Raw genomic sequence first — 48067 nt, 5'->3', positions numbered from 1 at the left:
TTAGGCAACGTTGGTGCGGGGATGTGCAGTTGGGGAGGTCGGTGTGCGTCCTGGTGATCGCGGATCGAAGGTCTTCGGTGTGTTGCTGCGGTTCCACCGCGAGCGTGCCGGGATGACGCAGGAAGGCCTGGGCAATCACGTCGGCTACTCCAAGTCGCAGGTGGCGATGGTGGAGCGAGGCGAGCGGTCTCCGAGGGGCCAGTTTGTCGAGATCGCTGACCAGGTGCTGGGTGCACAAGGTGCACTGCTCGTTGTGGCGGAAACAGAGTTCAAGAAGGACGGGCTTCCGCCGTGGACCGAGGACTACCTGGTGGAGGAGAAGAAGGCCGCAGCGCTGCACGTGTACCAGACCAATCTGATTCCAGGCTCGCTCCAGACAGAGGCATACTCACGGGCGGTCTTCAGCTCCAATCGCTGCCCGACCTTGGACGACGAGGAGATCGAGAAGCGGGTCGCATCCCGTCAGGAACGGCAGCAGCTCTACACGCGGAAGCCTGCGCCCACGGTCAGCTACGTACTCGAAGAGAGCGTCCTCACACGCCCGTTGGGCGGCAAGGACACGCTCAAGGAGCAACTGCACCACATCCTCGCGATCGGCGAGCTCCGGCACGTCGAGGTTCAGGTCATGCCGCACGACCGGCAGGACCACGCCGGGCTCGCCGGCCGCATGAGCCTTCTGGAGACCGCCGATCGACACCGGCTCGCATACGTCGAAGGCCACAAAGGCGGCTACTTCGTGAGCGAACAGCCGGACGTGGGTAACCTGTTCAGCAAATATGGCATTCTCCAAGCGCAGGCCCTCACCCCCGAGGATTCCGCGACGCTGATCGAAAAGGTGGCACGGGAGCTATGACCACGGACCTCCACTGGAGCAAGAGCAGCTACAGCGACGGCGAGGGCGAATGCCTGGAGGTGGCCCCCACCCCCACCACCATCCACATCCGCGACTCGAAGGCCCCGGCCCCCACCCTGAAAGTCACCCCCACCACCTGGACGGCCTTCCTCGCGTCGCTTGCATAGAGCGCACTCCAAGCCGTTGGCTAGGTGACCATGAAGTACACGCAGCTTGGACGCACGGGACTCAAGGTCAGCCGACTCGTCCTCGGCACCATGAACTTCGGCCCGCAGACCGACGAAGCCGACAGTCACGCGATCATGGACGCGGCGCTGGGCGCGGGCATCAACTTCTTCGACACCGCCAATGTGTACGGGTGGGGTGAGAACAAGGGGCGGACCGAGTCCATCATCGGCAACTGGTTCGCCAAGGGCGGCGACCGGCGCGACAAGGTCGTCCTCGCCACCAAGGTGTACGGCAACATGGCGGACGGCGACACCCCCTGGCCCAACCACGACAAGCTCTCCGCCCTCAACATCCGGCGGGCCGTGGACGCCAGCCTGAAGCGGCTGCAGACCGACTACATCGACGTCTACCAGTTCCACCACATCGACCGGAACACTCCCTTCGAGGAGATCTGGCAGGCGATCGACGTACTGGTCCAGCAGGGCAAGATCCTCTACGTCGGCTCCTCCAACTTCCCGGGTTACAAGATCGCCCAGGCCAACGAGGTCGCCACCCGCCGCGGCGGCACCATCGGGCTCGTCAGCGAACAGTGCCTGTACAACCTGGCCGAGCGCCGTGCCGAGATGGAGGTCATCCCGGCCGCGCAGGAGTACGGCCTCGGGGTCATTCCGTGGTCGCCGCTGCACGGCGGACTGCTCGGCGGCGTGATCAAGAAGGAGGCGCAGGGCGGGCGCAGGGCCTCCGGCCGGGCCGCCGACTCGCTCGCCAACTCCACTATCCGCGCGCAGATCCAGTCGTACGAGGATCTGCTCGACAAGCACGGTGTGGAGCCCGGCGAGGCCGCGCTGGCCTGGCTGCTCACCCGGCCCGGCGTGACCGGTCCGATCGTCGGCCCGCGTACCGCCGAGCAGCTGGCGTCCGCCCTGCGGGCTGTTGAGCTGGAGCTGAGCGAGGAGCTGCTGTCCGGGCTGGACGAGATCTTCCCGGGCCCGGGCCCGTCCCCGGAGGCCTTCGCCTGGTAGCACCGGGAAACCGGCAGGGGCGGCGGGGCTGCATGCGACATGCGGCTCCGCCGCGCGGGCGCGCCCCCCCTGCCGGGGAACTACCTGAGCGCCGCCGACACGGCAACCACCACGAACATCAGCACAAGCACACCGGCCATGATCCGGTTCCGGGTTTTCGGGTCCACGTATCGAGCCTAACCGGCCCCGCCGAGAGCCCAGCGGGCGACCGCCTCGTACCGGGGCTGCTCGCCGGGTACCCCGGACTTCGGCAGGTTGCTGCGCACCAGGACCAGCTCGTCCACCGTCCACGGCTTGCTCTCGAAGGCGCGCAGGGCCTCGACGTACGGCCGCACGTCCACCGAGTCCCGGCTGCGCGCCACCGTCAGGTGGGCCTTGTAGCGGCGGTGCTCTCCCATCGGCACCCCGGCCTTCCGCGCCGCCGCCTCCGCCCGGTCGGCCAGCAGGCGGAGGGTCTCCACATCGCCGGAGGCGCCCGCCCACAGGGCCCGCCCGTGCCCGAACTGTCCGCCGCCGAAGAGGGCGAGGGGGAAGGGCGCGGTGCGCTGGGCTGCGTGCGCCAGCCGGTCCGACAGGTCCGGTACGCGTTCGTCGCCGACCTCTCCGTAGAAGGCAAGCGTGAAGTGCCAGCCGGGGCGGTGGGTCCAGCGCAGCCCCTCCGCACCGGGCAGCCTCTTCAGCTTCGCGATCTCGGCGGCGAGTTCGTGGATGACGCCCTCCGGGGGCAGCACGGCGGCGAAGAGTCTCATACCGTCACCTTTCCAGGGAAGGGATCACCGGGCCAGCCGCACGCATGATGGCGAAAAGCCGCTGAACCAGCACGTCCGCCCGGGAATGATCGACAGCATGGAGAAGAACGGGAAGATCAGCATCCGAGAAGGCAGGCCTGACGACATCCCCGCGATACTCGGCATGTTCGACAGTGCCGTGGAGTGGCTCGTGGCGCAGGGGCGCACCCGGCAGTGGGGCACCGCCCCCTGGTCGGAGAACCCGAGGGCGGTGGCCATGATCACCAAGTACGTCACCGAGGGCAGCCCGTACATCGCCGAGTACGACGGCGTCCCGGCCGCCACCCTCACCCTTACCGACGCCCCCGACCAGTGTCTGGAGCCCGCCGACGAGCCCGAGCGGTTCATCCACATCCTCGCCTCGGACCGCCGCTTCAAGGGCCACGGCGCCGGCGCCGCCCTCCTCGCCCACGCGGCCGAGGAAACCCGCCGGGCCGGGATCTCGCTCCTGCGCGTCTACTGCTACGCGGGCGACGACCGCAAGCTCGTCGCCTTCTACGAGCGCAACGGCTTCATCCCGACCGAGTCCTTCACCGCCAGCGTGCCCGGCAACGACGCGTGGCCGGGTCAGGTGCTGGCCCGGAGGGTGCTTTAGCCCCCCCGGGCCCCTGCTGTCTCAAGCCGCCGTGGCCAGCTGCTCCCGCTCGCGGGGGACGAACCGTAGCTGCGGGTGGCCGTGGTGCCAGCCCACTGACAGGCGCAGGCCGCCGATGCGGGTGAGGACCAGGCCGATGGTGGCGGCCGCGGCGGCGGAGACGATGCCGCCGAGGGCGAAGCCGACGCGGGGGCCGTAGGTGTCGGTGATCCAGCCGACGACCGGGGCGCCCAGCGGCGTACCGCCCATGAACACCATCATGAACAGGGCCATCACCCGGCCGCGCATGGCCGGGTCGGTGGCCATCTGCACGGCGGTGTTCGCGGTGACGTTGACCGTCAGGCCGAAGATCCCGATGGGGACCATGAGCAGCGCGAACAGCCAGTACGACGGCGCGAGCGCGGCCACGATCTCCAGCGTGCCGAAGGCCACCGCGGCGGCGATCAGGACGCGCAGACGGGCCGTGCCGCGCCGGGCGGCGAGCAGGGCGCCACTGAGGGAGCCGACGGCCATCAGCGTGTTGAACAGGCTGTAGGCGCCGGCGCCGGCGTGGAAGATGTCGTCGGCGTAGGCCGACAGCCACACCGGGAAGTTGAAGCCGAACGTGCCGATGAAGCCGACGAGCACGATGGGCCAGATCAGCTCCGGGCGGCCGGCGACGTAGCGCAGGCCCTCGCGCAGCTGGCCCTTCCCTCTCGGCGCGCGCTCGACCACGTGCAGCTCACGGGCGCGCATCAGCAGCAGGCCCGCGATCGGGGCGACGAAGGACAGGCCGTTGAAGAGGAACGCCCAGCCGGTGCCCACGCCCGTGATCATGAGGCCGGCGACGGCGGGGCCGACCAGGCGGGCGGACTGGAAGTTCGCCGAGTTCAGGCTGACCGCGTTCTGCAGCTGGTCGGGGCCGACCATCTCGGAGACGAAGGACTGCCGGGCCGGGTTGTCGACCACCGTGGCGAGGCCGACGGCGAAGGCGGCGACGTAGACATGCCAGACCTGGACGTGGCCGGTGAGGGTCAGCGCGGCGAGCGCGAGGCCCGTGACGGCCATGGAGGTCTGGGTGACGAGCAGCGTGGGGCGCTTGGGGAGGCGGTCGACCAGGACGCCGCCGTAGAGGCCGAACAGCAGCATCGGCAGGAACTGCAGGGCCGTCGTGATGCCGACGGCCGCGGAGGAACCGGTGAGGCTGAGCACCAGCCAGTCCTGGGCGATGCGCTGCATCCAGGTGCCGGTGTTGGAGACGACCTGGCCCATGAAGAACAGACGGTAGTTCCGGATCTTCAGCGAGCTGAACATCGAGGATCTACGGGAGCTGGGGGTAGTAGGTATCGGTGCGGGGGCGGAAGCTGCTCCGGATCCCGTACTCAAAAGGGTTCGCCTCCTTGCGATGTATGCCTTACAGATGTGCGAGCTTCTCCAGCACGGGGGCGGCGGCGCGCAGTTTGGCCCACTCGTCCTCGTCCAGGCCGTCGACCAGGCCGGCCAGGAACGCGTTGCGCTTGCGGCGGCTCTCCTCGAGCATCGCCTCGGCCTGCTCGGTCCTGGTGACGACCTTCTGGCGCCGGTCCTCGGGGTGCGGATCCAGACGGACCAGGCCCTTGGCTTCGAGCAGCGCCACGATGCGGGTCATCGACGGCGGCTGGACGTGCTCCTTGCGGGCCAGCTCACCCGGTGTGGCCTGGCCGCAGCGGGAGAGGGTGCCGAGCACCGACATCTCGGTCGGGCTCAGCGACTCGTCGACCCGCTGGTGCTTGAGCCGACGGGACAGCCGCATCACGGCGGAGCGGAGGGCGTTCACGGCGGCAGCGTCGTCGCCATGGGTAAGGTCCGGCATGTTCTTTAGAATAACTCATTACTCTCGCTAAGGACCACCGGAAATGCGCCCGCATGCCCGTGACCCTGGCCACTGAACCCGGATATCACTCATATGGGTGATCCATACGCGGAACGTGACGCGCTGGCCGGATAGGTACGGCGACCCTCGTGCCATGGAGACCAGCGTGTTCAGCCTGCGCATAGACGGGGAGCTGCTCGAAAGGCTCCGGCTCCATGCGGCGAAAAGAGGAATGAGCGTGCAGGACTATGTGGTCCGCACGCTCATTCGGGACGACTTCGACCAGCGGTTCCAGGCCGCCGTCGAGGAGACGGAAAAGTTCTACGGGGTCAACTGAGGTCTCACCCGAGGTCTCACGTGAGACCCAGGGCCGGCATCAGGTAGTAGAAGGCGAAGACCGCCGAGACGACGTACATCGGGACCGGGATGTCGCGGGCCCGCCCGGCGGCCAGGCGCAGCACCACGAAGGTGATGAAGCCCATGCCGATACCGTTGGTGATCGAGTACGTGAACGGCATCATCAGCATGGTCACGAAGGCCGGGATCGCGATGGTGTAGTCCGCCCAGCCGATCTCCTTCACGGAGTTCGAAAGGATCAGGAAGCCCACCGCGACCAGGGCCGGCGTGGCCGCCTGGGACGGGACCATCGTGGCGACCGGCGTGAGGAAGAGGGCCACCGCGAAGAGGGAGCCCGTGACGACGTTCGCGAAACCCGTGCGCGCACCCTCGCCGACACCCGCCGTGGACTCCACGAACGCGGTGGTGGCCGAGGAGGAGCTGGCGCCGCCCGCCGCGACCGCGAGGCCGTCGACGAAGAGGACCCTGTTGATGCCCGGCATGTAGCCCTGGGCGTCGGTCAGCTTGGCCTCGTCGCCGACGCCCATGATCGTGCCCATCGCGTCGAAGAAGCACGACAGCAGGACGGTGAAGACGAAGAGGATCCCGGTCAGCACGCCGACCTTGGAGAAGCCGCCGAACAGGCTGACCTGGCCGATCAGGCCGAAGTCGGGGGTGGCGACCGGGTTGCCCGGCCACTTCGGGACGGTCAGACCCCAGTTGGTGACCGTGGCGACCGAGTTGATGACCAGCGCGAGGACGGTCATCCCGACGATGGAGATCAGGATCGCGCCCGGCACCTTGCGGACGATCAGCGCGAAGGTGAGCAGCGCGCCCAGGATGAAGATCAGCACCGGCCAGCCGTCGAGGTGACCGTTCGCGCCGAGCTGGAGCGGGACGGTGGTCTGGGCGGCGTCCGGGATACGGGTGACGAAACCGGAGTCGACCAGGCCGATCAGCATGATGAACAGGCCGATGCCGATGGAGATCGCCTTGCGCAGACCGAACGGCACCGCGTTCATCACGCGCTCGCGCAGCCCCGTGGCGACCAGCAGCATGACCACGAAACCGGCCAGTACGACCATGCCCATGGCGTCCGGCCAGGACATGCGGGGCGCCAGCTGGAGCGCGACGACCGAGTTCACACCGAGACCGGCGGCGAGCGCGATCGGCACGTTGCCGATGACGCCCATCAGGAGCGTGGCGAACGCCGCCGTCAGAGCGGTGGCCGTGACCAGCTGGCCGTTGTCCAGGTGGTGCCCGTACATGTCCTTCGCGCTGCTGAGGATGATCGGGTTCAGCACGATGATGTACGCCATCGCGAAGAAGGTGGCGAAACCGCCGCGGATCTCGCGGGCCAGGCTGCTGCCGCGCTCGGAGATCTTGAAGTATCGGTCGAGGGCGCCGTAGGCAGGCGCGCCGCCCGGCTTCTCGGGCGTGGGGACCTTGGCGGGTGCCGAGGTGGACATGTACGGGACCTCATCACCTACAGGGTTCCCCCGAGCCCCGTTGGAGTTTCATACGAGCAGAAGTGGACAAAGGCAAACGGTTTCAGTATGAACGTATGAGTGCTGGATCGCTATCTCCGCGCGTAGACAGTTCATCTCCGGAGCAGCCTCGTAAGCTGTGCCCCATGGCTAAGTGGACCCCCAAGCACGAGGCGCCGGAGCCCCTGGAGGGCCCCGTGGTCGCCACCATCACCGGCGGCACGATCGTGTGGTTCGTCCTCTTCCTGGTCCAGCTCCCCTTCTACGGCTGGTTCGACGACCACGGCCACACCTGGTGGCTGTGGACCTGCCTGGCCGGAGGCGGACTGGGCCTGATCGGCATCTGGTACGTCCGCGGGCGCGACGCGGCGATCAAGCGGGCCGCTTCGCCGAAGCCGACGTCGGCGCCGTAGCCGTACAACCAGCGCACGACTCGGATCCTCCCCAGGTCGGAACTTGCCCGCCCTCGGCAGGTGAAGGCGCAAAACCGCACGTACCGTCGAATGCATGACCCACATAGACGCCGGAGCGGAACTCGACCCCGTGCATCCGGTGGCCCTACCGGTGGCCTCGCCGGCAGGGCTGACCGGCGCCGAAGTAGCGGAACGCATCGCGCGCGGGCAGGTCAACGACGTGCCGGTGCGCAGCAGCCGCTCCCTGGGCGAGATCGTCCGCGCGAACGTCTTCACCCGGTTCAACGCGATCATCGGCGTCCTGTGGCTGATCATGCTCTTCGTCGCGCCGATCCAGGACAGCCTCTTCGGCTTCGTGATCCTCGCCAACACCGGCATCGGCATCGTGCAGGAGTGGCGCGCCAAGCAGACCCTGGACTCGCTCGCCGTGATCGGCGAGTCCCGGCCGACCGTCCGCCGCGACGGCACCGCCACCGAGGTGGCCACGAACGAGATCGTCCTGGACGACCTCATAGAGACAGGCCCCGGCGACAAGATCGTTGTCGATGGCGTGTGCGCGGAGGCCGACGGGCTGGAGATCGACGAGTCGCTGCTCACCGGTGAGGCCGACCCCGTCGTCAAACACCCCGGCGACCAGGTGATGTCCGGCAGCTTCGTGGTCGCGGGCAGCGGCGCGTTCAAGGCGACCAAGGTGGGCCGCGAGGCGTACGCCGCCCAGCTCGCCGAGGAGGCCTCCCGCTTCACCCTCGTCCACTCCGAACTGCGCACCGGCATCTCCACGATCCTCAAGTACGTGACGTGGATGATGGTCCCGGCCGCGATCGGCCTGGTCGTCACCCAGCTCGTCGTCAAGAACAACGACCTGAAGGACGCGGTCGCCCGCACGGTCGGCGGCATCGTCCCGATGGTCCCGGAGGGGCTGGTGCTCCTCACCTCCGTCGCCTTCGCCATCGGGGTCATCCGGCTGGGCCGCCAGCAGTGCCTGGTGCAGGAGCTGCCGGCCATCGAGGGGCTCGCCCGCGTCGACACCGTCTGCCTGGACAAGACCGGCACGCTCACCGAGGGCGGCATGGACGTCACCGGTCTCAGGACGCTGGACGGGGCCGACGAGACGTACGTACGCAAGGTGCTCGGTGCCCTCGGCGAGTCCGACCCGCGCCCCAACGCCTCCCTCCAGGCGATCATCGACGCCTACCCGGACAGCGAGGAGTGGCGCTGCATCGAGTCGCTGCCGTTCTCCTCCGCCCGCAAGTACAGCGGCGCCGCATTCAGCGAGGGCGACGGCGAGGCCAGCACCTGGCTGCTCGGCGCCCCCGACGTGCTGCTCGGCGCCGACGACCCGGCCCTGGCCGAAACCGAGCGCCTCAACGAACAGGGGCTACGGGTCCTCCTGCTCGCCCGCGCCACCCGCGACCTGGACGACACCGAACCGGCCCGGGGTGCCCGCCCCACCGCCCTCGTGGTCCTCGAACAGCGCCTGCGGCCCGACGCCGCCGACACCCTGCGCTACTTCGCCGAGCAGAAGGTGCGCGCCAAGGTCATCTCCGGCGACAACGCGGTGTCCGTCGGTGCGGTCGCCGGCAAGCTGGGCCTGTCCGGTACGGCGGTGGACGCGCGCCGGCTGCCCGCCGACCGGCGGGCCATGGCAGGCGCGCTGGACGAGGGGACCGTCTTCGGTCGGGTCACCCCGCAGCAGAAGCGGGACATGGTCGGCGCGTTGCAGTCGGACGGGCACACGGTCGCGATGACCGGCGACGGCGTGAACGACGTCCTCGCCCTCAAGGACGCCGACATCGGCGTGTCGATGGGCTCGGGCTCGGAGGCGACCCGTGCGGTCGCGCAGATCGTCCTGCTGAACAACAGCTTCGCCACGCTGCCCTCGGTGGTCGCCGAGGGGCGCCGGGTCATCGGCAACATCACGCGGGTGGCCACGCTGTTCCTGGTCAAGACGGTCTACTCGGTGCTGCTGGCGGTCCTGGTGGTGTGCTGGCAGGTCGAGTACCCCTTCCTGCCACGCCACCTGACCCTGCTCTCCACCCTCACCATCGGTGTCCCGGCCTTCTTCCTCGCCCTCGCACCCAACAAGGAACGGGCCCGGCCCCACTTCGTACGCACGGTCATGCGCTACTCGATCCCGGGCGGGGTGGTGGCCGGGGTGGCGACCTTCGTGACGTACCTGGTCGCCCGGCACTACTACACCGGGCCGGGCTCCCTGGACGCGGAGACCAGCGCGGCGACCCTGACCCTGTTCCTGATCTCCATGTGGGTCCTGGCGATCATCGCCCGCCCCTACACCTGGTGGCGCGTCACGCTGGTGGCATCGATGGGCGTGGCGTTCGTGTTCGTCCTCGCCGTACCGGCCCTGCAGAGCTTCTTCGCGCTGAAACTGGTGGGCGTGGCGATGCCGTGGACGGCGGTCGGGATCGCGGTGGTGGCGGCGGCCGCCCTGGAGGTGCTGTGGAAGTGGGTCGACCGCCGGTTCCCGGTGTGAGGGTTACTGCACGTCGACGTAGTCGCCCGTGGCGCTGACCGCCGACGTCGTCGACGTGCCCGCGAAGCTGTAGCGGTAGTAGCCGTCCGCGGAGGCCGTGACCGTAGTCTTCAGGGCGCCCGTGGAGGACGACGTGATGGTCTTGACGGTGGTGTAGGTGGTGGTGCCCGCCTTGCGGTACTGGAGCTTCACCGACTGGCCGCCGAAGCCGGCGTAGGTGCCCGCCTCCCAGTTGGCCCGGGTCAGCTTGCCGGTGACGGTGAGGGTCGCGCCCTTCCTGACCGGCTCGGGGGTGGCGTCGGCGGTGAGCTTGGCGGCGCGGCGGACCGGGATGGTGCCCAGGTCGCCCTGCCACTTCTGGGCGCCGGTCTTGTTGTCGACGGCGACGCCGCCCGTCTTCCACGTGCCGGCGTCCGAGTTGTACAGCTCGTTCGCGGGGATGGTGATCGTGGCGGAGCAGTTCAGGGTGGTGGAGCTGACCGTGGTGCAGGCACCCGGCGCGTCGCTGATGACCTCGGAGTCGGCGGCCTTCGGGTCGGTGCCGCGGTAGATCAGCGGGCCGCTGTCGACGTCGGCGACGGAGACGGTGGTGGGGTGCGTCAGGGTGTAGGTCGCCTGGACCTTCACCGTGGAGGTGGCGCCGATCGTGATGGCCTTGCCGCTGTTGACCTTCATGTTGGAGAAGGTGACGTCGAGCGTCGTCGGGGCGGCGTGCGCGGCCGGGACGGCGAAGGCGGACAGGGCCAGGGCGCCGGAGACGGCGGCCACGGTGGCACGTATGCGCATGTGCGTTTCCCCTGGAGGGAGAAGTGACGGTGGAGTCGGTTGACTCACGCGATCAGATCCGCGAGGGGGGTGGCGGGTTGTACGGCAAGGGCGGTTCTCGGCCAGATTTTTGCCGTGCATTGCCAGCGCATGACACAAGTGAGAGGGAGCGTTCCGGCCCCGGAGGCTGGATGCTTCCGGGGCCGGAACGTTACTGCTTACTGCTCACTGCTTGCCGCACGTCGACTTACCGCACGTCGACTCACTGCACGTCGACGAAGTCACCCGTGGCGTTGACCGCCGGGGTGGTCGAGGTGCCCGCGAAGGAGAAGCGGTAGTAGCCGTCGGCCGTCGCGGTGGTCGTCGTCTTCAGGTTGCCCGTGGAGTCCGACTTGACGGTCTTCAGCGTGGTGTAGGTGCTGGAGCCCTTCTTGCGGAACTGGAGCTGCACCGGCTGGCCGGTGTAGCCCGCGTACTTGTGGGTCTCCCAGTTGGCACGGGCCAGCTTGCCCGTGACCGTGAGGGTCTTGCCCTTCCTGACCGGCTCGGGCGCGGCGTTGACCGTGAGCGTGGAGTTGCGCTGGACCAGGGTGGTGCCGAGGTCGAACTGGACGGAGCTCTTCTCGATCTTGAAGTCCAGGGCGAGCGCGGCACCGTGCCAGGTGCCGGCCTGGGAGTTCTTCAGCTCCGAGCTGTCCGTGCCCGACGGGTAGACGTCGATCAGGCCCTTGCAGGTGGCGGTGGTCGCCGAGGTCGCGGTGCAGGTCGCGGGCAGGTTGCCGCCCAGCACGTTGTCCGGCGCGGTGGAGGAGCCGCGGTAGACCAGGGGGCCGGTGGCGAAGTCGTCGGACGTGATGTCGACGTCGGCGCCGTGGGTCAGCGTGTAGGTGACCGAGGTGGAGACGTGGGCGGTCGTGCCGACCTTGACCGCCTTGGTGATCTTGAAGTCGGAGAAGGAGACGTCCAGGTCCCCGATCGGGTCGGAGGCGGCGCTGAACGCGGTCTTGCCGGACGCGGCGTGCGACGAGAGAACCTTCGCGACGTCCGCACGGTACGACGAACCCCCGTCGGCGGCCTGCGCGGCCGGCACGACGAAGGCGGAGAGGGCCAGGGCGCCGGAGACGGCGGCCACGGTGGCACGAATGCGCATGCGTTCCCCTGTATGGAGAGTGTGGGCCCGGCGGCGGCCGCACCGTGGGGGTGCGTCATCGCCGCCGAGTCCACGTGATCTTGGGAGCCTGCTGGCTCGCATGATCAGATCCGCGACGCGCGGGAATGGTTGTACAAGATTTGAAGATTTCGTGCGTGACTCGCCGGCAGACCAGCGGATCAGTCGAACCAGCGGTCCCGCGCCAGTTCCTCCGTCCGGGACGAGTCCTCCAGCAGGGCCGCCACCTCGAAGCGGCGCGGCCACTGGCCGGCCGCCCAGGCCAGGCCCGCGGCGACACCCTCCAGGGTGGCCGCGTGCAGAACGCCGTCGTCGGTGAGCCGCCAGTCGATCTCCACGCCGTCCACGACCAGTTCCTCGTGCTCGACGTAGGTCTCCGGGGTGCGCGGACCGAGCAGCACCCGCACCGACTCCGGTACGTCGTGCTCGGCACCCTCGGAGTGCACCTCGCCGGTGACGGACTCGCTCAGCCGCCGCACCTGGAACAGCTCGGCCAGCTCGGCGGCCCGGGACGGCCGGACGGGCAGCAGCGGCACCCCGGAGGTGAACGGCAGCAGATCAGGCGAGTCGACCACCACGGCATCGGCGGCGTCCACCACCGTCACCCGCCCGTCGACCACGGCCCGCAGCTCCTCCGGCAGGGTCACCTGCTCCGGGTCCAGCTCGGCCAGCGCGCCGTACAGCCCGTGCAGCTGGGCCGAGGTGACCGGCCGCTCGGGGTCGGCGATGCGGTCCAGCAGTTCGGCGGCGCCGCCGGGCTCGTCCAGCAGCGCGGCGACGGAGGTCCGTACCCCCAGGGCGCGCAGCACCTGCTCGTCCTCGAAACCGGTGGCGTCGGCCTCGTCGTACAGACCGTGCAACAGCGGGTCCCCGCCGGCCGCGAGCAGACCGGCGGGCCGACGCCCGTCGAGGACCGGGTGGCCGCGCAGCCACCACGCCGTGTACGGCCGTACGACCTCGTGGGTGCCGTCGGGCAGCAGGATGCGCACCGGCTGGGTGAGGGCGTCGCGCAGCGGCCGGCGGGCGATCAGGGCGAGGGCCTCGGGCCAGTGGTCGTCGTCCACCAGGTCGAGGTCGCGTACGGCGACGATCTCGGTGGCGACCGGAGGCACCGGGCTGTCCGGGTAGCGGTCGAGGATGTCCTCGCACCACACGTCCACGGCGTCCAGCAGGCCCGCGTCGTCCGGCTCGGCGAAGTCGCCTTCCCTGGGCTCCAGTTCGTCCGGGTCGAGGACGACGTCCGTGGCGCGGACCAGCGCGAAGTCCGCGAGGACGCCACAGGCGGTGAGGGGCTGTTCGCCCCACTTCGCGGCCAGCTCGGCGTCGACGGCGGCCAGTTCGTCCGCACGGATCACCCGGGCGAAGGCGCTGCCGGGAAAGACCAGCTCGCCGGCCGGGGCGAGTTCGCCGTCCTCGTCGGGCAGGGCGAGGGCGCCCAGCCAGGGCTCGTCACCGGGCTCCAGACCCGCGTCGCGCACCAGGGCGAGGACGGTGTCGGCCAGCTCCTCCGCATCCGGCGCGTCCTCCTCCCACAGCGCGCCGCCCTCGTCGTCCAGCGACGCGGCCACCGCGGTCCGTACCTGCGGGGTGGTCAGCACCGCGCGCGGGGTCGCGGGCAGCGCGCCCAGCTTCTCCAGCAGCGGGTGGGTGGCGTCCTCGTGGGCGACCTTGAGCCCGAGCCGGCCCAGCACGTCGGGGTGGATGAGGGCGGCGTCCGGGGTGGGAAGGAGAACCTGCCTCGGCCCGATGGTCGTACGGCCGTCCGCGAGCGGCACGGGCAATCCCGACAGCCGGTCCGGATCCACCCCGGCGAGGCTGTCGTAGAGCCGCCACCACCAGTCGGGGTCCTTCTCCAGACCGGCGAGCCGGTCGATGGCGTCGGCGAGCGGGAGCCGGGCGACCCCGAGGGTGCGCAGCTCGACGCGCCGTTCGAGCCCGGCGGGAAGGAGGGTCGGCAGCACTTCGGCGAGAACCCGTACGGTGTCCGCCCCTGCCCCTTCCACCACTTCCGCGTCCCGCGGGCGCAGCGCCTCCGGAAGCTCGTCATCGTCCTTGGCGTCGACGGCCGGGGGCAGGAAGGCGGTACGGGGCAGCCGCTCCAGGATGGCCTGCCGCAGCAGGCCGTCCAGCTCGCCCTTGCCCAGCGGCCCCGGTACGAGGTCGATGACGCCGTCGCTCACCGGGCGCCACTCGGCGAGCAGCCCGGCGTAGGCGTCCGCCGCCCGCTGCACCAGGAAGTCGGTCAGCGGACCGGGGGCCGCGTGCCGGCGGGTGGTGTCCAGCGGGAAGGAGGCGATGAGGAGGGCGGGAACGCCGAGGGGCTCGTCGCTGGGGGTGGGCGCGTGCACGACGGCCGCGCTGCGCGGCCGGACGGGCCGCCCCTCGGCATCCGCCGGTACGGCCCAGGTGACCGACCAGTGCGGGCGCAGCCGCTCCTCGACCGGGCGGTCGGCGAGCAGGTCCGGGGTGAGCGGCCCGTGCGCGGAGACGGTACGCCAGCGGGTGAGCCCGTCCCGCGAGTCCTCCACGACGGTGACGGCGCCCTCGGTATAGCGGCGCAGGGTGCGGGGGTCCGCGTCGCCGACCTCGACGACGACCTCCTCCAGGCCCGGCAGGGCGAGGAGCAGGGCGTCGTCCACGGCGTTGAGGAGGCGTTCGGCGAGGTCGGTGGCGGCGGTGTCGCGCAGCGGCAGGATGACGGCGGTGTCGTACGGCTCCGGTGCGGAGCCCTCGGCGGCGAAGGGGAGCCGGAGGAGGGGGACATGCCCGTCACGGCGCCGGATCTCGTCCCCGAGCCCGGGGCTGTGCCGGGCCGTGTCGCCGGCCAGCTCGCGCGCCTCGGCCAGGGACCAGCGGACCCCGCCGTGACGCCCGACGATCGCGGGCTCGTCGGTGACGGCGATCACGGCGGCGAAACCGACCCCGAACCGGCCGACGGCGCCGTGGGTGTCCTGGACGTCCCGCTTGGCCGAGGCACGCAGGGTGGACAGCGACTCGACACCGGTCGCGTCCAGGGGGGCGCCGGTGTTCGCGGCGACCAGGACACCGTCGCGGAGCGTGAGACGCAGCCTGCCCGGTGCTTTCGCCCGTGCGGCGGCGTCGGCGGCGTTCTGGGCCAGCTCCACCACGAGCCGGTCCCGGTAGCCGCCGAGGACCAGGTCCTCCTCGGCGTTGGCGTCCTCACGGAACCGGGCGGGGCTGGTGGCCCAGGCGTCGAGGACCCCGCGGCGAAGACGGGCGGTGCCGAAGGGGTCGGCGCCCTCGGCCGCCGGCCGCACGTACTTGCTCACGTTCACACTCTCCTCATCGACGTGAGGACGAAGGTACAGCGCGAGCGGGGCGGCCGGGGCTCGGGTGGTGGCGGGGTCGAGGGCGTTGCGCACGAGCTGGAACACGTCGACCGCGACCGACAGGTTCTCGGAAAGGTCACTCGGGCAGATCAGACATGCATCTGCGGGTGGTAGAGGACGTGGGAACGCGCCAGGTCGACAAGGTCCTCATCGAGGTGCAGGAAGTAGTTCACCTGCCACGCTTGAGTGCTGCGTGCCTGGCGACTGGTCGTGGTCACCCACGGCGGGTAGACCCGGAACCCGCGCTTCCCGGCCGAGCCGTTCCGGGACATGATCCCGCGCTCGCACAGCACCTCGCGCGGGAACACGAACTGTCCGAAGTGACCGCTGTCGCGGCTGCTGATGATGACGAGGTCAACCCCGTCGTCGGCGTCGAAAGGCCGGATCGGTCCTTCAGGGGACCGCTGCCACACGGTGACGAACTGGCCCACCTTCGTCGGGGTGGTCTTGGCCACGCGGAACCTGACCGAGAGCCCGTCGAGCGTGAACCCGTGAGCCGCGTACTCGGCACTCTCCGGTTCCGGCACTGGCTGTGAGCAGGCAAAGCCGGCCGGGTCGTACACCGATGCCTTCGCCGCCAGGAGGTCACGGTGAAGCCCTGTCCATGGCTGATTCGTCGCCATCCCCTTATGCCAATACAGGTCAGCGGTTGGAGGCGTAGGTCAGGAAGTCTGTCCAGGCGGTGGGGGTGACGGTGAGGATGACGCCGTCGGTTTGCTTGGAGTCGCGAATGTGGATGGCGGGGGGTGCTATCGCCACCTCGACGCAGGAGTCGCCCTCGCTGCCGCTGCTGTAACTGCTCTTGAACCAGTCCAGGGCCACTTCGACGCAGGAGTCGACTTCGTTGCTGCTGCTGTAGCTGCTCTTGAACCAGCGGATCATGTTGCCCCCAGCAGTTGCTCGATGTAGGCCGTCGACTCACGCGGCGTGAGCGCCTGAGCGCGGATGATGCCGTACCGCAGTTCAAGGATACGGAGCTGCCTTGGCTCCTCGACCGCGCGGCCGTTGGCCACGGCTGGAGAGCGTCCCACGGCCGAGCCATCGGCGAACTTCAGCACCTCAATGCTCCCGTCCACCCCGGCGTGTTCCTCGCGCTCCATCGGCATCACCTGAAGCTCCACATTCCGCAATTGCGCCACCTCAAGGAGGTGTTCGAGCTGGCGGCGGAGCAGCTCCCGTCCTCCGAGCGGGCGGCGCAGCGTCCACTCCTCCAGAACGAAACCGAGTTCGGGCGCGGGGTCCCGCTCGAAGACCGACTTGCGGGCCATGCGAGCGGCGAAGAACCGCTCCACCTCGACCTCGGTGTACGCCGGACGCCGCATGGTGAGCAGTACCCGGGCGTACTCCGGCGTCTGGAGCAACCCGTGGATGCTCAGCGGGTCGTAGAGCTGAATCTCGACCGCCTTCGCCTCCACCTCCGCCAGGGCCCGCACTTTCTTGGGATAGCGAACCTTGTCCGTGTCCTCCTTCATCGCAGCGATCAGCCCATCGGCACTCAGTACCTTGTCCGCCTTGTCGAGGAACTCCGGCTGGGGGATCCGCTTACCTCCCTCCACCTTGTAGACCATGTCCTCGCTGTAGCCCATGGCCTTGGCGAAATCGACCACGCGCATACCCACGACCTCGCGCCGGAGCCTCAACTGTCGGCCCACCGTTGCGAGTACGGCGAGCCCCCATTCGTCGTCCGGGTCGACCTCCCAACCCGGCTCCTCCTCGTTCACGGCACCCCTCCATCTCGACAGCCAAGACACCACCGGACAAACCCTCGACAGTGACCCTACGTATCGACCTCGTCACTTTTCACCGTACGCGCGCGCCGCCACTCTGAGTGATGTGAACCAGGAAATCTCCACCCCCGTCCCGAACTTGACCGTGCAGCTGTCCCCCACGCCACGAGGAGCCCGCCTCGCCCGCCTGCTCGCCACCGAACAACTACGCACCTGGGGCTTCCCATTGGACCCAGCGGCGCTGATCATCGCCGAGCTGGCAGCCAATGCAGCCACGCACGGCCGGGTCGCGGGACGGGACTTCCGGCTCACGCTCTACGTCGTCGCCGACACCCTCCGCATCGAGGTGACCGACACACGGGGTGACCAACTCCCCCGCTCCGAACACCCCACCTCCGACGCCGACTCGGGACGCGGACTCCTCCTCGTGGATGCGCTCGCCGACCGCTGGGGCACGACACCGGGGCTGACGCCGCGCAAGACCGTATGGGCCGAGGTCACGCTTCCACCGGCACCCGGAAACCCGTGCCGCGGTCCAAGGGGCGATCTTTCCCAAAGGACTACGAGGGAGAAAGGACCCCACCAAACCCCACCCCTCCCGCCCAAGGCGCACGCTCACTCGCCAGGGTGAACATCGTCAACTCGGCTGGCGTGGCGCCCGGTTCTGCGTTCTACGCTCAGCGCAGCAACCGCACAAAAGCAACGGCCCTCGGCCGGGACTAGCGATCCCGATCGAGGGCCTGACCACCTGGGAAGCAGAACCTTCCCGATGGATAGGCAGAACCCTAGCGCGCCCCCGCGCGCCCAGTCCCGAGTTGTCACCGACAACCACCCGAATCAGCGGTCAGCCTCTGCCCCTACCGGCGGCCTGATCCACGACAACACCCGCCACACGTCCCACTTCACGGTGGTCGGCAACCACCTGGCCCAGCACCCGAAGCTGTCGGGGCTCGCCATCGGGCTCGGCGTGTACATCCAGTCCCTCCCGCCCGGTGCCCGCGTCGACATCAAGACCCTCACCACCCGCTTCCCCGAGGGCTCGACCCGGATCGCAGCGGCGCTGCGGGAGTTGGAGACGTACGGTTACCTGCGCCGCGAGCGCGAACGCGTCCCCGGCGGCCGCATCGTCACCCGCACGGTCTCCTGCAACCAGCCGGGCCGCCGCAGGGACAGCCACGCGCCCAAGGCGGCGGCCGCGCCCCGGAAGAAGAAGGCGCCCCGCAAGGCACTCCCGCCCGTACCGCGCCCGGCCTACCCCTCCCCCACCCTCATCCAGCAGGCCACCGACCTCCTCGCGGACCTCCGCCGCCACGACTCCCGCCTCGTGCTCTCGGCACGCGACACGGCCCACCTGGCCCCCGGCGCCGCCGCCTGGCTGGAACGCGACGTGACCCCCGCAGCCGTACGCCACGCCCTGACCAGGGGCCTGCCGGACGAGCCCCTGTGCCGCCCCGCAGCCCTACTGGCCCACCGCCTGGCCGACCAGCTGCCCCCTCCGCCCCCGTTCCGTGCCCCGGCCCCACCACCCACGGTCCGGCACCCCCTCCAGACCTGCGAAGACTGCGACCGGGCCTTCCGCTCGCCCGCCCCAGGACTCTGCCGTGACTGCCGCACTCCGGTCGGCGCGGGTGTCTGAGAGGGTTCCGCGTCCCGAGCTGACGCCCGACGCCCTGCGTGCAGCCCTTGCCGTCGTCGCTCCGGGGCGCCTGTCCGAGATGCAGGCCATGAAGGACGAGGGTTACCGACCCGATCCCCCGGGGCCACCTAGCATGAAGGCGACGATCCTTGCCCCTGGGCACAGACGACGAGGAGCGAGCGCCATGACCATCGCCCCGGACAACGCACAGCAGGGCGCCTCTCATCGGTATCGGGCCATGCGAGATTTCGTTCAGTCGATGGACGACACCCTGCCCGGCAAGTTCGAGGTCACCAAGGAAGGAATCGTCCACGACATGATGGCGCCCGTCGGTCCGCACGAGCTGACCACCCTGCACCTGCGGAAACGTCTCGAAAAGATGATGCCGGACGAGATCGTGGCGCATACCGGCGAGCCAGACGTCGAGGACGAATCCGAGGCCATCATGCGCCGCCCCGACGTCATGGTGATCGCCCTGGCCGACATGGAAGTCCCGGGGAGCTTCGATCCTCGTACGCTCATCGCCGCCGTCGAGGTCGTCTCCCGCTCCAACCCGGACAACGACTGGGTGAGCAAGGCGCGTGACTACCCGCTGATGGGCATCCCCGTCTACGCGATCTTCGACCCCCGCACCGGCACCGGCGCCGTCCTCACCGACATCCACTCCACCCCCGACGGGCCGCGCTACGCGACCCGCAAGGACTTCGTCTACGGCGAGGACGTCACCATCGGCGACTGGACGATCTCGACGAACGGCCTGCCGCGCTACGAGTGACTACGAGTGCCCCAGTTCCGCCGTCTCCTCGTCCCCCGCCTCCGGAACCGAGCCCGAATCGGAGGCCGGGCGGAGGGGGAACACGTCGACCTTCATCTCGTCGATCACCGGAGGGGCCGGCTGGGGCGCCTTCGGCATGACCGCCGCCTCCGAGTGGCCGCCGCAGCCGTAGGAGAGGGAGACCACGCGGCCGTCGGCGGGGGAGAACTCGTTGGCGCAGACGCCGAAGGCCTGGCCCAGCGAGCCGCCGATGGGGCTGAGGAAGCCGCAGGTCATGCAGGTCGCCGGGGCCGCCTGGGCCATCGGCGTCTTCGGGCCGAACGACTCCTCCCAGCGGTCGGCGGCGATGTGCAGGCCGTAGCGGGAGAGGACTCGGGCGCGGCGCATGCCCAGTTCCTCGGCGAGTGCGGCGATCGAGCCGCGGGTGGGGGTCGTCGGCTGGGTGGCCGGCGTACCCGGAGTCACGTCGGCGTCCTCGGCCTCCGCCAGCTCCGCCATGTCCTCGGACACGAGCGAGTTCGGCAGGGGCTGCTCCTCGCCCGTGTAGCCGGGCTCCAGGCGCAGGTCCTCCTGGTCGGTGGGGAGCAGGTCGCCGGGTCCGAGGTCGCCGGGGCGCAGGCGCTCGCTCCAGGGGACCCACTCGGGGGCGAGGAGGGCGTCGGGGCCGGGGAGGAGGACCACCTCGTCCAGGGTCACGATCTTCGCCCGGGAGGCGCGGGCCACGGTCGCCGCCCAGCGCCAGCCGCGGTAGCCCAGCTCTTTGCACTCGAAGAAGTGCGTGACAACCCGGTCGCCCTCCGACACCAGGCCGACGTGCTCACCGACCACGCCGGGCGCGGCCGCCTCCTCGGCGGCGGCACGGGCGAGGTCGACGGCCTCGGCACACAGGCGGTCGGTGGGGCGGCTTCGCGTTGTCGCTGCGCTCACAGGTATCGCTTCTCTCCTACGCCGTCTCTGAGTGCGGCTGCCTCCGGCGGTGAAGCGGACGGAGCGGACCTGGGGACCGCATCGACGTCTGCACTCCGATCGCGCTCGGGCGCGCCTCTGCCATCCATTGTGCTTGATGGCTGGCTGAGATACGCACGCTACCCCGTCGCCGGTGGTCGGGGACAGTCCGGCGCCTCGCGGCGATGCTTCCCGCGCACCCGCCCGACGCGGCTGGCTGGGAAACAGCCCCCCGGCATCCCGACTCGCTTGGGTTCAAACCGCACTATCGGGCGGTCTCTCGGGGCACTATGAACGACGTGGCAGGCACGGACAGGGGGAGCGTTCGGGGCGGCGGTTCGGGCCGGGTCGGTGGGGCCGTCCGCTCGGTCGGGCGTGCCCTGCACTTTCCCGTGACCGGAACCGCGCGCGGGATCCGGAAGGCCACGCACGCGCATGGCGCCGGCGAGTCGGGGCTGGGGAAGCTCATCGAGCTGCATGCGGTCAACGGAGCCGGTGATGTCATGATCACCGTGGCCCTGGCCTCCACCGTCTTCTTCTCCGTGCCCACCGACGAGGCCCGGGGGCGGGTTGCTCTGTATCTGGCCATCACCATGGCCCCCTTCACCGTCCTCGCCCCCGTCATCGGCCCCCTCCTCGACCGGCTGCCGCACGGACGGCGGGCCGCCATGGCCGCCGCGATGCTGGCCCGGGCCCTGCTCGCGCTGATCATCTCGGGGGCCGTGGCCAGCGGGAGCCTGGAGTTGTATCCCGCCGCGCTCGGGGTGCTGGTGGCCTCGAAGGCGTACGGGGTCGTGCGCAGCGCCGTCGTGCCCCGGCTGCTGCCTCCCCGGTTCTCCCTGGTGAAGGCGAACTCCCGGGTCACCCTCGCCGGGCTCCTGGCCACCGGTGTGGCCGCGCCCATCGCAGCGGGCCTGCATGCCGTCGGGGATCCCTGGCCGCTGTACGGCGCCTTCGTGATCTTCGTTGCAGGGACGTTCCTGTCCTTCTCCCTGCCGCCCAAGGTGGACTCCGCCAAGGGCGAGGGCGTGGCCCTGCTCGCGGCCGACGAAGAACATCTGCACGGGCCGCACCGCAAGCAGGCCAAGCGGCCCGGGCTGCGGACCGTGGGGCCCGCGGTCACGCATGCCCTCGGCGCCAACGCCGCCCTGCGCTGTCTGTCCGGCTTCCTGATCTTCTTCCTCGCCTTCCTGCTGCGCGAGCACCCGCTGACCGGGGAGAGCGCCGCGGTCTCGCTGGGGATCGTGGGCGTGGCGGCGGGCGCCGGCAACGCGCTGGGCACGGCCGCCGGTGCCTGGCTGAAAGCGAGGGCGCCGGAGATCATCATCGTGACCGTCGTCGCCGTGGTGCTCGGTACCGCGATCGTGGCCGCCGTGTTCTTCGGGGCTTTCCTCGTGGCCTGTCTGGCCGCCGTCGCCGGGTTCGCACAGGCGCTGGCCAAGCTGTCCCTGGACGCGCTGATCCAGCGCGACGTGCCCGAGCTGGTGCGCACATCGGCCTTCGCGCGGTCGGAGACGCTGCTCCAGATGGCGTGGGTGTTCGGCGGCGCGGTCGGGATCGTGATGCCGCTCAACGGCTCCCTGGGGCTGGTGGTCGCCGCGGCGATCGTGGCCGCCGGCTGGCTCACCACCCTGCGCGGACTGCTCGCCTCGGCGCGGCACAGCAGCAGACCGCGGGCGCGAGTGGCGTAACGAACCGGGCACGCCGCACCCCACATGGGCGGACGGCTCCGGGTGCCCGATAGCCTTCGGCCATGACCACCCTGCAATCCGTTGTGCGACGCCGCCGCGCCGTCGCCGCCGCCGGCGCCGTTTCTGCCGGACTGCTCGTTCTCTCGGCCTGCGAGAAGCCGACGCCCGTCGCGACGGTCACCGTCGGCCGAGGCTCGGTCAACTCCGAGGCGCTCTGCTACAACGACGGCAAGGCGCTGGACGCCAAGTCGCTCGCGAAGTGCTCGAAAAAGGCCGGCGACATCAAGTCGATCAAGGTGGACCCGGACCAGACGGTCCGCTTCGGCGTCGACCCGAAGATCGCGGACGCGGGCTGGGTGCTCCTCGTGAACGGCCGCCAGTTCACCGACAAGAGCACGAAGACCTACACCACCATCCCGGGCAGTGCGTTCTTCAACGTCCAGTACGGCACCCAGGGCGACACCAACACCGTCTCCATCCAGATGGGCCAGAACCCGGCGAAGGGCCTGTGGTCCTTCAAGCTGAAGAAGGCCTGATCACGCCTTCCGTGCGCGCCCTCGTAGCCACCGCGGTCCCCGCCGAACGGGACGCGGTGGCACGGGCGTTCCCGGGCGCGAATGAGGCGATACGGCTGCCAGGGGGCCCGGGGCGCCCGGGAGACCTGGACGTCCCCGGGGTCTCCGTGGTCCGGACGGCCGCCGGCTACGACCTGCTGGCCGCCGGCGTCGGGCCCGCCCTCGCCGCCGCCTCCACCGCCACCGCGCTCACCGCCGCCGCACTCGGCGGCACCCCTTACGGCCTCGTCGTATCCGCCGGGATCGGCGGTGGCTTCCAGCCCGAGGCGCCGCTCGGCTCGCTCGTGGTCGCCGACGCGATCACCGTGGCCGACCTGGGCGCCGAGACCGCCGACGGCTTCCTCCCGGTCACCGAACTCGGCTTCGGAACCGTCACCCACCGGCCGCCGGCATCACTCGTACGGGGAGTGTCCGAGGCGATGGGGGCACGCCCCGGCACGATCCTCACCGTCTCCACCGTGACCGGCACCGCCGCCCGCGCCGCCGAGCTGCGCGCCCGCCACCCGCAGGCCCTCGCCGAGGGCATGGAGGGGTTCGGCGTGGCCGAGGCGGCAGCCGCGCACGGGGTGCCGGTGCTGGAGATCCGCGCGGTGTCCAACCCGGTCGGCCCGCGCGACCGCGCCGCCTGGCGCATCGGCGACGCGTTCGCCGCCCTCACCGAGGCATTCGGGAAGCTCGCGCCCGCATTGGAGAGTTGGAACCCGTATGACGACCAGTGAGCGGTCCTTGCAGATCGCGTACTCCCCCTGCCCCAACGACACGTTCGTCTTCGACGCCCTCGCCCACGGCCGCGTCCCCGGCGCGCCCGCGCTGGACGTGACCTTCGCCGACATCGACATCACCAACGGCATGGCCGAGCGCGGCGAGTTCGACGTCCTGAAGGTGTCGTACGCCGTGCTGCCGTACGTCCTCGACGAGTACGCGCTGCTGCCGTGCGGCGGTGCGCTGGGGCGGGGGTGCGGGCCGCTCGTGCTCACGCGGGAGGCGGGTACGGACCTGACGGGCCGCACGGTCGCGGTACCGAGCGAGAAGTCGACCGCCTACCTGCTGTTCCGGCTGTGGGCCGCGGACACGTTGCCGGGCGGGGTCGGCGAGATCGTCGTCCTGCCGTTCCACGAGATCATGCCCGCTGTGCGCGACGGCAAGGTGGACGCCGGACTCGTCATCCACGAAGCCCGCTTCACCTACCAGAACTACGGGCTGCACAAGCTGGCCGACATGGGCGAGCACTGGGAGCGCAGCACCGGGCTGCCGATCCCGCTGGGTGCGATCATCGCCAAGCGGTCGCTGGGGGCCGAGACCCTCGGCCTGCTCGCGGACTCCATCCGCGCCTCCGTACGGGCCGCCTGGGACGACCCGGAAGCCTCCCGGCCCTACGTCATGGAGCACGCCCAGGAGATGGACCCGGCCGTCGCCGACCAGCACATCGGGCTGTACGTCAACGAGTTCACCGCCGGGCTCGGCGAGGACGGCTATGCGGCGGTCCGCGGGCTGCTCACGCGTGCGGCGGCCGAGGGGCTGCTGCCGCCCCTCGGCCCGCAAACACTGGATTTCCCGTAGCCGGAATCAGACGTCCAGCTGATCGGCGACGGCCCGCAGCAGGCCCGCGATCTTCTTGCCGGAGGTCTTCTCCGGGTAGCGGCCCTTCTCGAGCATCGGCGTGATGTTCTCGAGCAGGGTCGTCAGGTCCTGCACGATGGAGGCCAGCTCGTCCGGCTTCTTGCGCTGCGCGGCCGCGACCGACGGGGTCGGGTCGAGCACGGTCACCGAGAGCGCCTGATCGCCGCGCTGACCGGCGACGACGCCGAACTCCACGCGCTGTCCCGGCTTGAGCGCATCGACTCCGGCGGGGAGAACCGAGGAATGGACGAAGACGTCACCGCCGTCGTCGCGGGAGAGAAAGCCGAAGCCCTTCTCGCTGTTGAACCACTTGACCTTGCCGGTAGGCACGTCTGTCCTCGTCCTCGTACTCGTTGGGAAAACTACTTCGGAAACGGCTCTTGATAGCACTAGAGCGGGTCGCCGTGACCCGCTGCTACCAAGGCTAATGGTCTTGGCGCGGGTGACAAGACGTCCCCCGGTTGTTCTCTCGGGCTGGGAACTACCCTGGTCCGGTGCGTGACAAAACCCAAACGAATTCCGCCGGGCCCGGTGACCGACTGATCCGCGCCGGTGCAGTGGTGTTCTTCATCGGGGCCGTGGCCACCCTGGTCACCGTCGCCCCGCTGTTCCTAGGTGCGAAGCCTTTTCCGACGTACATGTTCGGGCTGAGCATGCTCATGGCCGTCGGGTTCCTCGTGGCCGGGGCGGGTGTGCTCCGCTCGGTCGCGGCGGGACGGCGTCAGGCGCGCGGAGCTGCGCCGGGGGCCTCGCGGTAGGCGGTCAGCCAGGCCGGGAAGGCGGTGAGGTCGTCGAGTACGACGTCGGCTCCGGCGGCACGCAGTTCGTCGGCGTCGCACGGGCCCGTGGCCACGGCGACGGACAGCGTGCCGGCCGCACGGGCCCCTCGCACGTCACCGACGTGGTCGCCGACGTAGACGCTCGCGCCGTACTCGCGCAGGGCCTCCGCCTTCTGCTCGGCCCACAGGTCGCCGACCACCACGTCGGGCTCCAGGCCGAGGTGCGCGAGGTGCAGCTTGGCGTTCGGCTCGTACTTCGCGGTGACCACCATCGTCCGGCCGCCGACCGCCCGCACCGCCTCGATCGCCTCCTTGGCACCTGCCATGGCGGGGGTCGCGGTGACGGCGATCGACGGGTACATCTCCCGGTACAGATCGGCCATCGCGGGAACCTGCTCGGCCGGGAACCAGTTGACCAGCTCCTCCGCGAGCGGGGGCCCGAGGCGGGTCACCGCCAGATCGGCGTCGATGTACGCCCCGGTCCGCTCCGCCAGGGCGAGGTAGCAGGCGTGGATGCCCGGGCGGGAGTCGATGAGCGTCATGTCTAGGTCGAAGCCGACGGTGAGGGCCATGGGGGACATTGTGCCGTGCGGGTCTACTGGCGGACACCCGCCCTTCGGCCGGGCTTCTGCGTTCCCACCCGCACCACCCGCGCGAGTTCCGCCGCCGGATACGGGTGGCCCCTACGGGGCTGAACCGCCGTTGGCGGGTGCGGGTGGTGACGACAGGGTTTGAATCGGCGTCGACACGCGCGGGTAGCCCCCTGCTGAGCTAACTCGCCATCGGCGGTCCGGGGCGGCCACGTGGGGCTGATTCACCGTCGGCGCGCGGGCGGCGGCCTCAGCTGAGCTGACTCGCCGTCGGCGCGTGCGGGCGGGCCCGGCACCGCTGGCTCGCTGTCGGTGGTGCTAGTGCTTGCGTTGGGAGCGCCAGAGCAGGAACAGGGCCGAGGCTATGGCTGCGCTGCGGATCACCCAGGGCCAGGTCTCGGCCACGGCGTCGTTCATGTGGCCGTGGGGGATGGGAGCGCCCCAGCGGCCGCTGCTGCGGCCCCACAGCCAGACCAGGCCGGACGCCAGCGCGAGGCCGGGTACGCCCAGCACCGCCCATTTGGACTCCGCGGGGGTCAGCCGGCGGGAGCTGTAGGCGATCAGCCAGCCCAGGAGCAGTGCGACCCAGTTGCCGAGCACGGCACCGGCGACCAGTGCGGCGGCGGCCAGCAGGAGGAGGGGGTTGGTCCAGCCGGACGCGGGGCGAGGGAGAGGGAGGAGGCGGCGGGCCGCGGGGGCGGGGGGCGGGGGGCGGCGGATGGACAGGAAGCGGCGGCGGGGGGTGGGTTGCTGGTCCTCGGTGGGCGGCGGGTCCTCCGGGGCTTTTTCCTTTGGTTCCTCCGGCTCGGCCCGTACCTTCTGCGGTTGTTTGAGCAGGTCCGGGATTTCCACCCCGCCGACGAAACCCGGTACGACGTCGTCACCGGCCGCCGGTCCGAACGGGCTGCCCTGCACCCGCCACCAGTCGGGCTGCGTCGCGCTGTCCCCGAGTTCGTGCGCGGCAGCGAGGTGCGGCGGGGACGGTGCGTTGCGCGGGGCGGGCGGCTCGGCCTTCGGCGCGGAGGGGCGTGGCCGGGGGACGATCCTGCGCAGGCCCTTGGGCCGCTCCTCCGTATCAGGCGTGCCCGGCGTATCCGGCTCCCGCTGTACGGGTACGGCGGCGGACGGCGACTGCGGCCGCCCCGCGCCGCCCGCCGCCTCGACCACCTCGTCCGGGGTGCCCAGCAGGTCCAGGATGCGGCGCACGGCGGCGGGACTGTCCACCGGTACCTTGGCCCGGCGCCGGTCGATCTCGTTCCGCAGCTCCGACACCAGCCGCATCCGCGCAGCCGACGGCAGCTGCCGCTGGTGAGCGACATCGCCGACGCGGCTCAGATACTCGTAGACGACCTGGTCGCTTTCGATCCCCACGGAACCCCTCCGGGGTGACGCCGATGAACCCCGCTGAGGAAGGTACCGCTTCTTCCCGGTCGCCCGGAGCCGCTGCACCCGCCCGGTCGGCTACCGTTGGCCGGATGAGCCCCGAGGCCCACTCAGCCCCCCGGTCCCTCGCCGAGTCGCTCCGTATGAGGGACGACGCCTCGCTGGCCGCGCTGCTGCGCAGCCGACCCGATCTCATCACCCCCGTCCCCACCGACCTCACCCAGCTGGCCACCCGCGCCGGCACCCGCGCCTCGGTCCTGCGCGCGCTGGAGCGGCTGGACGCCTTCGCGCTGCAGACCGCGGAGGCCCTGGCCGTGGCCCCGGACCCGGCGTCGTACAGCACGGTCCTCGGTCTGATGGCGGGGAACACCGGAGACGAGACCGTGGCCGCCGCGCTGCCCCGCGCCATCGGCACCCTGCGCGAACAGGCCCTCGTGTGGGGCGACGACGAGCAGCTGCGCCTGGTGCGGACGGCACGGGAGCTGCTCGCCCCGTCCGCGCAGCACCCCTCCCCGACCGGCCTCGGCCCGACCGTGCAGGAGGCCACCTCGGGCATGTCCCCGGGGCGGATCCAGGAGATCGTCACCGCCGCCGGGCTGACCTCGACGCACGACTCGGTCTCGGCGGTGGCCGCGCTCACCGCCCGGTTCACCGACCGAAAGACGATGTCCGCGCTGCTCGCCGAGGCCCCTCAGGCCTCCCGCGAGGTGCTGTCCCGGCTGGTGTGGGGGCCGCCGTACGGTCAGGTCACCCCCGACCCGGCCGCCCATCTGCGCTGGCTGCTCGACCGCGGCCTGCTGCTGCCGACCGCCCCGGGCACGGTCGTCCTGCCCCGCGAAGTGGCCCTGCATCTGCGCGAGGGCCTTGCCCACCGTGCGCCCGAGCCGCTGCCGCCCGCCGTCGAGCCGGCCGCCACGCATGCTCCCCAGGTGGTGGACGCCACCGCGGCCGGGCAGGCGTACACCGCGCTGGCCACCGTCGAGGACCTGCTGAAGGACTGGGACGAGGGCGGCCCGACCGTGCTGCGGGCCGGCGGGCTGAGCGTGCGGGACCTGAAGCGGACCGCCGTCGCCCTGGACGTGCCGGAACCGGTCGCCGCCTTCTGGGTCGAACTGGCCTACGCGGCCGGTCTGCTGGCCTCCGACGGCGAGGCCGACGAGCGGTACGCGGCCACCCCCGCCTACGACGAGTGGCTGGAGCGGCCCCCCGCCGAGCGCTGGGCGCGGCTCGCCGAGGCCTGGCTGACGGCCACCCGGACGCCGGGGCTGGTCGGCGGGCGGGACGCGAAGGACCGTACGTTGTCCGCGCTGGGGCCGGGACTCGACCGGTCCGCCGCGCCCGAGGTACGGCACCGGGTGCTGACCCTGCTGGCCGGCCTGCCGCAGGGCACCGCCCCGAGCGCCGAGTCGGTGCTGGCCCGGCTGCGCTGGGAACGGCCGCTGCGCGGTCAGGCGAAGGACGCCCCGCGCGAGCGGAGCCGAGCGTGGGGGAGCGACGGCGGCGACGACGATCTGCGCTCCCGGCTGGCCCGCTGGACCCTCTCGGAGGCGGAACAGCTCGGCATCACCGGACGCGGGGCGCTGTCCGCGCACGGGCGGGTGCTGCTGGGCGCACCGGCGGCCACACCAGCCACCTCGGCCGCATCGGCCACATCCACTGCATCAGCCACATCGGCCGGCTCCGGCATCCCGGAGCCCTTCGGCGCCCCGGGGGCTTCCGGTCCCGGCGACAAACTCCCCGTCCACCACCGCCCGGCCGCCCCCGTAGAGCCCCGCTCCCCCGCCGAGCAGGCCGTCGCCACCACCGCCGCTGCCCGCCTCCTCGCGCCCCTGCTGCCCGAACCCCTGGACCATGTGCTGCTGCAGGCCGACCTGACGGCGGTGGCCCCCGGCCCGCTGCAGCGTCCCCTCGCCGCCATGCTCGATGTCCTCGCGGACGTCGAGTCCAAGGGCGGCGCGACCGTCTACCGCTTCACGCCGGCCTCGGTCCGGCGCGCCCTGGACGCCGGCCGGGCCGCCGCCGACCTGCACGCCTTCCTCACCGCGCACTCCCGCACACCGGTCCCGCAGCCGCTCGCGTACCTGATCGACGACGTGGCCCGCAAACACGGGCACCTGCGGGTGGGCGCGGCCTCGGCGTACGTGCGCTGCGACGACGACGCCCTGCTGAACGAGATCCTCGCCGACAAGCGGGCGGCCGCCCTGCGGCTGCGCCGCCTCGCCCCGACCGTGCTGGCCGCCCAGTCGGACCCGGCCACGCTGCTGGAGGGCCTGCGCGCGATGGGCTGTGCGCCCGCCGCCGAGTCCGCCGAGGGCGATGTGCTGATCACCCGCGCCGACGCCCACCGCACCCCGCCGCGCACCGCACCCGAGCCGGTGCCGGAGGGCCCGCCGCCGCCCGATGGCACGCTCCTGTCGGCCGCGATCCGCGCGATCCGGGCGGGCGACCTGGCCGCCACCGCCCCGCGCAAGACCGCCGGGGCGCCGCTGGCGGGCGGCAAGCTGCCCCGCACGTCCTCCGCCGAGACCCTGGCCACCGTGCAGGCCGCCGTATTGACGGGCGGGTCCCTGTGGATCGGCTACGTCAACGCCGAGGGTTCCGCCAGCCAGCGCGTCATCGCCCCGATCCGCGTCGAGGGCGGTTTCGTGACGGCGTACGACCACACGGCCGACGAGGTACGGACGTATCCGCTGCACCGGATCACGGGGGTCGCGGAGCTGGCGGACGACTGACCCTGATCATCGGCCTATAGGGCACACTGGACGTTTGGCCGTTGAGGAAGAGGAAAGGGTGTGCCGCGCGTGAATGGGCCGCTGATCGTCCAGTCCGACAAGACCCTGCTCCTGGAAGTCGACCACGAGCGGGCCGACGACTGCCGTCGGGCCATCGCGCCCTTCGCCGAGCTGGAGCGGGCCCCCGAGCACATCCACACCTACCGGGTCACGCCGCTCGGACTGTGGAACGCGCGGGCGGCCGGACACGACGCCGAGCAGGTCGTGGACGCGCTGGTGCAGTACAGCCGGTATCCGGTGCCGCACGCGCTGCTCGTGGACATCGCCGACACGATGGACCGGTACGGGCGGCTCACCCTCAGCAAGCACCCCGCGCACGGACTCGTCCTCACCACCACCGACCGGCCGGTGCTGGAGGAGGTGCTGAAGTCCAAGCGGATCGCGCCGCTGGTCGGCGCCCGCATCGATCCGGACAGCGTCGTCGTGCACCCCTCCGAGCGCGGGCAGATCAAGCAGGTGCTGCTGAAACTGGGCTGGCCGGCCGAGGACCTCGCCGGGTACGTGGACGGCGAGGCGCATCCGATCGAGCTGCTGGAGGACGGTTGGGCGCTCAGGCCGTACCAGAAGCAGGCCGTGGAGAACTTCTGGCACGGCGGCAGCGGTGTGGTCGTACTCCCCTGTGGTGCCGGAAAGACGCTCGTCGGCGCCGGGTCCATGGCGCAGGCGAAGTCCACCACCCTCATCCTCGTCACCAACACCGTCTCGGCCCGGCAGTGGAAGCACGAGCTGGTGAAGCGGACCTCGCTGACCGAGGACGAGATCGGCGAGTACAGCGGGACCAGGAAGGAGATCCGCCCGGTCACCATCGCCACCTACCAGGTGCTGACGACCAAGCGGAAGGGCGTCTACCCGCACCTGGAGCTGTTCGACTCCCGCGACTGGGGCCTGATCGTCTACGACGAGGTGCACCTCCTTCCCGCTCCGGTCTTCAAGTTCACGGCGGACCTCCAGGCCCGGCGCCGCCTCGGCCTGACCGCGACCCTCGTCCGTGAGGACGGCCGCGAGTCGGACGTCTTCTCCCTCATCGGGCCCAAGCGGTTCGACGCGCCCTGGAAGGAGATCGAGGCGCAGGGCTACATCGCGCCCGCCGACTGCGTCGAGGTCCGGGTGAACCTGACCGACTCCGAGCGGCTGGCCTACGCGACGGCCGAGACCGAGGAGAAGTACCGCTTCTGCGCCACCACCGAGACCAAGCGGAAGGTCACGGAGGCGATCGTCCGCCGCTTCGCCGGGCAGCAGATCCTCGTCATCGGGCAGTACATCGACCAGCTGGACGAGCTGGGCGAGCACCTGGACGCCCCGGTGATCAAGGGCGAGACGTCCAACGCCCAGCGCGAGAAGCTCTTCGACGCGTTCCGCGAGGGCGAGATCAGCGTGCTCGTCGTCTCCAAGGTCGCCAACTTCTCCATCGACCTGCCGGAGGCCACGGTCGCCGTCCAGGTGTCCGGCACCTTCGGCTCCCGCCAGGAGGAGGCCCAGCGCCTCGGTCGCGTCCTGCGCCCCAAGGCCGACGGCCACCAGGCCCACTTCTACTCGGTCGTCGCCCGCGACACCATCGACCAGGACTTCGCCGCCCACCGCCAGCGGTTCCTGGCGGAGCAGGGGTACTCGTACCGGATCGTGGACGCGGACGAGATCCTGGCGGAGGGCTAGGCGAAGGCACGTGGGCCAGGCGAAGGCACCTGGTCCAGAGGCACCTGGTCCGGAAGAAGGCGTACGGCCTAGAAGAAGGCGTGCTCCTCCATCCAGCCCTTGGTCTTGCCGAACTTGCCGTAGTACCAGCTACCGTTCTTGGCGGTGCAGTACACGCGCACGCTGTTGCCGGCGAACACGGACTTCTTCACCTTCGACCCGAAGCTGGGGCTGGTGTACATGTCGGCGTGGTCCCACTGGACGACCTGCAGGGTCTGGTCCTTGATGTTCTTGGTGCACGCGGAGGAGCCGACCGCCGAGGCGGTGGGAGCGGCCAGGAGGGTGGCGCCGAGGGCGAGCGCGGTGGCGGCGGTCAGCCCGCTCACCGCCTTGCGGAACGGCAGCTTCGAGAAGGGCATGTCAATTTCCCCGTTTGCTCGGACGAACGGATCGGACAACGGCTGATCATGGTGGCACACGCCCCTGGGAGCCTGAGCGCCAGGACCGGGTAAGGGGCCGCCAACAGCCGGTGCCATCGGGGAAGTTCGGGGTCCGGGGTGCCCTCGTGGGGCTGCGTTCGTGATCCGTCTCTCCTGCGCGGGCGCAAACGAGAGGCAGCGGGCCGGGAGGGCGGCGAGCAGGAACGCGTTGCCCGCCAGGAAGGCCGCCTTCAGGTCCGGGACCGGGATCAGCTCCCTCGGCCCGGTGGACCTGTGCCGTTACTTGCGGTGTATGCCCGCTTCCTCGCCGTACTCGCCGAGGATCACGACGCTGAACGCGGCCTCCACGAACACCTTGACGGCGCGCAGGGCGTTGCCCAGCGGGTGGTGATGGGGGCCGTCCACGGCCGTGGCACCGGACGGGGGCCGGACAGGGACTGGAGAAATGGTTGCTGCGCTCATGCCTCCATGGTGGAACTTCGGGCGCCGATCCGGCATCGGTCTCCGGGTCCAATTCCCGGGGCCCGCGCGTAGCCCTCCGGGTGGACGCCCGCCCTACACCGGGAGGGCCGCGTCCCCTAGGGGCGAGCCTCTGCGAGGCCTCTGCGAGAGCTCCGCGCGACCTCCGGAGGACCCCGCACGGAAATTCATTGGCCCCCTCCCCACCGCTTCACCTAAAATCTCCGCTCTTGCCCGCCTCCCCGAGGGAGTGCCGCCGCCCGGCCGGAAACCGGACGGCATTCGTCGTAGCCACGCATCGCACCCAGCAGGCCCACCGGAGGCACCCCCTTGTCGACGCCCGCCCACGAACCGCTCGACGCCCCCGTCGCCGACCCCCTCGCTCGCGAGCGCTCCCACCTCGGCGCCTCCCGGTCCGCTCTGCGCGCCATGCGCGAGGACGTCGAGGCGCTGGACATCAAGGACGTCGCCGCGAACTGGGTCAACGCCCAGGTCCTCGCCCGCCAGATCGACGAGCGCATCAAGGCGCTGGCCGACCTCAGCGACACCCCCCTCTTCTTCGGGCGGCTCGACTACCTGCACGCACCGGGCGCCGCGCAGGCCGAGGGGGCGGAGGGCGAGCGGTTCTACATCGGGCGGCGGCACGTACACGACGCCGACGGCGACCCCATGGTCATCGACTGGCGTGCCCCGGTCTCGCAGCCGTTCTACCGCGCGTCCAAGAAGGACCCGATGGACATCGGGCTGCGCCGCCGCTTCGGCTACACCGGCGGCGACCTGACCGCGTACGAGGACGAGCACCTGTCCGACCCCGCTGATCCATCGGAGACCGCCTCCACCAGCAAGCTGCTCCAGCAGGAGATCGAGCGGCCCCGCGTCGGCCCCATGCGGGACATCGTGGCCACCATCCAGCCCGAGCAGGACGAGATCGTCCGCAGCGGGCTGGGCGGGACCGTGTGCGTCCAGGGCGGCCCGGGCACCGGAAAGACCGCCGTCGGCCTGCACCGGGTCGCCTACCTGCTCTACGCCCACCGGGAGCGGCTCGCCCGCACCGGCACGCTCGTCATCGGCCCGAACAGGTCCTTCCTCCACTACATCGAGCAGGTCCTCCCGGCGCTCGGCGAGTTGACCGTGCAGCAGGCGACCGTGGACGACCTGGTCGCACACGTGGAGGTGCGCGGGACGGACGACGCGGCCGCCGCGATCGTCAAGGGCGACGCCCGGATGGCCGAGGTGCTGCGCCGGGCCCTGTACTCCCACGTGACCATGCCCGCCGAGCCGGTCGTCGTGGTGCGCGGCTCGCGGCGCTGGCGGGTTGCGGCCTACGAACTGGAGTCCATCGCCCGGGAGTTGCTGGACCGGGACATCCGCTACGGCGCCGCCCGCGAGGCCCTGCCGCAGCGCATCGCGCACGCGGTGCTGGTGCAGATGGAGCGGTCCGGGGAGGCGCCCGACGACCGGGTGCAGGACGCGGTCGCCCGCAACAGCGCGGTGAAGGCGGCCGTGAAGGCGGTCTGGCCGGCGGTGGACCCGGCGAAGCTGGTCCTGCGCCTGCTGACGGACGCCGACTTCCTCGCCGAGCACGCCGAGGGGATCCTGGACGAGGACGAGCAGAAGACGATCCTGTGGGCCAGGCCGGTGCGCAGCGTGAAGTCGGCGAAGTGGTCACCGGCGGACGCGGTGCTGATCGACGAGGCGGCCGACCTGACCCAGCGCACGCACTCGCTCGGGCATGTCGTCCTGGACGAGGCGCAGGACCTCTCCCCCATGCAGTACCGGGCCGTCGGCCGCCGCTGCACCACCGGCAGTGCGACCGTCCTGGGCGACCTGGCGCAGGGAACCACGCCCTGGGCGACGCGGAGCTGGGAGGAGGCGCTCGCCCACCTCGGCAAGGGCGAGGGGATCATCGAGGAGCTGACGGCCGGTTTCCGTGTCCCGACGGACGTGATCACCTACGCCTCCCGCCTGCTGCCGCACATCGCGCCCGGCCTCACTCCGGTCGCCTCGGTCCGTGAGAACCCGGGCTTCTTCGAGGTCCGTACGGCGGCGGAGACGGCCGAAGTCGTCGCCGCCTGCGAGGAGTTGCTGCGCAACGAGGGCTCGACGGGCCTGATCGCGGCCGACGCCCGCATCCCGGCGCTCGCCGGGGCCCTGTCGGCGGCCGGGATCACCTGCCTGGCGCCGGGCGAGGAGACCACCCGCGAGACCCGCCTGACCCTCGTCCCGGCCTCCCTCGCCAAGGGTCTGGAGTACGACTACGTGGTCCTGGACGAGCCGCAGGCGGTGGTGGACGGCGAGCCGGACGAACGCACGGGCCTGCGGCGCCTGTACGTGGCCCTGACCCGAGCGGTGTCGGGCCTGATCGTGACGCATTCGGCACCGCTGCCTGCACAGTTGGGCTGAGTGAAACAGGGGCTACTCCCTGTCCAACGCCCTCCGCCACTCCCGCACGGCCCCCTCGGAAACCGGCCCCGCCCAACCCGCGGAGCGCGCGGCGCCGCCGATGTGGAAGGCCGTGATCCCGGCGGCCCGGAGCCGTGGCACATGATCGAGGCGCAGCCCGCCGCCCACCAGGATCTGCTGCTCGTACCCGGGCTCCCCGCCGTGCGCCGCCTCGGCGAGCAGAGTGGGGAGCCCCTCGTCCACGCCTTCGGCCGCGCCCGCCGTCAGGTAGGTGTCCAGGCCGGGCAGGTCGGCGAGCTGCTTGCGCAGGGAGTCGCGGTCGGTGGCCCGGTCGATCGCCCGGTGGAAGGTCCAGCGGCAGCCGTCCAACGCGGCCACGACCCGTTCCACCGCGGCCAGATCGACGCCCCCGTCCGCGTCGAGGAACCCGAGCACGAACTGGTCGGCCCCGGCCTCCCGCAGCTCGCCCGCCACCCGCACCAGGCGGTCCACGTCCTCGGGGTCTCCCGCCGCGAACCCGTCCGCCGGCCGCAGCATCACGCGCAGGTCGATGTCGACGGCGGCCCGGATCGCGGCGACGGTGGCGGCCGACGGGGTGAGGCCGTCGGCGGCCATCTCGGTGACCAGCTCCAGGCGGTCCGCGCCTCCGGCCTGGGCGGCGACCGCGTCCTCGACGTCGAGGGCGATCACCTCCAGGACTGCACGCTTGCTCATGGCACCCCATTCATCGGCCGACTACAGGTCTAGTCCAATTCAAGACTACGCCTGCCCCGCGTCGGCCCGGGCCACCCCTCCTCACCCGAAGATGTTCAGTTCCCCCTCCGCCGCGCCCGCCAGCTCATAGGCGGCCCCGTCCAGCGGCCGCCCCGAGTACAGCCGTACGAGCGTGGCGGCATCGCCGAGGTACCGGGCGGGCGGGCCCCCCGTGGCCGCCGCGCCCAGCCGCAGCGGCTCGTCCACGTCGTCGAGGTCGGCGTGCAGGGGCACGTGCCCCTTCTCACGGGTGATCCGGACCAGCAGCGTCAGCGCGTCCGGCAGACCGGCCCCCGCATACGCCCCCGCCTCCCCGAAGACGTCCCGCACATCACCCGCGTGCACCCACTCCCCGAGGGCGATCATGTCCAGCACCCCGCCCGCCTTGGCGATCACCGGCCCGGCCTCGGTCATCCCGCGCTCCAGCTCGTCCACGACCTGCGCGTTCGTCCACTCGGCGCGCTCGGCGATGTCCCGGTCGTTCGACTCGGGCGAGAACACGCCCTTCTCGTACCTGCTCTCCACGACCCGCAGCAACGCGGCGGAACAGTGCGCCAGCACGTCCCGCACCGTCCACCCCGGACACGCGAGGGTCGGCAGCGCGAAGTCCGCGTCGGCACGTGACCGCAGCAGCGGTATCAGGGCGTCCCGCTCGACGGCCAGCAGCCGGCCGGGGAGTTCGGCGTCACGGGGTACCTCGTGTACGTCAGTCATGGGCCCCAAGCTAGGGCGCCGACAGGCACCCGTCACGAAGGAATCGCCAGCCGTCGCAGAAGGACGGAAGAATGAGGCCATGGCCGACCTCGACGCCCTGCGCCTCCGCTTCGCCCGCGCCCTGGAAGGAGCCCGCGCCCCCGGCGACGGTCCCGACCCCGCCCCCTACGCCGACAACCTCCTCACCCGCTGGCAGGAGCCGCAGCGCCGGTACCACACGACGGCCCACCTCACCGCGGTCCTCGACCACATCGACGTCCTGGAGAAGTACGCGGCCGACCCGGACGTCGTACGCCTGGCGGCCTGGTTCCACGACGCGGTCTACCTGCCCGAGCGCTCCGAGAACGAGGAGCGGTCCGCGCACCTCGCCGAGCGGGCCTTGCCGGAGGCCGGGGTCCCGGCGCCGAAGACGGCCGAGGTCGCGCGCCTGGTCCGCCTCACCGTCACCCACGACCCCGCCGACGACGACCGCGACGGCCAGGTCCTGTGCGACGCGGACCTCGCCATCCTGGCCGCGCCCCCGTCGGCGTACGCCGTCTACACCGCCGAGGTCCGCGAGGAGTACCACTTCGTGCCGAGCGACGCCTTCCGCGAGGGCCGCTCGGCGATCCTGCGCCAACTCCTCGACCTGCCCCGCCTGTTCCGCACCCCGTACGGCCGGGAGCACTGGGAGCCGACCGCCCGCTACAACCTGGCCGCCGAGCTGGACCTGCTGTCGGCCTGAGCCGGCGCTGCCCACAGTGCCTTCCGACTGTCTTTGCCGCGAGGGGAGTCGGGCATCCGGCCGTGGATCGGTGACCGAGCCGGAAATGCTGTCGCACCGAGCGGACGCGCCCCGTACTGTGCGCGCATGCGACCGTTGAGCGGGGACCAGGTGGATGAGGCCGTTGCCGGCTGTGTGGCGGCACTGCGGGCGGCGGTGGACCAGGACTGGAGGGGCGTCAAGGCCGGGCAGCTGGAGTGGAGTTGCCTCGAAACGGCCGAGCACCTCGCGGAAGCCCTGTTCGGCTACGCGAACCGGCTGGTCACCGGTGCCCAGGACTACGTTCCCTGTGACCTCGCCTTCGACGAGGATGCCGATGCCGCCGGTGTGCTGGAGGTGATCCGGTCGACCGGCGGCCTGCTCGCCGCCACCGTCCGCACCGCCCCGCGCCAGGTGCGCGCCGTCCACCCGTACCCGTTCGGCAGCGCCGACCGCGAGGGCTTCGCCGCGATGGGCATCACCGAGCTGCTGCTGCACACGTACGACATCGCCCAGGGCCTGGGTCTGCCCTACGAGCCCTCCGCGGAACTGGCCGAGTCCGCCCTGACCTGGCTCTTCCCGCACGTCCAGCCCGGCCGCGCACCCTGGCCGACCCTGCTGTGGGCGACCGGCCGCGGCGAGCTGACCGGCCGGGCACCGGTCACCGACTGGCGCTGGCGCAACAACCTGGTCATCCCCGCCGAACGCCTCACCCTGACCGGCATCCGCCCGGCCGCCGCCGGCGATCTGTGCCTGGGCGGCGACGGCGGCTTCGAGTGGCTCGACGGCGGGCCGTACCAGGGCACGCGGGTGGCCACGACCCAGATGGTGAAGGCGTACGAAGCGGGCGTGCACCGGCCCGAGTTCGGTGTCTTCGCCCTGGTCCGGCACGAGGACGGCCGTGCGATCGGCGGTATGGGCTTCCACGGCGTCCCGGACGAGGAGGGCCGCGTGGAGGTCGGCTACGACCTCGTGGAGGGCGCCCGCGGCCAGGGCTACGCCACCGAGGCCCTGCGCACCCTGACGGAGTGGGCCCTGGCCCGGGACGACGTCGACATGGTGTTCGCGACCATCGAGCACGCCAACGTGCCCTCGCAGCGTGTGGTGTCCCGGGCGGGGTTCGCCCGGGCGACCGTGGAGGAGGAGCGGATCGCGCAGGAGGAGCACGACATGGACGCCGGGCTCCAGCTCTACATCCGCCGGGCCTGATACCCCTTCCGCCTGCGCAGCCCGGACGCCCGCAGCAGCCGCACCACCTCGCGGCTGCTGACCTCCACCGCCCCGGCGGCCACCGCGTCCGCGTACCGGTGCGCCGGAAGGTCGTAGTGATCCCGCTCGAAGGCCCGCTGCGGCACGCCCAACTCCGCGGCGAACAGGTGCAGTTCGTCGTACGACACATCGCTCACCAGGTGCGACCACATGCGCCCGTGTCCGGGCCAGGCCGGCGGGTCGATGTACACCGTCACGGGAGCCTCACGAGGACGCCATCCCGCCCGTGGCCCGCCCCAGGCCGCCCACCGCGGCGACCTTCACGCCCGCCTTGTGGCACACCCAGTGCGGATCGGGACCCAGTTCCGGCTCCACGTCCAGCGCGTGCGGGTCGCCCGAGCCGCACACCGGACACAGCGGCCAGCGGCCGTACCGCTCCAGCAGGGCGTCCTGCACGTCCTGCGCGACCAGCCCGGCCACGTAGTGGGCGCCGTCCGGCCACTGCTCGACCCACCAGCGCCGCTGGGAGACGGAGTCCTCGACCAGGGAGACCACGTCCGCCTCGGCGACATCACCCGCGACCAGATCGGCGAGGACCAGCGCGCGGGCAGCGTGCAGCGCCCGTTCGAGCGGGCTCAAGGACTCCATGGTCCCATTGTGCGCACTCTTGACCGCCAGGCCGAACCGAAAATATCTTTCATGAGTGACCCAGGACGTGAAGGAAATTTTCGGAAGTCCGGGCGGTTCGCTCGCCGCCAAGGTGCGCACCCTCGCCCCTTCCATGACCCGGTCCATGCAGCGCGTCGCCGAGGCCGTGGCGAACGACCCCGCCGGCTGCGCCGCCCTCACGGTCACCGGCCTCGCCGAGCTCACCGGCACCAGCGAGGCGACGGTCGTGCGCACCGCCCGCCTGCTCGGCTACCCCGGCTACCGCGATCTGCGCCTCGCCCTCGCGGGCCTCGCCGCGCAGCAGCAGTCGGGCCGCGCGCCCGCGATCACCACGGACATCGCGGTGGACGACCCCATCGCCGACGTCGTCACCAAACTGGCCTACGAGGAGCAGCAGACCCTCGCCGACACGGCCGCCGGACTCGACACCGTCCAGCTGGGCGCGGCCGTCACCGCGCTCGCGGGCGCCCGCCGCACCGATGTGTACGGCATAGGGGCGTCCGGTCTGGTCGCCCAGGACCTCACACAGAAGCTGCTGCGCATAGGGCTCATAGCCCATGCGCACAGCGATCCGCATCTCGCGGTGACCAACGCGGTGCAGTTGCGGTCGGGCGATGTGGCGATAGCGATCACGCACTCCGGGTCGACGGGGGACGTCATAGAGCCGCTGCGGGTCGCCTTCGAGCACGGGGCGACCACCGTCGCGATCACGGGGAGGCCTGACTCGTCGGTGACGCAGTACGCCGACCATGTGCTGACCACGTCGACTTCACGGGAGAGCGAGTTGCGGCCGGCCGCGATGTCCTCTCGGACGAGTCAGCTGTTGGTGGTGGACTGTTTGTTCGTGGGTGTTGCTCAGCGGACTTATGAGAGTGCGGCGCCTGCTCTGGCTGCGTCTTATGAGGCGTTGGCTCATCGGCACCGGAGTATTTCGCGATAGACCGTAGGACCGAGTGTTGTGGGGATCTGCGGGTTTGTTGTGGCTTGTCACGCAGTTCCCCGCGCCCATAGGGAGTTGACCTGCCCTGAACTGGAAAGAGCCGCCCCCCATGACCTCCAGCCCCCGTCGGCTCCAAGCCGAGCTTGCCTCCCTCACCACCGAAGCCTTTCGGCCTGAGCTCGCCGAGATCGATCAGCTTTCCACCCTCGAGATCGCCCGCCTCATGAACGGTGAGGATGCGGGTGTGGCCGCCGCCGTCGCCGCGCGGCTGCCGCAGATCGCCGCCGCCGTCGATGCCGTGGCCGAGCGCATGGCGCGCGGGGGGCGGCTGGTGTACGCCGGTGCCGGCACCGCCGGCCGGCTCGGCGTGCTCGACGCCTCCGAGTGCCCGCCCACCTTCAACACCGACCCGGCCCAGGTGGTCGGCCTGATCGCGGGCGGGCCCGAGGCGATGGTCACCTCGGTCGAGGGTGCCGAGGACTCCAGGGAGCTGGCCGGCCGGGACCTGGACGCGCTCAAGCTCACCCCGGACGACACCGTCGTCGGCATCTCCGCCTCCGGCCGCACCCCGTACGCCGTCGGCGCCGTGGAGTACGCCCGCGCCCTGGGTGCCCTGACCGTCGGCCTGGCCTGCAACGAGCACAGCGCGCTCGCGGCCGCCGCCGAGCACGGCATCGAAGTCGTCGTCGGGCCCGAGCTGCTCACCGGGTCGACGCGGCTGAAGGCGGGTACGGCGCAGAAGCTGGTGCTCAACATGCTGTCGACGATCACGATGATCCGGCTCGGCAAGACGTACGGGAACCTGATGGTCGACGTGCGCGCCTCCAACGACAAGCTCCGGGCCCGCTCCCGCCGCATCGTCGCCCTTGCCACGGGAGCCTCCGACGAGGAGGTCGACAAGGCGCTCACCGAGACGGGCGGCGAGGTGAAGAACGCCGTCCTGGCCCTCCTCGCCGATGTCGACGGCCCGACGGCCGCCCGCCTTCTGGAGGAGTCCGGCGGACATCTGCGTGCCGCGCTGGCGGTCGCGGGCACCTGACCCGCACGCTCGGCATGTGCGCAACGACCCCGTCACGAGTGCCGCCACCGCCGCCGCGATCCTCGCCCGGGCCGGCGGCCCCGCGAACGTCACCTCCGTCCACCACTGCATGACCCGCCTGCGGCTGACCGTCGCCGACCCGGGGGCGGTGGACGAGGCGGGGCTGCGGGCGGTGCCCGGCGTGCTGGGGCTGGTGGTGGCCGACGGGTCGTCGTACCAGGTCGTCCTCGGGCCGGGTGTGGTCGGCGCGGTCACGGCGGAGGTGGCGGCCCGGGTCGCCGCGGCGCCCGGAGCGGTGACCGATCGGGGCGCCGAGGTGAAGGAGCGGATCCGGCAGCGCAACGCCACCCCGCTGAAGACCGCCCTGCGCCGCATCGCGGCCGTCTTCGTGCCGCTCATCCCCGCCCTGATCGGCTGCGGCATCCTCGCCGGCCTCAACGGCCTGCTGCTGAACGCGGGGTGGCTGCCCGGCCTGACCCCCGCGCTGACCGCCGTCGCCTCCGCCTTCATGGCGCTGATCGCGGTGTTCGTCGGGTACAACACGGCGAAGGAGTTCGGCGGCACACCCGTGCTGGGCGGGGCGGTGGCGGCCGTGGTCGTGTATCCCGGTGTGGCGAAGGTGACGGCCTTCGGCGTCCACCTGGCCGCCGGGCAGGGTGGGGTGCTCGGTGCGCTTGCGGCGGCCCTGCTGGCCACGCGGGTGGAGAAGTGGTGCCGGGGCCGGGTGCCGGGCGCGCTGGACGTCCTGCTGACCCCGGCCGTGACCGTCCTCGTCTCGGGCCTGGTCACTCTGTACGGCCTGATGTACGCGGCCGGCGCGGTCGCCTCCGGCATCGGTACGGCGGCCAACTGGCTCCTGACGACGACCGGCGCCTTCGCCGGGCTGATCCTGGGCGGCCTGTTCCTGCCCCTGGTGATGCTGGGCCTGCACCAGGCCCTGATCCCGATCCACACCACCCTCATCGAACAGCAGGGCTACACGGTGCTGCTCCCCCTGCTGGCCATGGCGGGCGCGGGCCAGGTCGGCGCGGCCCTCGCGGTGTACATCCGCCTGCGCCACGACACGTCGTTGCGTACGACGATCAGGTCGGCGCTCCCGGCGGGCCTGCTGGGCGTGGGCGAGCCCCTCATCTACGGGGTGTCCCTGCCGCTGGGCCGGCCGTTCGTGACGGCCTGCGCGGGCGGAGCGGCCGGCGGGGCCTTCGTCGGTTTCTTCGCGATGCTCGGTGACAAGGTCGGGGCGACGGCCATCGGCCCGTCGGGCTGGGCCCTGTTCCCGCTGCTGGCGGGGAACCGGGGGCCTGGGGTGACGGCGGCCGTCTACGCCGGCGGGCTGCTCACCGGCTACGCGGTGGGCTTCGCGGCGACATACGCCTTCGGCTTCGCCCGCAGGCCCCCTACGACCGACTCTGCCTGACGCACCACCGCACCCAGCCCGCCGCTGACTGCCCGGAGCCGGAATCGGCCGGGATTCAGCGGGCGGCAGCGGCCCGCCACACGAGGGTGTAGCGCCAGAAGAGACGGCGGTGCAGGCGGGCGCCGGGGAGGAGACGGCGGGCCTCGCGGGATATCTCGGTGAAGGTCATCTCGGGGACGCGGGTGGGGGCGGTCATGGAGAGGGGCATGGGCCGGGGTCGCCCGCGGTTCTTCAGCCAGCCCATGGCCGCGTTCAGGGGCACGGCGAGCAGGGCGAGCGCATGGTCCCCGAGGGTCTCGGCCCGGGCGCAGCCGACGACGACCAGGGTCCCGCCCGGGGCCAGCTCCTCCCGGAAGCGGGCCAGGCTGTCGGCGAAGGGGAGGTGGTGGAGTACCGCGACACAGGTGATGACGTCGTAGGGGCCGGCGGGGAGAGCGTGCGGGGCCTCGGCCAGGGTGTAGGTGACAGGGGCGCAGGGGGCGGTCGCCTCCCGTGCGCGCTCCAGGATCTCCCGGTCCGCGTCGACGCCGTGCACGGCCTCGGCCCGTGCGGCCAGCAGCCGCGCCAGATCGCCGCTGCCGCAGCCCACGTCCAGCGCGGTTCCGATGCGGCGGGGCAACTGCCGCAGCAGCCAGGGGTGGTAGTGCGCGTTGTGCGACCACGGGTACGCGGCGTTGAAGCGGTGCAGAGCGGCGAGGAGGCGGGCTGTGAAGGTCGTCGTCACGGCCCCAGTCCAGCACGGGCGCCGCAGGCCGGGTGACTCAGTACCATCGATTTCACACGGGACCCGGCGGGACTCAAGGACCACGAGGAACTCAAGGACTGCGCAGGCCGACATGAATCACGCCCAGCTCACTGCCCTCGGCCGAGCCCTCCGGCTGCTCGGGGAGCACGGGGAGGCCCTCACCGCCGACACCCCGGACGCCCGGCTGCACGAGGTCAAGGCCGATCTGCGGCGAGCCCTCGACCTGCTGGAGGAGAGCGTCGGGGCCGGCGCGCCCGCGACCCGGTGCCCCGAGCATCCGCAGGGACCCGTCGACGAGAGCGCCCCCGATCTGTGTCTGCTCTGCGAGACCAGGCGCCGGGCCGCCCGCCGCTCGGAGTTCCAGGGCAGCCGGCCGCAGGCCGTGGAACCAGTCGCCACCGCCCCTTCCCGGTACGGCGTCCGCGCCGACCGTCCGCAGCCCCAGCAGCGGTGGCTGCCGGAGGCGTGGAACGGGCACGAGTGGCAGCTGTGCGGCACGCCCCGGCGGGACCGGCGGGAGGCCGAGGCGTATCTGGCCGCTCAGCGGCGCGGGTCCCGGCCCGCCATGGCGTACCGGCTCGTGCACGAGTTCACCGACTATGAGGTGCTGCGGATCTGGGGCACGCCCGTCCAGGTCGACATCGAGCCCATGGGCAACCTCTAGGCCAGCAGCGGCAAGGGAAGGAATTCGTACCCCTCCCATATGCGCCTGCTGGTCTCCCTCGGATACGCCGTGACCGTCGGCTCCGTGTCCAGCACCTGCACCAGGCGTTCCCCGGTGTCGTAGGCCGGCCACCCCGGGTCGCCGGTCCGGGCGAACGCCGTCCACGAGCGGCGGAAGCGGGCGGACAGCTCCTGTGCCTCGGCGGGTATGTCCACCCCAGCGAAGAGCAGGACCCCCAGGTCGGCGTGGAACGTGCCGAAGAGCAGGGGGATGTCCAGGCCGTGGCAGGCACCCAGGACGCCGCTGTTACCGGGTGTCGCCCAGGCCAGTTCGTAGACGTGCGCGCTGCCGCCGCCCGCCCGCTGGGCCTCGGCGAGGTGCAGGGACGGCATCGCGAACAGCCAGTCGGTCTGCACGCGTTCGTACAGGTCGGTGGGGGTGTCGTCGGGGAAGGCCGCGCGGTAGGCTCGCTCGCCCGCCTCGCCGCCCGGGGCCAGCAGCCGCAGGGCGCCCGACAGCTGGTCCTCCGTGATCTTGCCGAGCATGCCGCCCAGGGCCAGGAACAGGCGGAACTCGTCACGGTTGTGGCCGACCAGGAGGTCCACGTCCCTGGCCGCACCCGCGGCGAGGGCCTGCCAGGGGGTGGTGGGCAGGACATCGCCGTCGACGACCGGGGAGAACGGCGTGACCGTGGGCGCCGCCTGGCCCCAGCGGTCCGTGTACTGGAGCATCTTGGCGCCCAGAGACTGGCTCGCGTCGGTGAGCCGGCGGGGGTCCACCGCCGCCAGGTCGGCCGCGGTCGGCCGGCGGCCCGCCTCGGCCGCGAGGGCCGCCGCCATGTCGCGCGCGAGCGCGTCGGAGAAGTACGTGCCCGGCACGCTCTGCGCCACCGCCCGCCGGAACAGGCCGCGGGCTCTCGGCATCGCCAGCAGCGAGGCCACCGACCCCGCTCCGGCCGACTCGCCGAAGACGGTGACCTGCTCCGGATCGCCGCCGAACGCCGCGATGTTCGCCCGCACCCACTCGAGGGCCGCCACCTGGTCCAGCAGTCCCCGGTTCGCCGGGGCGCCGTCGAGACGGGCGAAACCCTCCATGCCCACGCGGTAGTTGAAGGTGACGACCACGACATCGCCATCTTTGGCGATGTGCCGGGCGTCGTAGCCCGGCTGGCCGGCGTGGCCCAGTTTGTAGGCGCCGCCGTAGATCCACACCATCACCGGGCGGGCGGACGACGGGTCGGGGTCGGGGGTCCAGACGTTGACCGTGAGCCAGTCGTCGCCCGTCGGGCCCGGCGCCGGGGCGCCCTTACGGCCCTGGAGGCCGGGCTCCTGCGGGGGTGGCGGGCCGAACGCGTACGCCTCCCGGGTGCCGTCCCAGGGCCGGGCGGGGCGCGGGGCCTGGAAACGGGCCTCGCCGACGGGCGGTTCGGCGAAGGGGATGCCCCGGAAGACCGCCAGACCGTCCTCGTGGAGGCCGCGCACTGCCCCAGAGGCAGTACGCACCACGGGTCCGGCGGTCTCGGTCGCCGGGGCCTGGGACTCGCTCGTCGTCATGCTCGCTCCTCACTGGTCATCAGAAGAACGCTCCGCAACGGTCACAAGTGCCCGCGAATCCCGGCCGATTCGGAATCCCGACCGGCGGGGAATCCCGACCGGTTCAGCTCAGCGTCTTGACCGCCGCCGCGTCGTACGGCTTCAGCTCGTCGTAGCGGTCGGCGAGCACCTTGGCCGCCCACTCGGGGTCCTGGAGCAGCGCGCGGCCGACGGCGACCATGTCGAACTCCTCGGCCTCCAGGCGGTCCAGGAGGTTGTCGATGCCCTGGACCGGGGAGCCCTCGCCCTTGAAGGCGTTGACGAAGTCGCCGTCGAGACCGACCGAGCCGACGCTGATGACCTGCTTGCCGGTGAGCTTCTTGGTCCAGCCCGCGAGGTTGAGGTCGGAGCCGTCGAACTCGGGGAGCCAGTAGCGGCGGGTGGAGGCGTGGAAGACGTCGACGCCGGCGGCGGCCAGCGGGCTGAGGATCGCCTCCAGCTCCTCGGGGGTCTCGGCGAGGCGGGCGTTGTAGTCCTGCTGCTTCCACTGCGAGTAGCGGAAGAGGATCGGGAACTCGGGGGACACCGCCTCACGGACCGCCGCGACGATCTCCGCAGCGAACTTGGCGCGGGCCACCGGGTCGCCGCCGTACGCGTCCGTGCGGCGGTTGGTGCCCGCCCACAGGAACTGGTCGAGGAGGTAGCCGTGCGCGCCGTGCAGCTCGACGCCGTCGAAGCCTATGCGCTCGGCGGCGGCAGCGGCCTCGGCGAACGCGGCGATGACGTCGTCAAGGTCCTGCTGGGTCATGGCCTTGCCGGTGGGCTCGGCGCCCTCGGTGACGAGGCCGGACGGGCCGATCGCGGGAGCGTCCGCGAACGGCGGGTCGCCCGCGTTGCGGACCATGCCGATGTGCCACAGCTGCGGGACGATCGTGCCGCCCGCCGCGTGCACCTCCTCGGCGACCTTCGCCCAGCCCGCCAGCTGCTCCTCGCCGTGGAACCGGGGCACGCGGTCGCTCTGGCCGGCCGACTCGTGGCCGACGTAGGTGCCCTCGGTGACGATCAGGCCGACGCCGGCGGCGGCGCGGCGGGCGTAGTACGACACCACGTCCTCGCCGGGGATGCCGCCCGGGGAGAACATGCGGGTCATCGGGGCCATCGCGATCCGGTTCGGGACGGTGAGTCCGTTGAGCGCGATCGGCCGGGAGAGGATCTGGGCCGCGCGGGAGGCGGGGGGCGTGGTGACGGTCACGTGGGGGGCTCCTCGTGAGACGGCTGCGTTAACCGAGTGGTATGTGCACACGCATTGGTGCACCTTCTTAAGTAAACCGCCCCGCGGTGCCCCGCATTCCGAACCCCGGCGCGCTGTGGTGTGATCCCGGACACGTCCTGGGTCTGCGGCCACGCCGCCCTGGGGGTGCTCCCCAGGGCGGCGTGGGCCTGTCAGCTCACCGGGGTCTGGATGGTCGCGGAGTTGTTGGTCGGGTTCGGGTCGGACGTGCTGCTGGTCACGGTCGCGCTGTTGGTGACGGTGCTGCCCGGGGTCGCCCGGACGGTGACCACGATGCTGTTGGCGGTCGACACGCCGTTGCCGAGAGTGCCCAGGGAGCAAGTCACGGTGTCGGTGGATCCGGCCGGTGGCACCTGGCAGCTGCCCCTGCTGGGGTGGGCGCTGACGAATCGGACGTTGGTGGGGAGGGTGTCGTTGAACACCACGTTCTCGGCGGCGCTCGGCCCGCTGTTGCGGACGGTGACCGTGTAGGTCAGGTTGCCGCCGTTGGACACGGGTTCCGGGCTGGCGCTGAGGGCGATGCGCACGTCGGCATGCGGCGAGGTGATGGCCAGGCTGTGGCCGCCGCCCGCGGAGATGGCGGTCACGCCGTCCAGGTACCTGCAGGCCCCGGTCTGGCCGTAGGTGCAGACAGGGACCGGCACCGTTCTGTTGGTGAACGTGCCGTCGCCGAGCTGGCCGACGCTGTTGTCGCCCCAGGCGCGGATGGTGCCGGCGGCGCGCAGGGCCAGGCTGTGGTTGGCGTTCGAGCCGGTGGCGAGGGCGCTGATACCGCCGAGGAAGGCGGAGCAGGGCGCGGTCTGCCCGACGTCGCAGACCTGGACCGGGACGTTTGCGTTACTGGTGGTGCCATTGCCGAGCTGGCCGGAGGCGTTACTCCCCCAGGCACGCACGGTGCCGTCGGTTCGCAGAGCCAGGCTGTGGTTGCCGCCCGCGGCGATGGATTTCACGTTGGTGAGGTTGCTGACCGAAGTGGGCACGTTGCGGTTGGTGTTCGTGCCGTCGCCGAGTTCACCGTTGCCATTGAAGCCCCAGGCGAGGGCGCTGCCATCGTTGCGCGCGGCCAGGTTGTGGTCACCGCCTGCGGCGATGGAGGTCGCGTTGAGGAGGACCGAGACCACGACGGGGGTGTTGCTGGAACCGCCGGTGGTGCCGTCGCCGAGCTGACCGAAACCGTTGTAGCCCCAGGCGCGCACGCTGCCGTCGGCTCGCAGAGCCAGGCTGTGGCGGGTGCCTGCGGCGATGGAGGTCACGTTGGCGAGGTTGCTGACCTGAACCGGCGTGGTGCTGTCGGTGAACGTGCCGTTGCCGAGCTGACCGAAACCGTTGTAGCCCCAGGCGACGACGGTGCCGTCGCCTCGCAGGGCGAGGCTGTGGGAGGCTCCCGCGGCGATGGCGGTGACGCCCGTCAGGAATTGGCTGCAGGGCGCGGTTTGCCCGGTAGCGCACACCTGCACGGGAATGTTTCTGTTGGTGGTGGAGCCGTCGCCGACCTGGCCGAGGTCGTTGACTCCCCAGGCCCACACCGTGCCGTCCGCGCGCAGCGCCACGCTGTGACCGCCACCTGCGGCGACGGCGACGACGCGGTCCAGGGGGGAGGGGCAGGGGGCAGAGCCGCAGACACGGACCGGACTAGTG

At 71.4% G+C, this 48067-nt stretch carries 48 protein-coding genes; 24 read left to right on the top strand and 24 right to left on the bottom strand.

All coding sequences use genetic code 11. The features are described 5' to 3' along the window. Positions 1–79 precede the first annotated feature (79 nt). Genes AQI88_RS39440 through AQI88_RS39430 form a run of 3 tightly spaced genes read left to right on the top strand, consistent with a single transcriptional unit; the run spans position 80 to position 2043 of the window. Positions 80–853, top strand: a complete 774-nt coding sequence (locus tag AQI88_RS39440) for a helix-turn-helix domain-containing protein (RefSeq protein WP_244184557.1) — start codon at positions 80–82, stop codon at positions 851–853. Beyond that, positions 850–1020, top strand: coding sequence for a DUF397 domain-containing protein (locus AQI88_RS39435; protein ID WP_067009934.1), 171 nt, complete (start codon positions 850–852; stop codon positions 1018–1020). The genes AQI88_RS39440 and AQI88_RS39435 overlap by 4 nt, the downstream gene beginning before the upstream one ends. Before the next feature lie 30 nt (positions 1021–1050). Next, positions 1051–2043 (top strand): aldo/keto reductase, encoded by a 993-nt coding sequence (locus AQI88_RS39430; RefSeq protein ID WP_067009931.1) that lies wholly within the window; start codon positions 1051–1053, stop codon positions 2041–2043. Positions 2044–2219: 176 nt separating this feature from the next. Here the strand turns inward: AQI88_RS39430 and thpR are convergent, their stop codons facing one another. Continuing rightward, positions 2220–2792 (bottom strand): RNA 2',3'-cyclic phosphodiesterase, encoded by a 573-nt coding sequence (gene thpR, locus AQI88_RS39425; protein ID WP_067009928.1) that lies wholly within the window; start codon positions 2790–2792, stop codon positions 2220–2222. 97 nt (positions 2793–2889) lie between these two features. On the opposite strand from thpR, the gene AQI88_RS39420 reads away from it, so the two are divergent. Beyond that, the gene (locus AQI88_RS39420; protein WP_067009947.1) at positions 2890–3426 is read left to right on the top strand and encodes a GNAT family N-acetyltransferase; all 537 of its coding nucleotides are present in this window, start codon (positions 2890–2892) and stop codon (positions 3424–3426) included. 21 nt (positions 3427–3447) lie between these two features. Here the strand turns inward: AQI88_RS39420 and AQI88_RS39415 are convergent, their stop codons facing one another. Together AQI88_RS39415 and AQI88_RS39410 are read right to left on the bottom strand one after the other, a co-directional pair. Beyond that, entirely contained in the window at positions 3448–4791 is a 1344-nt protein-coding gene (locus AQI88_RS39415; protein WP_107118794.1) for an MFS transporter, read from the bottom strand. Positions 4792–4819: 28 nt separating this feature from the next. After that, the gene (locus AQI88_RS39410; protein WP_067009922.1) at positions 4820–5257 is read right to left on the bottom strand and encodes a MarR family winged helix-turn-helix transcriptional regulator; all 438 of its coding nucleotides are present in this window, start codon (positions 5255–5257) and stop codon (positions 4820–4822) included. A 154-nt stretch (positions 5258–5411) separates the two neighbouring features. On the opposite strand from AQI88_RS39410, the gene AQI88_RS39405 reads away from it, so the two are divergent. Further along, positions 5412–5594: a toxin-antitoxin system HicB family antitoxin gene (locus AQI88_RS39405; protein WP_067009919.1), complete on the top strand. Its 183-nt coding sequence runs from the start codon at positions 5412–5414 to the stop codon at positions 5592–5594. 16 nt (positions 5595–5610) lie between these two features. Here AQI88_RS39405 and AQI88_RS39400 read toward each other — a convergent pair whose 3' ends face one another. Continuing rightward, positions 5611–7062, bottom strand: a complete 1452-nt coding sequence (locus tag AQI88_RS39400) for an NCS2 family permease (protein ID WP_067009917.1) — start codon at positions 7060–7062, stop codon at positions 5611–5613. A gap of 164 nt (positions 7063–7226) precedes the next feature. Between AQI88_RS39400 and AQI88_RS39395 the strand changes: the two genes are divergently transcribed. Continuing rightward, a complete protein-coding gene (locus AQI88_RS39395; RefSeq protein ID WP_067009914.1) occupies positions 7227–7493 on the top strand; it encodes a DUF2530 domain-containing protein in 267 nt (88 codons plus the stop codon). Between the two features lie 94 nt (positions 7494–7587). Continuing rightward, complete coding sequence (locus AQI88_RS39390; RefSeq protein WP_067009911.1) at positions 7588–9984, top strand: HAD-IC family P-type ATPase; 2397 nt, start codon at positions 7588–7590, stop codon at positions 9982–9984. 3 nt (positions 9985–9987) lie between these two features. On the opposite strand, the gene AQI88_RS39385 is transcribed toward AQI88_RS39390, so the two are convergent. From AQI88_RS39385 to AQI88_RS39360, 6 genes are all read right to left on the bottom strand, one after another. Continuing rightward, entirely contained in the window at positions 9988–10770 is a 783-nt protein-coding gene (locus AQI88_RS39385) for a hypothetical protein (protein WP_067009908.1), read from the bottom strand. Between the two features lie 241 nt (positions 10771–11011). Next, the gene (locus tag AQI88_RS39380) at positions 11012–11899 is read right to left on the bottom strand and encodes a hypothetical protein (RefSeq protein ID WP_067009905.1); all 888 of its coding nucleotides are present in this window, start codon (positions 11897–11899) and stop codon (positions 11012–11014) included. A 179-nt stretch (positions 11900–12078) separates the two neighbouring features. Then, positions 12079–15207, bottom strand: coding sequence for a sacsin N-terminal ATP-binding-like domain-containing protein (locus AQI88_RS39375; RefSeq protein ID WP_067009944.1), 3129 nt, complete (start codon positions 15205–15207; stop codon positions 12079–12081). A gap of 149 nt (positions 15208–15356) precedes the next feature. Further along, positions 15357–15890, bottom strand: coding sequence for a MepB family protein (locus tag AQI88_RS39370; RefSeq protein WP_067009902.1), 534 nt, complete (start codon positions 15888–15890; stop codon positions 15357–15359). A gap of 19 nt (positions 15891–15909) precedes the next feature. Beyond that, on the bottom strand, positions 15910–16149 hold the full coding sequence (locus tag AQI88_RS39365) for a DUF397 domain-containing protein (RefSeq protein ID WP_067009899.1): 240 nt from the start codon (positions 16147–16149) through the stop codon (positions 15910–15912). Further along, a complete protein-coding gene (locus AQI88_RS39360; protein ID WP_067009896.1) occupies positions 16146–16988 on the bottom strand; it encodes a helix-turn-helix domain-containing protein in 843 nt (280 codons plus the stop codon). The genes AQI88_RS39365 and AQI88_RS39360 overlap by 4 nt, the downstream gene beginning before the upstream one ends. Before the next feature lie 112 nt (positions 16989–17100). Between AQI88_RS39360 and AQI88_RS44350 the strand changes: the two genes are divergently transcribed. From AQI88_RS44350 to AQI88_RS39350, 3 genes are all read left to right on the top strand, one after another. Then, complete coding sequence (locus AQI88_RS44350; RefSeq protein WP_107118793.1) at positions 17101–17625, top strand: ATP-binding protein; 525 nt, start codon at positions 17101–17103, stop codon at positions 17623–17625. 138 nt (positions 17626–17763) lie between these two features. Beyond that, on the top strand, positions 17764–18630 hold the full coding sequence (locus AQI88_RS39355; RefSeq protein ID WP_067009893.1) for a DNA-binding protein: 867 nt from the start codon (positions 17764–17766) through the stop codon (positions 18628–18630). Between the two features lie 184 nt (positions 18631–18814). After that, positions 18815–19405, top strand: a complete 591-nt coding sequence (locus AQI88_RS39350; RefSeq protein WP_067009890.1) for a Uma2 family endonuclease — start codon at positions 18815–18817, stop codon at positions 19403–19405. Here AQI88_RS39350 and AQI88_RS39345 read toward each other — a convergent pair whose 3' ends face one another. After that, positions 19406–20332: a DUF3027 domain-containing protein gene (locus AQI88_RS39345; protein WP_067009887.1), complete on the bottom strand. Its 927-nt coding sequence runs from the start codon at positions 20330–20332 to the stop codon at positions 19406–19408. Positions 20333–20640: 308 nt separating this feature from the next. Here AQI88_RS39345 and AQI88_RS39340 point away from each other — a divergent pair, with 308 nt between their 5' ends. From AQI88_RS39340 to AQI88_RS39325, 4 genes are all read left to right on the top strand, one after another. Continuing rightward, positions 20641–22041, top strand: a complete 1401-nt coding sequence (locus AQI88_RS39340; RefSeq protein ID WP_067009884.1) for an MFS transporter — start codon at positions 20641–20643, stop codon at positions 22039–22041. A gap of 62 nt (positions 22042–22103) precedes the next feature. Continuing rightward, entirely contained in the window at positions 22104–22577 is a 474-nt protein-coding gene (locus AQI88_RS39335) for a DUF2771 domain-containing protein (RefSeq protein WP_067009881.1), read from the top strand. A gap of 11 nt (positions 22578–22588) precedes the next feature. Further along, positions 22589–23335 (top strand): futalosine hydrolase, encoded by a 747-nt coding sequence (locus AQI88_RS39330; protein ID WP_067009878.1) that lies wholly within the window; start codon positions 22589–22591, stop codon positions 23333–23335. Continuing rightward, entirely contained in the window at positions 23322–24176 is an 855-nt protein-coding gene (locus tag AQI88_RS39325) for a 1,4-dihydroxy-6-naphtoate synthase (RefSeq protein WP_067009875.1), read from the top strand. Before AQI88_RS39330 ends, AQI88_RS39325 begins: the two co-directional genes overlap by 14 nt. Positions 24177–24182: 6 nt before the next feature. On the opposite strand, the gene AQI88_RS48710 is transcribed toward AQI88_RS39325, so the two are convergent. Further along, a complete protein-coding gene (locus tag AQI88_RS48710) occupies positions 24183–24566 on the bottom strand; it encodes a cold-shock protein (RefSeq protein ID WP_067009872.1) in 384 nt (127 codons plus the stop codon). Between the two features lie 164 nt (positions 24567–24730). Between AQI88_RS48710 and AQI88_RS48225 the strand changes: the two genes are divergently transcribed. Beyond that, positions 24731–24994, top strand: a complete 264-nt coding sequence (locus AQI88_RS48225) for a hypothetical protein (protein ID WP_067009869.1) — start codon at positions 24731–24733, stop codon at positions 24992–24994. Here the strand turns inward: AQI88_RS48225 and AQI88_RS39310 are convergent. Together AQI88_RS39310 and AQI88_RS39305 are read right to left on the bottom strand one after the other, a co-directional pair. Beyond that, on the bottom strand, positions 24958–25587 hold the full coding sequence (locus AQI88_RS39310; RefSeq protein ID WP_398698474.1) for an HAD family hydrolase: 630 nt from the start codon (positions 25585–25587) through the stop codon (positions 24958–24960). The genes AQI88_RS48225 and AQI88_RS39310 overlap by 37 nt on opposite strands. A gap of 336 nt (positions 25588–25923) precedes the next feature. After that, a complete protein-coding gene (locus tag AQI88_RS39305; protein ID WP_067009863.1) occupies positions 25924–26976 on the bottom strand; it encodes a hypothetical protein in 1053 nt (350 codons plus the stop codon). Between the two features lie 104 nt (positions 26977–27080). Here AQI88_RS39305 and AQI88_RS39300 point away from each other — a divergent pair, with 104 nt between their 5' ends. Together AQI88_RS39300 and AQI88_RS39295 are read left to right on the top strand one after the other, a co-directional pair. After that, a complete protein-coding gene (locus tag AQI88_RS39300; RefSeq protein ID WP_067009860.1) occupies positions 27081–29720 on the top strand; it encodes a helicase C-terminal domain-containing protein in 2640 nt (879 codons plus the stop codon). Positions 29721–29789: 69 nt separating this feature from the next. After that, the gene (locus AQI88_RS39295) at positions 29790–31433 is read left to right on the top strand and encodes a DNA repair helicase XPB (RefSeq protein WP_067009941.1); all 1644 of its coding nucleotides are present in this window, start codon (positions 29790–29792) and stop codon (positions 31431–31433) included. A gap of 68 nt (positions 31434–31501) precedes the next feature. Here the strand turns inward: AQI88_RS39295 and AQI88_RS39290 are convergent, their stop codons facing one another. Continuing rightward, positions 31502–31831: an SH3 domain-containing protein gene (locus tag AQI88_RS39290; RefSeq protein ID WP_067009857.1), complete on the bottom strand. Its 330-nt coding sequence runs from the start codon at positions 31829–31831 to the stop codon at positions 31502–31504. 300 nt (positions 31832–32131) lie between these two features. Further along, positions 32132–32314 carry a hypothetical protein gene (locus AQI88_RS39285; protein WP_067009854.1) on the bottom strand — a complete coding sequence of 61 codons (183 nt, stop codon included), beginning with the start codon at positions 32312–32314 and terminating at the stop codon, positions 32132–32134. Between the two features lie 327 nt (positions 32315–32641). Here AQI88_RS39285 and AQI88_RS39280 point away from each other — a divergent pair, with 327 nt between their 5' ends. Then, the gene (locus AQI88_RS39280; RefSeq protein ID WP_067009851.1) at positions 32642–34714 is read left to right on the top strand and encodes a HelD family protein; all 2073 of its coding nucleotides are present in this window, start codon (positions 32642–32644) and stop codon (positions 34712–34714) included. Between the two features lie 12 nt (positions 34715–34726). On the opposite strand, the gene AQI88_RS39275 is transcribed toward AQI88_RS39280, so the two are convergent. Both AQI88_RS39275 and AQI88_RS39270 read right to left on the bottom strand, forming a co-directional pair. Continuing rightward, positions 34727–35428 carry a copper homeostasis protein CutC gene (locus AQI88_RS39275; RefSeq protein ID WP_067009848.1) on the bottom strand — a complete coding sequence of 234 codons (702 nt, stop codon included), beginning with the start codon at positions 35426–35428 and terminating at the stop codon, positions 34727–34729. An 81-nt stretch (positions 35429–35509) separates the two neighbouring features. Beyond that, positions 35510–36181, bottom strand: coding sequence for a maleylpyruvate isomerase family mycothiol-dependent enzyme (locus AQI88_RS39270; RefSeq protein WP_067009845.1), 672 nt, complete (start codon positions 36179–36181; stop codon positions 35510–35512). Between the two features lie 79 nt (positions 36182–36260). Between AQI88_RS39270 and AQI88_RS39265 the strand changes: the two genes are divergently transcribed. After that, a complete protein-coding gene (locus AQI88_RS39265; RefSeq protein ID WP_067009842.1) occupies positions 36261–36905 on the top strand; it encodes an HD domain-containing protein in 645 nt (214 codons plus the stop codon). A 126-nt stretch (positions 36906–37031) separates the two neighbouring features. Next, positions 37032–38132 carry a GNAT family N-acetyltransferase gene (locus tag AQI88_RS39260; RefSeq protein ID WP_208616039.1) on the top strand — a complete coding sequence of 367 codons (1101 nt, stop codon included), beginning with the start codon at positions 37032–37034 and terminating at the stop codon, positions 38130–38132. Here AQI88_RS39260 and AQI88_RS39255 read toward each other — a convergent pair. Both AQI88_RS39255 and AQI88_RS39250 read right to left on the bottom strand, forming a co-directional pair. Then, the gene (locus AQI88_RS39255; protein WP_067009836.1) at positions 38114–38389 is read right to left on the bottom strand and encodes a DUF4031 domain-containing protein; all 276 of its coding nucleotides are present in this window, start codon (positions 38387–38389) and stop codon (positions 38114–38116) included. The genes AQI88_RS39260 and AQI88_RS39255 overlap by 19 nt on opposite strands. 7 nt (positions 38390–38396) lie before the next feature. Next, entirely contained in the window at positions 38397–38780 is a 384-nt protein-coding gene (locus AQI88_RS39250; protein ID WP_067009833.1) for a hypothetical protein, read from the bottom strand. 55 nt (positions 38781–38835) lie between these two features. On the opposite strand from AQI88_RS39250, the gene AQI88_RS39245 reads away from it, so the two are divergent. The 3 genes from AQI88_RS39245 (at position 38836) to AQI88_RS39235 (ending at position 42197) form a co-directional block, all read left to right on the top strand. Next, positions 38836–39741 (top strand): MurR/RpiR family transcriptional regulator, encoded by a 906-nt coding sequence (locus AQI88_RS39245; RefSeq protein ID WP_067009830.1) that lies wholly within the window; start codon positions 38836–38838, stop codon positions 39739–39741. A 109-nt stretch (positions 39742–39850) separates the two neighbouring features. After that, positions 39851–40780: an N-acetylmuramic acid 6-phosphate etherase gene (murQ, locus tag AQI88_RS39240; protein ID WP_067009827.1), complete on the top strand. Its 930-nt coding sequence runs from the start codon at positions 39851–39853 to the stop codon at positions 40778–40780. 16 nt (positions 40781–40796) lie between these two features. Beyond that, positions 40797–42197: a PTS transporter subunit EIIC gene (locus AQI88_RS39235; protein WP_067009937.1), complete on the top strand. Its 1401-nt coding sequence runs from the start codon at positions 40797–40799 to the stop codon at positions 42195–42197. A gap of 55 nt (positions 42198–42252) precedes the next feature. Here AQI88_RS39235 and AQI88_RS39230 read toward each other — a convergent pair whose 3' ends face one another. Continuing rightward, on the bottom strand, positions 42253–42921 hold the full coding sequence (locus tag AQI88_RS39230) for a class I SAM-dependent methyltransferase (RefSeq protein WP_067009824.1): 669 nt from the start codon (positions 42919–42921) through the stop codon (positions 42253–42255). 112 nt (positions 42922–43033) lie between these two features. On the opposite strand from AQI88_RS39230, the gene AQI88_RS39225 reads away from it, so the two are divergent. Next, positions 43034–43606, top strand: coding sequence for a hypothetical protein (locus AQI88_RS39225; RefSeq protein WP_067009821.1), 573 nt, complete (start codon positions 43034–43036; stop codon positions 43604–43606). Here AQI88_RS39225 and AQI88_RS39220 read toward each other — a convergent pair. The 3 genes from AQI88_RS39220 to AQI88_RS39210 form a co-directional block, all read right to left on the bottom strand. Continuing rightward, on the bottom strand, positions 43603–45159 hold the full coding sequence (locus tag AQI88_RS39220; RefSeq protein ID WP_067009818.1) for a carboxylesterase/lipase family protein: 1557 nt from the start codon (positions 45157–45159) through the stop codon (positions 43603–43605). The two genes, AQI88_RS39225 and AQI88_RS39220, sit on opposite strands and share 4 nt — an antisense overlap. A gap of 103 nt (positions 45160–45262) precedes the next feature. Then, positions 45263–46390 (bottom strand): NADH:flavin oxidoreductase, encoded by a 1128-nt coding sequence (locus tag AQI88_RS39215; protein WP_067009815.1) that lies wholly within the window; start codon positions 46388–46390, stop codon positions 45263–45265. A 191-nt stretch (positions 46391–46581) separates the two neighbouring features. Continuing rightward, the coding region (locus AQI88_RS39210) for an RCC1 domain-containing protein (RefSeq protein ID WP_208616037.1) at positions 46582–48067 on the bottom strand (1486 nt) is incomplete at its 5' end.

Origin of the sequence: Streptomyces cellostaticus, assembly GCF_001513965.1 — a bacterium.
GTDB lineage: Bacteria > Actinomycetota > Actinomycetes > Streptomycetales > Streptomycetaceae > Streptomyces > Streptomyces cellostaticus.
The sequence above is the reverse complement of the archived record's forward strand: the minus strand, read 5'-3'. Positions and strand labels throughout refer to the sequence as shown.

Excerpts from the sequence above, each read along its gene's own strand:
- AQI88_RS39435 (WP_067009934.1), top strand. The coding sequence starts at position 850 with ATGACCACGGACCTCCACTGGAGCAAGAGCAGCTACAGCGACGGCGAG.
- AQI88_RS39430 (WP_067009931.1), top strand. The coding sequence starts at position 1,051 with ATGAAGTACACGCAGCTTGGACGCACGGGACTCAAGGTCAGCCGACTC.
- thpR (WP_067009928.1), bottom strand. The coding sequence starts at position 2,792 with ATGAGACTCTTCGCCGCCGTGCTGCCCCCGGAGGGCGTCATCCACGAA.
- AQI88_RS39420 (WP_067009947.1), top strand. The coding sequence starts at position 2,890 with ATGGAGAAGAACGGGAAGATCAGCATCCGAGAAGGCAGGCCTGACGAC.
- AQI88_RS39410 (WP_067009922.1), bottom strand. The coding sequence starts at position 5,257 with ATGCCGGACCTTACCCATGGCGACGACGCTGCCGCCGTGAACGCCCTC.
- AQI88_RS39405 (WP_067009919.1), top strand. The coding sequence starts at position 5,412 with ATGGAGACCAGCGTGTTCAGCCTGCGCATAGACGGGGAGCTGCTCGAA.
- AQI88_RS39400 (WP_067009917.1), bottom strand. The coding sequence starts at position 7,062 with ATGTCCACCTCGGCACCCGCCAAGGTCCCCACGCCCGAGAAGCCGGGC.
- AQI88_RS39395 (WP_067009914.1), top strand. The coding sequence starts at position 7,227 with ATGGCTAAGTGGACCCCCAAGCACGAGGCGCCGGAGCCCCTGGAGGGC.
- AQI88_RS39390 (WP_067009911.1), top strand. The coding sequence starts at position 7,588 with ATGACCCACATAGACGCCGGAGCGGAACTCGACCCCGTGCATCCGGTG.
- AQI88_RS39385 (WP_067009908.1), bottom strand. The coding sequence starts at position 10,770 with ATGCGCATACGTGCCACCGTGGCCGCCGTCTCCGGCGCCCTGGCCCTG.
- AQI88_RS39380 (WP_067009905.1), bottom strand. The coding sequence starts at position 11,899 with ATGCGCATTCGTGCCACCGTGGCCGCCGTCTCCGGCGCCCTGGCCCTC.
- AQI88_RS39370 (WP_067009902.1), bottom strand. The coding sequence starts at position 15,890 with ATGGCGACGAATCAGCCATGGACAGGGCTTCACCGTGACCTCCTGGCG.
- AQI88_RS39365 (WP_067009899.1), bottom strand. The coding sequence starts at position 16,149 with ATGATCCGCTGGTTCAAGAGCAGCTACAGCAGCAGCAACGAAGTCGAC.
- AQI88_RS39355 (WP_067009893.1), top strand. The coding sequence starts at position 17,764 with ATGGATAGGCAGAACCCTAGCGCGCCCCCGCGCGCCCAGTCCCGAGTT.
- AQI88_RS39350 (WP_067009890.1), top strand. The coding sequence starts at position 18,815 with ATGACCATCGCCCCGGACAACGCACAGCAGGGCGCCTCTCATCGGTAT.
- AQI88_RS39340 (WP_067009884.1), top strand. The coding sequence starts at position 20,641 with ATGAACGACGTGGCAGGCACGGACAGGGGGAGCGTTCGGGGCGGCGGT.
- AQI88_RS39335 (WP_067009881.1), top strand. The coding sequence starts at position 22,104 with ATGACCACCCTGCAATCCGTTGTGCGACGCCGCCGCGCCGTCGCCGCC.
- AQI88_RS39325 (WP_067009875.1), top strand. The coding sequence starts at position 23,322 with ATGACGACCAGTGAGCGGTCCTTGCAGATCGCGTACTCCCCCTGCCCC.
- AQI88_RS39310 (WP_398698474.1), bottom strand. The coding sequence starts at position 25,587 with ATGGCCCTCACCGTCGGCTTCGACCTAGACATGACGCTCATCGACTCC.
- AQI88_RS39300 (WP_067009860.1), top strand. The coding sequence starts at position 27,081 with ATGAGCCCCGAGGCCCACTCAGCCCCCCGGTCCCTCGCCGAGTCGCTC.
- AQI88_RS39290 (WP_067009857.1), bottom strand. The coding sequence starts at position 31,831 with ATGCCCTTCTCGAAGCTGCCGTTCCGCAAGGCGGTGAGCGGGCTGACC.
- AQI88_RS39285 (WP_067009854.1), bottom strand. The coding sequence starts at position 32,314 with ATGAGCGCAGCAACCATTTCTCCAGTCCCTGTCCGGCCCCCGTCCGGT.
- AQI88_RS39275 (WP_067009848.1), bottom strand. The coding sequence starts at position 35,428 with ATGAGCAAGCGTGCAGTCCTGGAGGTGATCGCCCTCGACGTCGAGGAC.
- AQI88_RS39270 (WP_067009845.1), bottom strand. The coding sequence starts at position 36,181 with ATGACTGACGTACACGAGGTACCCCGTGACGCCGAACTCCCCGGCCGG.
- AQI88_RS39265 (WP_067009842.1), top strand. The coding sequence starts at position 36,261 with ATGGCCGACCTCGACGCCCTGCGCCTCCGCTTCGCCCGCGCCCTGGAA.
- AQI88_RS39260 (WP_208616039.1), top strand. The coding sequence starts at position 37,032 with ATGCGACCGTTGAGCGGGGACCAGGTGGATGAGGCCGTTGCCGGCTGT.
- AQI88_RS39250 (WP_067009833.1), bottom strand. The coding sequence starts at position 38,780 with ATGGAGTCCTTGAGCCCGCTCGAACGGGCGCTGCACGCTGCCCGCGCG.
- murQ (WP_067009827.1), top strand. The coding sequence starts at position 39,851 with ATGACCTCCAGCCCCCGTCGGCTCCAAGCCGAGCTTGCCTCCCTCACC.
- AQI88_RS39225 (WP_067009821.1), top strand. The coding sequence starts at position 43,034 with ATGAATCACGCCCAGCTCACTGCCCTCGGCCGAGCCCTCCGGCTGCTC.
- AQI88_RS39220 (WP_067009818.1), bottom strand. The coding sequence starts at position 45,159 with ATGACGACGAGCGAGTCCCAGGCCCCGGCGACCGAGACCGCCGGACCC.